Origin of the sequence: Nocardia sp. NPDC047038, assembly GCF_040644075.1 — a bacterium.
GTDB lineage: Bacteria > Actinomycetota > Actinomycetes > Mycobacteriales > Mycobacteriaceae > Nocardia > Nocardia sichangensis.
In genome coordinates, this window is the sequence record NZ_JBEYVQ010000002.1 from 163,650 (window position 1) to 219,191 (window position 55,542).

A 55,542-nucleotide genomic window follows, 5' to 3' on the forward strand; every position below is an offset into this window, starting at 1 on the left:
CCCGAACCATCACCGCCCGGGCCATGGACGCCCTCCGCCGGCACGGCGCCGACATCTGACGAGTGGCACACCATCGAGAGGCCTTCTCGCGTTTTGCCGCAGCCATGTGCCACTCGTGGACCTGAGCGGCCGGCGACGCATGCGAGGGGGCTGCGCCGCCGGCCGGTTCCGGTGGTGGGCAGGGCAGTTGCACACCGGTGAAGCTGTCGATGGATCGCTTCGCATCGACGGGGACACTCTTCCGGATGGAGCTGTGTTATGGGTGTCGTGAAGCTGTGAGTCTGCTGGGAGACGTGTCAGGTGAGGTCGGCGGCGCGGATCGCGGAGGTGAATCCCGCCCACTGGGTCGGCGTGAACGCCAGCGTGGGCGATGCGTCCGATGGACCCTCGAACTTGCTGTCCCGAACCAGGACCCGACCACTGTCGAAGCACACCTCTACGCATGCCTGACTGTCGCTGGAATAGGACGACTTGAACCAGCCCGCCACAGGGAAATTCGAGCTATCCACAATTCGAGCTTACAAGTCGTCCGCTTTGGCCTCGATCAAGCGGAGGGAATCCGTCCGGGACATGGCGTGCTCGGCGAGCGCGCTGTCGAACATCGTGTTGAGATGCCGCACCGGCTCGGTCTCCTCGATCAGCCCGAGCTGGACAAGAGTCTCGCTCCACGCGACATCCGGCAGCAGCGGGTTCTCGAAGCCGATCACGTGAAAGGTCGCGCCGCCGAGCAGTACTCCGCCCGGCGCGTCGAACGGGATGACCCTGATGTCCACGCTTTCCGGGTAGCGCTCGATCAGCGATGCCAGATGGCGAAGTTGCCCGCGAAGCACGTCGCCGCCACCGGTGCGGTGGGTAAGCGCCGCTTCGCCGATCACGGCGAGGAAGCGTAACGGATCGGGCCCGGCCAATCTTTCCTGGCGGCGCATGCGGACCTCGACCCACCGGTCGATCTCGACCCTTCGAACCCGCGCGAGGTCGTTCGTGAACAGCGCCTGTGCGTACTCGCGCGTTTGCAGCAACCCAGGGATCAAGACGCTCTCGTAAGTCCGAATGCTCTGCGCCCCGTGCTCCAACCCGTAGAGGCGGATCACCTCGTCCGACAACAACTCCGCGTACTCCGACCACCAGCCGCGTCGCTTCGCGATGTCGCGGAGCCGCAACATCTCCGCACGTTCGTCCTGGTCGAATTCGAGCAAGCTCATCAACTTTCGCAGCTTGTCCTCGGCCAGGACGCGTTCTTTCTCCACCTTCGACCAATACGACAACGTGAAGCCGAGTTCCTTGGCGATGACGGACGCGGAGACGTCGAACTCGGTGCGGCGGCGCTTGATCCGGAGCATGAGCTCCCAGCGCGCCACCGTGGGCGAGAGTGGTGCCATCGTCCGATGCGTCCTTCCGGCTCCGGCTGTTCGTCAGATGACCGTACCCGGATCCACAGGCGGTCGGATTTGTCAAATGGACTGGTCAACTTGACCTATCACCCTTTCGCGCCTACGCTTCTTGTGTTGCGCATCACAGCGGGGGCTTTCGACAGAACCCGCTCCGGCGGGGAGGGGTTCTGATGTCCGTGCACGTCGTCGACCGCATGTGGATCGTGAGCGATCGGACGCCGCATCAGGCGCGGCGGGTCAATGACGACGCGTGGGTGGTGTCCTATCTGCGTGGCCGGATGGTGAACACCGAGCAGGCGACGGCGGCTATCCAAGCGGCGGAGATGGTTTCGCTGACGGAGGAGTTGGTGCGCCCGGTCGGGCTCACCGCGCTGGAAGCGGTCGGCCTCGTCGTCCTCGAATCGCCGTGGGACACCGCGCCGTTGCGCACTCGGTTCCGATTGCCGCGTCCGGGCGGGCGGCATCGCCGATGATCCTTCACGTGACGCCCGGCGCGAAAATTCGATCCAGGGGGTTGACGCAGTGGAACCGCTGCCCACCAAAGAGCTCGTCCTGAAGGCTTGCCGCATGGCGCCGCATCGCGCCCACCCAGTCCTGGAGTCGGCTCACCTACTCGCGGGATTACACCAGCGCCGCCTGCGCTGTGCACCGGGCGGGACGAACGAGATCGACCAGCACCGCGCCCGCCTCGTGCTCGTCATCGACCGCTGGGTCGCCACCGAGACGTCACCGCCGCACGGCGGCGCACACATGCACACCGAAACCGTGGGCATGGTGGTCGATCGGCTCGCGCAGTTCTCCGCCAGCGCGTACGACACCCTCTCCGGCGCGCCGGAATGGGCCGTGCACAACGCCTGGGAGCGCCTCGCCGAACTGTCGCTGGGCTATGAAGATCTCGCCTACGAGGTCGCGGCGGGCGTGCGCCGCCTCCCCTATCTCAGCGGCCCGCGCGAACACCCGTGATCAGTCCTCGCCCGGCCACGCATTGGCCTCGACCCGGGCGCGCACCCGCGCCACGTCGGCTTCGGACGGCATGTCGTTGGTGATCTTGGTGATCATCACCTGGATGTCGGTCTGGTCGATGTCCGCGCCGCCGGAGCCGGCCAGCTCGGCGGCGATCCGGGCCACCTCCGCGTCGGACAGGCGGCGGCGCAGCAGGGCGAGCAGCGGGATGTAGTCGGCTTCCGGGACCCCGTCCGGGTATCCCACCCGCAGCCAGCTGATGATCGCGTGCAGGAAGGGAGGCATCGGCGGCGGCTCGGGTCAGTCGGAATCGGCGGGCGGATCGGCCAGCGGCCAGCCGCCAGCGGCCAGATGGGACGCGACGCGAGCCACGTCATGCTCGTCCGGCTGCTCCTTGGCGAGCCGCGCGATGGCCTCCTCGATCTCGGTGTGCGTGATCTCGCTGCCCGAGTTCGAAGCGACCAGTTCCTCGGCGATCGCGACCACCTCGTAGTCGGTGAGGTGCCGGTGCAGCACGGCGAACAGCGCCACGTAGTCCGACTGCGGCACGCCCTGCGGGTAGCCCGCGCGCAGCCAGCCCACAACTTTGCCGAGCAGTTTCGGCCGAACCGGGGCTGGTTTCACTGGATCGGTCACGCTGGCACTCCTTACGCCTGCCCGAACAGATGGATGCCGAATTTGGCCGCCAGGAACGCCTTCGCCGTGTACAGAATGCCGGTGACGATCGCCACGACGACCAGTACGAAGCAGGCAAGCGCGACCGCGAGGGCCGGATAGTTACGCCGCACCGTGCCCGCGTCGGTGGTCGCGGTCATCGACCAGAACCGCACCCCGATCGCGAAGATCATCGGCAGACCGGCGCCCAGCACCAGCCCGGCCACGATGACTTTCCACAGGGCGTTCAGATTGGTGACGAGAGTGTGCACGCCTGGTCCTCCTACACCTGGGCGGAGCGGTTCGAGTCCGCCGACGTGGTCCGGCCGCCCGCGGGCGGCACCGTCCGATCGCTTGTGGGCGGTGCGGCCTGATCGTCCGTGACCGGCGTGACCGCGGACGGGTCGGCCCCCTCGCCCGGCCACTCGTTGACGTTCCCGGTGTGCACCGGATCGCGCCGCGACCGCAGGTACATCAGCGTCGACAACCCGACCAGCAGGGCGAAGACCACCAGCACCCCGGCCAGTCCGCCGATGACGTGGGCGATGCCCCAGCAGATCGCCCCGGCGACCGCCGCAAGCGGCAACGTGAGCAGCCATGCGACCACCATGCGCCCCATCACGGCCCAGCGCACCTCGGCGCCCTTGCCCAGGCCGGTGCCGAGGATGGAGCCGGTCGCGGTCTGCGTGGTGGACAGCGGCAACCCGAAGTGGGCCGAGGTCAGGATGATCGCGGCCGAGGCGGATTCCGCCGCGAGCCCCTGCGGCGAGTCGATCTCGACCAAGCCCTTGCCCAGCGTCCGGATGATCCGCCAGCCGCCGAGGTAGGTGCCCGCCGCGATGGCGAGGGCGCACGCGGCCATCACCCACAGCGGCAGGTCGTCGTCCTTGGTGAGCGTCCCGTGCGCCACGAGCGCGAGGAAGATCACGCCCATCGTCTTCTGCGCGTCGTTCGTGCCGTGCGCCAGCGAGACCAGCGAGGCGGAGCCGATCTGGCCCCAGCGGAATCCCTCGGTGACCTTGCCCTCCTCGGCGTCGCGCGTGATCCGGTACACCAGCCACGTGCCGATCGCCGAGATCAGCGCGGCGACGATGGGCGCGAGCACCGCGGGCAAGATGATCTTGGTGACCACGCCGTCCGACCCGGACGCCCAGATCACCCCGCTCCAGCCGAGCGCGGCCAGCGTCGCCCCGATCAGACCGCCGAACAGCGCGTGCGACGAACTCGACGGCAGGCCGAACAGCCAGGTGAGCAGGTTCCACAGGATTCCGCCGACGAGGCCGGCGAACACGATGACGATCAGGTCCTGGCCTCCGACGGCGTCGAGTCGCACGATGCCCTTCGCCACGGTGGCGGCGACGGCCACCGACAGGAACGCGCCGACCAGGTTCAGCACCGCCGAGAGCGCGACCGCCACCCGCGGCCGGAGCGCGCCGGTGGCGATCGAGGTCGCCATCGCGTTGGCGGTGTCGTGGAAGCCGTTGGTGAAATCGAATGCGAGCGCCGTGACGATGACGATCAGGAGAACCAGTAATTCGACGGTCACGCCTCCAGTGTGCTGCACCCCCGGACGGCACAGTCATGCCGGTTACCGGAACTTCGTCCGGCCTCCCTGCACTAGGCTGATCCGTCCTGGTCAGCCGGTCCGGGTGCAGTGTGGGGCGACGGGCCGACCGGCGAACCGGTCATCGATCCACGAGTTGGCGCCGGGGATGCCGCTGAGTCCGACGAGGAAGTGCTCGCCGAAATGGACCCGGAAATCCACCTGCGTTCCGGCGCCACACCAGTCCGCGTAGAGCTTCTCCGCGCCGGCCAGCGGCACCCACGGATCGTGCGTGGCGTGATACAGGAACACCGGCACCGTCGGCGCGCTCGCACCCAGCCGATTGGCGGCCAGGATCTCCCTGACCATCGGCAGGTCGGTGGGCGCGGCGGCATGGGTGAGCGCCTGCACCGGAATGGGCGCCACGGCGCCGCCGAATTCCTCCGCGGTCATGCACAGGTCCTTGCCGACTTGAGCCAGCCGCCAGCCGTCGTCGTTCATCAGGCCGAGCAGCTCGGGGTACTCTCGCGCCAGTCCGAGGGTGGCGGCCAGGAAGACTCCGGACGCGGCGTTGCGTCCGTTCATGGTGGACAGCAGCATGTCGAAGTCGGCGGGGACACCGCCGAACGCCGCACCCACCAGATTCAGCTCGGGCGCGTATCGCGGGGCCAGTTGTGCGGCCCATCCGCTGGCGATGGCGCCGCCGGAGTATCCGGTGACCACGGTCGGCGCTTCCGGTCGCAACCCGAACTCCGGCGTGTTCACCACCGCCCGGATCGAGTCGAGCACCGCGTGCCCGGCCATCAGTCCCGCCGCGTACGCCTGCCGCGGGCCCTGATGATCGGGCACGAGCACGGCGTAGCCCTTGGACAGCGGAATCTGGGCGGCCCAGAACTCGGCTGTCGGCTCGCTCCTGAGTTTGTAGGACGGTGCGCACCGATGCCCGAGCGAGTCGATCGCGGCATTGAACGACAGCACCGGACGCGGCCCCGGTCCGGTCCACGGGGCCTGCGGCACGAGCAATGTCGCGACCACGGGCACCGGCAGGTCCTTCGAATCGGTGGACCGGATCAACAGTTCGGTCGACCGCAACGGGAACGCGGTCAGGCCCGTTCCGCCCGCACGGGACGCGAGAATCGCTCCCGGAGGCAGGCTCTCGAAGCCCGGCGGCGGCGTGTAGAAGGGATCGTCCAGCGGCGTGGGCAGGATTCCCGGATACTCGCGCGACGGCGTGAGGAACTGCTCGATCGGATTCGCCCGCACGGGCGTACCGACCGCACTCACCGCCAAGGCGCCCAGGAGTGCCGCCAACAGCAGGACATACCGTCCGCACAGCGATTTTCGCATCATCCCACCCGCCCGCCGATTCCTTGTCCGGAAGCACGAACCGGCCGGACCACTGAATTGTGGCGGCCATCCGGAACCTTGCGCTGCCCATACTTACAGTGGCTCGACGTGCTCGGCACGCCCGACACGCGCCCGGCGCGGGAGCGACCACGCTTCACATCACGGCAGTAGCGCCCGAATGGTATCGATGGTGTCCGCGTCGGCGGGTTCTTTGTCGGGGCGATACCGCACCACACGAGCGAAACGCAGAGCGACACCGCCGGGGTAGCGGGAACTGACCTGCACGCCGTCCAGCGCGATCTCGACGACGAGTTCCGGCCACAGGTACACGGTGTGCTGATCACGCGAGCGCTCGTGGCGGGGGAATTCGTCGGTCTGCCACCGCAACAGCGCGTCGGTGAGTCCTTTGAAGGTCTTGCCCACCATGACCGGCTCGCCGCCCTCCGGGTCGCGCGCGCCGAGATGCAGGTTGGACAGATAGCCCGTGCGGCGGCCGTAGCCCCATTCCGCGCCGAGCACGACCAGGTCGAGGGTGTGCGTCGGCTTGATCTTCTGCCAGGCCCGGCCCCGTCTGCCCGCCGCGTACGGCGCGGTCAACGACTTGACCATGACGCCCTCGTGCCCCGCGGCCAGCGCGGCGTCGAAGTATTCCGCGGCCGCATCGGCATCCGGCCGCAGCAGCGCGGGAATGGTGTGCTCGGCGGCCACCTTCGTCAGCGCGGCGCGCCGCTCGGACAGCGGAGCGTCGAGCAGGTCCTGCCCGTCCAGGTGCAGACAGTCGAAGAAGTACGGATGCAGCAGCAGCTCCCGAGTGGAGCTCACCTCGGCGAACCGGCTCATGGTCTCCTGGAACGGACGCGGCCGTCCGGCGTCGGTGAGCGCCAGCGTCTCACCGTCCAGCACGACGCTCGTGCAGTCCAGGCCCGCGACCAGCTCGACGAGTTCCGGAACGCCTGCGGTGATCTCGCGCAGCGTCCTGGTGAAGATCCGGACCCGGTCGCCGTCCCGGTGCACCTGAATGCGCGCGCCGTCCAGTTTGTGCTCGACGGTCACCTCGCCCTGGAACTCGAGCAGCGCCTCGTCCAGCGTCGCACCGGGCGAGGCGAGCATGGGCTGGATCGGACGGCCGACTTCGAGCCGGAACTCCGCGAGCGCCGCGGCGCCGCCGGTGAGCGCCGCGACGGCGGTGACCGGCAGGCGGCCCGACAACATGTACGCCCGGCGCACCGCACCGGGCGGCACGTCCGCGGCCACCGCCACGGCTTCGGCGACCAGGGCGGTGAGCGCTCCTTGGCGCAGTTCTCCGGTGAGCAGGCGCACCAGGAAGCCCTGCTCGTTCGCCGTCGCCGCGGACCACAGCGCCGCGAGCAGCTCCTTGCGCCTGGCCGCGGAACCGGCGCCGGAGACAACGGCCAGCTCGCTGAGCGCCGCGTGCACCGCCGACACGGTGAGCGTGGGCACCGGCGCGGGCGCGTGGTCGAGCGTGGTGAGCGTGCGCCACCCCGTACCGATCCGCCCCTGTGCCAGTTCGCCGGACGCCCAGGCGACCACGGGCACGAGCTCCTCCGGCGCGGCCGCGGTCAGCAGCCCGGCGAGCGTCGCGATCTTCGTCTTGCGTGACCTGGTCGCCCGCACGGTCTCCGAGGCCAGCACGACATCCGAGAACAACACCCTGCCGACGGTAGCCGCCGGGTACGACACCTGTCCGCGAGGAGTGTTAATCGGAAATTGGCACGGATGCGAAAGCACCCATAAGCTGGACGCATGGCCAAGACTTACGTCGGCGCTCGGCTGCGTCAACTGCGGACCGAACGCGGGCTGAGCCAGGTCTCACTGGCTCAGCAGCTGGAGATCTCGGCGAGCTATCTGAACCAGATCGAGCACGACGTGCGCCCGCTCACCGTGCCGGTGCTGCTGAAGATCAGCGACGTGTTCGGCGTCGACACGACCTTCTTCTCCGCTCAGGACGACACCCGGCTCATCGCGGAACTGCAAGAGGTCGTGATGGACGAGGAGCTGGGCATCGAGGCCGACGCCCAGGAGATCGCGGACATCGTCTCGGCGCACCCGAGCATGGCTCGCGCGCTGGTCAACATGCACAACCGCTACCGCAACACTTCCGCCCAGCTGGCCGCCGCCACCGAGGACCGGTTCGCCGACGGCGCGGGCAGCGGCGCGATCAGCAAGCCGCACGAGGAAGTGCGCGACTACTTCTACCAGCGCCAGAACTACATCCACGAGCTGGACACCGCCGCCGAGGATCTCACCGCGCGCATCCGTTTCCACGGCGGCGACGTGAACAGCGAGATCGCCAGGATCCTGCGCGCCCACGACGTACGGATCATCGAGCGCATCGACCTCGGCGAAGGCGTGCTGCACCGCTACGACCCGCAGACCCGCACCCTGGAGATCGCGCCGCACCTGTCCGGCGGGCAGCGAACCTTCAAACTGGCCGCCGAGCTGGCCTATTTCGAGTGCGGCGAGCTGCTGGAGAAGCTGGTCGAGGAAGGCAATTTCGCCTCCGAGGACGCCCGCAAGCTGGCCATGCTGGGGCTGGCCAACTACTTCGCCGCGGCGACGGTGCTGCCGTACACGCATTTCCACGAGGTCGCCGAGGACTTCCGCTACGACATCGAGCGGCTGTCGGCGTTCTTCACGCAGAGCTACGAGACCATCTGCCACCGGCTTTCCACGCTGCAACGGCCGTCGCTGCGCGGCGTGCCGTTCTCGTTCGTGCGGGTGGACCGGGCGGGCAACATGTCCAAGCGCCAGTCCGCCACCGGTTTCCACTTCTCGGCCAGCGGCGGCACGTGCCCGTTGTGGAACGTCTACGAGACCTTCGCCTACCCGGGCAAGATCATGACCCAGATCGCGCAGATGCCCGACGGCCGCAAATACCTCTGGGTGGCGCGCACGGTGGAACGCCGCGCCACCCGCTTCGGCCAGCCGAGCAAAACCTTCGCCATCGGTCTCGGCTGCGAATTGCGGCACGCGGCCCGCGTGATCTACGCCGACGGCATCGATCTCGACGAAGTGCAGCCGACGCCGATCGGTGCGGGCTGCCGAGTCTGCGAACGCGCCAATTGCCCGCAGCGCGCCTTCCCGCCCTTGGGCAAAGTGCTCGACATCAGCGAACACCGCAGCTCCGTATCGCCGTACGTGCTGAAGTAGTCCCACCGGTTCCGTAGGTTGTCGCTATGGCCGGTGATTCGCGGTACCCCATGCCCGCGTCGATCGTGCTGATCGCGACGCCGGAAGGTTGGCGGCACAGCGTCCTGGACACGCGGGGCGGGATGCTCTGCGGTCGGCTGGCGCGGATCGCCGCTGACGCCGCACCGGAGCAGGCGCGCGCCGCGGCGGTCGCGATGCTGCGCGACGTGGCCCGGGAATATCACGACACCGAAATCGAAGTGGTCTGGAATGGTCCGGAGCCCGAAAAAATGCTGACAGCTCAGGTGATTTCGTTGCGGCACCGTCCCTGAACGAACATCAGGCCGGTATCGGAGCACCGATACCGGCCGGACATCCTGTTCGCTCAGGCGGCCGTCGACCTCTGCATGCGGAGACCGATCCCCGTCATACCCAGTGCGGCGACGAGCAACAGGGCCAGCGTCCAGGCGAGGGTCGCGAAGCCGTGGGGCGCCGCGGCGGCAGCGACCAGCGGGCCGATGGTCGCGCCCACGTAGAAGGAGAACATCGCGACGGACATCGCGGCCGCGCGGGATTCGCCGCCCAGTTCACCCGCGCTCTGCAGCACGGCCGGCGCGATGATGCCCAGTCCGCCGACCAGAACGGCGAGCAGCACGGCCAGCACGGCCGGGTGAGTTCCCTCGAAGGTCGCGACCACCATCGCCGCGGCGGCGATCAGCACGCCCAGCGCGATCTGACCGTGCTTGGACAGCCGGGCCAGCGGCACCGCGAGCAGGGGAAGCGCCACCATCACCGGCAGCGCGCCCGCACGCAGCGCGAGTAGTTCGCCCGCACCTCGAACCACTCCGGTCAGTTCGAGGCCGGTGTACACCCCGACCATCACCGCCATGCTCATCGCGCCCGCGATCAGCATCGGCACCAGCGCCCGGATGCGCAGCACCGCCGGAATGGCGGCGTAGCTGTGCCGCAGCGGCTTGTCCCGGCCGGTGGGCGCGTCGGCCAGCAGCGCGGACCGCAACACCAGCGCGAGCACGGCGAAAGCGATCGCGGAGGCGACGAACACGGTGCGCCACGGCAATGCGGCGACCATCCACTGCGACACGATCTGCGCGACCACCGTCGCCGCGAGGAACGACGTGGCCACGGACATCGTGGCCACGGCACGGTGTGCGGGAGCGATGCGGGTCGCCACGTAGGCCATGATCGCGGGCGGGATCGAGCCGACCACCAGCCCCTGCGCCACCCGCAGGCCGACGGCCAGTGGAGCGCTGAACGCCAAACCGGTCAACAGTGTGACCGCTGCGGCCACCAGCATCCCGGTGACGAGCACCCGGCGGTGCCCATAGCGATCCGAGAGCGGCCCGAACAGGACGAAGCCGCCGGCGTAGCCGAAGGCGAACGCGCTGATGATCCAGGTCATCACGGCGGGACCGACACTCCAGTCGGCCCGCATAGCGGTGAAAAGTGGGATCGGAACGTACATCTGGCCGGTCGCCAGCAGTGCGGCCAAGACGAAGAAGGGCAGGGTGCGCCCGGTGTGGGCACGCGACGAGACGACTCGGGTGCGCGTCCGGACCGGAGCCACGGACTGAAGAGTGGGCATTGCCATGGGTCGAAGGTAGGCCCTGACGAACCGCGTTGTCAACCAAATAGTTGGTTTAATGGAATGGTAAAGTGTCCGTCATGACCGCCACGATGAAACGCAGTGACGCGACCAGGCAGGCCCTGTTGCGCGCCGCCCGCGACGAGTTCGCGCAGCACGGGCTGGCCGGCGCGCGGGTCGACCGGATCGCGGACGCGGCGGGTGTCAACAAGGAACGCATCTACGGACTGTTCGGCAGCAAGGACAAGCTGTTCGACGTCATCCTGATCGACACCCTGCGCGAGTTCATCGATGTGGTGCAGCCGCTGGCCGACACCGAACCCGGCGCGTACGTCGGCAAGCTGTACGACTACCACCGGGACAACCCCCAGCTACTGCGCCTGATGCTCTGGGAGGCACTGCATCGCGGCGCCGACGCGCACGACATCGATGGCTGGCGCGCCGCGCACTACGTGCGCAAATTCGATCGCGCGCAGGAACAGTTCGACGTGGACTCCGCGAACGCGGGCCGCCTGCTGCTGGCCCTGTGCGGCCTGGCCAATTGGTCACTCGCCGTTCCGCAGACCACCAAACTGCTGCTCGGCGAGGCCGCCGCGGAGGATGGAAACGCCACCCGCGCGTTCCTGATGGAGTTCGCCAGGGCGGCGATGCGACGCGACGCGGCCCCCGGCGAACGGGAAGCGCGCCTGCCCGAGGTCGAGCTGGTCAATGACTTGACCGCCGACGACGAGCCGTCCGGAGTCGACCGAGCCGCCCAGCGTCTCCGCGACGCCCAAGCCGCCGCCGACGCCGCCCGCGAAGAACTCGCTACCGCCCTACGCGCCGCCCACGCCGCGGGCGCGAGCGCCAACCACCTCGCCCGTCAGGTCTCCGGCACCCTGTCCCGTCCCGTGGTGCTCAAACTCTTGTCCCAGCCCGAACCCTGAACCCGCCGCGAGCGACATCACCCGCCCGAACAGCGCACTCGATGCCGAGGCTCGAGACTCGACGCGCCCAGCGCACCGCAGCTACGTCTTTCGAGCGAAGCGAGACCGAGCATGCGGCCGATCAAAACGCACTTTCTTCGAGGTTCATGATGTCGTTGTCCAGCGTCGCGACGATTCCGCGCACCGCGCTCAGCGTCGGCAGCACGTTCTTGACGAAAAAGCTCGCGACGGCGACCTTTCCTGCGTAGAAAGCGCGGTCCTTCTCCGGTGCGTCGGCGGCCAGCGCGGCGGCCGCGATCTCCGCCTGGACCAGCAGCCGCCAGCCGATGAGCAGATCGCCGACCGCCAGCAGGAAACGCACCGAACCAAGACCCACCTTGTACAACTCGGCGGGCTGCTGCTGGGCGGCCATCAGGAAGCCGGTGAGCGAGGCGGCCATGGCCTGTACGTCCTCGGCGGCCGTGCGCAGTAGTTCGCGTTCGGTGTCGAACCGCCCGGTCTTGGCGTCCAGGAACGCCGCGATCCGCGCGTTGACGTGGCCGAGCGCCACACCTTGGTCGCGAATGACCTTGCGGAAGAAGAAGTCCTGCGCCTGGATGGCGGTGGTGCCCTCGTACAGCGAGTCGATCTTCGCGTCCCGGATGTACTGCTCGATCGGGTAGTCCTGGAGATATCCGGATCCGCCCAAGGTCTGCAACGATTCCGTCAGGTACTGGTAGGCCCGCTCCGAACCGACTCCCTTGACGATCGGCAGCAGCAGATCGCTCACCCGGTGCGCCAACTCGGGGTCGGCGCCCGAAACGAGCTGCGCCACATCGGCGTTCTGATGGGCGGCGGTGTACAGATACACCGCCCGCAAACCCTCCGCGTACGCCTTCTGCATGGCCAGCGAACGTCGGACGTCCGGGTGCTGGGTGATGGCCACACGCGGCGCGGCCTTGTCGGTCATCTGCGTCAGATCCGCGCCCTGAACGCGCTCCTTGGCGTAAGTCAGCGCGTTGAGGTAACCGGTCGACAGGGTGCCGGAGGATTTGACGCCGACCATCATGCGCGCGTTCTCGATCACCTGGAACATCTGCGCGATGCCGTTGTGCACGTCACCGACCAGCCAGCCCTTGGCGGGCGTGCCGTGGCCGCCGAAGGTCAACTCGCAGGTGGGCGAGGACTTCAGGCCCATCTTGTGCTCGACCCCGGTGACGTACACGCCGTTGCGGTCGCCGAGTGCCAAAGTCTCGGGGTCGAAGAGGAACTTGGGCACGTAGAACAGCGACAGCCCCTTGGTGCCCGGCCCGGCGCCCTCGGGACGGGCCAGCACCAGATGGAAGACGTTCTCGGCGGTGTCACCGACTTCCGCGCCGGAGATGAAGCGCTTGACACCCTCGATGTGCCAGGAGCCGTCCTCTTGCCTGATCGCCTTGGTGCGACCGGCGCCGACGTCGGAACCGGCGTCGGGCTCGGTCAGCACCATGGTGCCCTGCCAGCCCTTCTCGAATCCGATCGTGGCCCAGTGCCGCTGCTGCTCGGTGCCGACCTCGAACAGCACGGACGACATGACCGGGCCCATGTTGAAGAACGACGCCGACGGATTGGCGCAGGTGATCATCTCGGCGACCGACCAGACCAGCGTCGCGGGGGCCGGGGTGCCGCCCATGCCCTCCGGCATGCCGAGCCTGCTCCAGTCCGCGTCGCGCACGGCGGCGACGGTCCTACGGAGCGGCTCCGGAACAGAGATCGAGAAAGTGGCGGCGTCGTAGACGACCGGATCGCGGTCGGCCGCCGCGAAGGAGTCCGCTACCGGCCCCTCGGCCAAGCGCTTCACCTCGGACAGGATCTCCCGGACGGTGTCGGAATCGAGGTCGCCGTAGGCCCCGGTATCGAGCAGCTTGTCCAGCTCGAGCACTTCGAACAGGTTGAACTCGATATCCCTCAGGTTCGCCTTGTAGTGGCCCACCTGGTCCTCCTCGACTCGAGTCCGCGGCCCGCCGCCGCGGCATGGGACGGTTCAGACGTCGTACGAATCGAAGCGTGCCGTATCGCGCCGACGCTACGCAACCGTAGCCACATCCGCCCCGGCCAGCGGGTTTGCCGGGATCTCACAACTGTTCACCATCCGTTCACAGGAAAGGTTCACATCGGCGAAACAGACGAAACGGACTTGTCATCGAGAGATATTCCGGCGCAACAACTCCTGTCTACCGTTCCTTCACGAATACAGCCGTTGTATACAGCCCCGTCTACAGCCGTGAGCGGGGCGAAGACGGCGGTGTTCGACGCGGCGTCCTGCCGACGCCGCCGCGATACCTGATGAGGAAAGGGCTCGCCCCATGCCAAGTTTCCGTGCCACCCATCGCTCCGGGCGTTTGGTGCGAGCGATGGCGGTACCCACCGCGGTCGCGCTCGCCGGCCTGTTGCTGACCGCCTGCGGCGCGAAGGACGACGCCTCGACCACCGGCTCGGGCGCCGCGTCCTGCGTCGACACGTCGAAGGACACGATCAAGGTCGGTTCACTGCACTCCCTGTCCGGCACGATGGCCATCTCCGAGGTCACCGTCGCCAACTCGACCAAGCTCGCGGTCGACCAGATCAACGCCGCGGGCGGCGTGCTCGGCAAGAAGATCGACCTGGTGCTAGAGGACGGCGCCTCGGACCCGAAGACCTTCGCGGAGAAGGCCGAGAAGCTGATCAGCTCCGACTGCGTCGCCGCGGTGTTCGGTGGCTGGACCTCATCGAGCCGCAAGGCGATGAAGCCGAAGTTCGAGAGCCTGAACTCGCTGCTCTACTACCCGGTGCAGTACGAGGGCCTGGAGGACAGCAAGAACATCTTCTACACCGGCGCCACCACCAACCAGCAGATCGTCCCGGCCCTGGACTACTTGAAGCAGAAGGGCATCACCTCCCTCTACCTGGTGGGCAGTGACTACGTCTTCCCGCAGACCGCCAATCGCGAGATCAAGGCGTACGCCGCCGCCAACGGCATCGAGATCAAGGGCGAGGACTACACCCCGCTCGGCTCCACCGATTTCTCCACCATCGTGAACAAGGTTCGCGCCGCGAAGGCGGGCGCGGTGTTCAACACCCTCAACGGTGACTCCAACGTCGCGTTCTTCCGCGAGTACACCAACGCGGGCCTGAAAGCCGCCGAGATGCCGGTGGTCTCGGTCTCGATCGCCGAAGAGGAAGTAGCGGGCATCGGCGCGCAGAACATCGCAGGCCAGCTCACCGCGTGGAACTACTACCAGACCGTCGACAGCCCGGTGAACCGGAAGTTCGTCGCCGACTACAAGGCCGCCTTCGGCGCCGACAAGCCGACTTCGGACCCGATGGAAGCCGCCTACGCGTCGGTCTACCTGTGGAAGAACACCGTCGAGAAGGCGAAGTCGTTCAAGGTCGAGGACATCCAGGCCGCCGCCGACGGCGTGACGTTCGACGCGCCCGAGGGACTGGTCACCATCAACGGCGCCAACCACCACATCACCAAGACCGCCCGTATCGGCGAGATCCGCCCTGACGGACTGATCTACACCGTGTGGGACTCCGGCAAGGCCGTGACGCCGGACCCCTACCTGAAGTCCTACGACTGGGCCAAGGGCCTGAAGTAGTCCGCGGCTGTCCGCGGCCCAGCTACCGGTGCCCGCCCGGCGACACGGTCGCGACGGCGGTCACGCGGAGCGCGTAATGAGGGGGGCCGCGGACAGCATCGGACCGGCGCAGGCATCGCAGGCCCTGCGGCAACTAGCCGCAGGGCACGGCCACCGATTCGGCGCATGCCGCTTTCGGCCATACCGCTTCCGGCACAGCTTCGGTCCCTGGTCACAAGCGCTCAACGCGCACCGCGCTAGCCACGGAGGTGAACGAAGAGAGCCACTGGTAGGCGAACACCAGATCCTCCGGCGCACACCGAACGCGCCCAGCGCACCTCAGCTCCAGGTTTCGAGCGAAGCGAGACCGAGCATGCGCCGTTCGCGGCCCGGCTCGCGTTTGCGCGGCCGCCGCGCACGCGACGAAGGAGCAAGCGGCGGTCGCGCAAACGCGAGCCACAAGGGGGCCGCGAACACGCCGCGACGAAGTCGCGGCAAATCCAACACAGGAGCCTTCCCCATGGATGTTGTGATCGGACAGCTCTTCACCGGGCTGAGTCTGGGATCCATTCTCTTGCTCGCCGCACTCGGTCTCTCGCTGACATTCGGTCAGATGGGCGTGATCAACATGGCGCACGGCGAGTTCATCATGGCCGGTTGTTACACCACTTATGTTGTGCAGAAGGTGATCTCGTCGGCGGGCGTCTCGCTCGTCATCTCCTTGCTGATCGGTTTCCTCGTCGGCGGACTGTTGGGCGCCGCGTTGGAGATGGGCCTGATCCGCTGGATGTACGACCGGCCGCTGGACACCCTGCTGGTCACCTTCGGTGTCGGGCTGGTGCTGCAACAATTGGCCCGCGACATCTTCGGCGCACCCGCCAAGAACGTGATCGCGCCGGAATGGCTCAGCGGCGGCGTCACGATCCTGGGCGCGGTGGTGCCGAAGACGCGCATCTTCATCCTGGTCCTCGCGGTGGTCGCGGTGACCGCGCTGGCCGCGGTGCTCAAGACGACGCCGCTGGGCCGCCGTATCCGAGCGGTGGTGCAGAATCGCGGCCTGGCCGAAACCTCCGGCGTATCCAGTCGTTTCACGGATATCAGCACGTTCTTCATCGGCTCGGGCCTGGCGGGCGTGGCCGGTGTTGCGCTGACGCTGATCGGCTCGACCAGCCCGACCATCGGCCAGAGTTACCTGATCGACGCGTTCCTCGTGGTGGTCATCGGCGGGCTCGGTCAGATCAAAGGCACGGTGATCGCGGCGTTCGCGCTCGGGCTGCTCAATTCCTACATCGAATACTCGACCACCGCGTCCATCGCGAAGGTCATCGTCTTCGTCGTCATCGTGATCTTCCTGCAGGTCCGCCCGCAGGGTCTGTTCACCGTCCGGACAAGGAGCCTGGCATGACCACGCTGATACAACGGTGGCGCGCGCACTCCTCGCTCGGCGCGCTGGCCGGATTCGCCGTCGCCGCCGTTCTGTTGTTCGCGGTCGCGCCCGCCCTGCTCAGCGATTTCCGGCTCAACCTGCTTGCGAAGTTCCTGTGCTTCGCGATCGTCGCGGTCGGCATCGGATTGGCTTGGGGCCGAGGCGGAATGCTCACCCTGGGACAAGGTGTGTTCTTCGGCATCGGCGCCTACATCATGGCTATGCACTTGCAGATGGCCGACGCCGCCCGGCTGGGCAACGACGTGCCGGAGTTCATGGAGATCGCGGGCATTCGCGAATTGCCTTCGTTCTGGAAGCCGTTCGCGTCGGCTCCGGTTGCGCTGATCGGCATCCTCGTGCTGCCCGCTCTGATCGCCGCGGTGCTGGGCTACGGCGTCTTCAAGCGCCGCGTGAAGGGCGCCTACTTCGCCATCCTCAGCCAGGCGCTGGCCGCCGCGCTGGCCATCCTGCTGACCGGTCAGCAGAGCATCGGCGGGTTCACCGGCCTGTCGGATTTCCGCGCGTTCTTCGGGTTCAAGCTGTCCGACCCGGTCAACCGGCGCATGCTGTTCTTCTTCGCCGCGGCCGCGCTGCTGGTGGTGGTCGCGCTGGTGCGGCAGTTGATGCACAGCCGCTACGGCGAGTTGCTCGTCGCGGTGCGCGATCAGGAAGAACGGGTACGTTTCCTGGGCTACGATCCGGCGAACGTCAAGATCGTCGCCTACGTGGTCGCCGCGTTCTTCGCGGGCATCGCAGGCGCCCTGTTCACCCCGATCGTCGGCATCATCTCCCCCGCCGACATCGGCGTCGTCCCGTCCATCGCGTTCCTCATCGGCGTCGCGATCGGCGGCCGGACCACGCTGCTCGGGCCGGTGCTCGGCGCGATCGGCGTGGCGTGGGCGCAGACGGCGTTGTCGGAGGAGTTCCCCTCGGGGTGGACGTATCTGCAAGGCGTGCTGTTCATCGTGGTGGTCGGTTTCGTTCCGGCGGGTCTGGCCGGATTGTGGCCGATGCTGAAAGGCCTGCTGGACAGCAGGCGTTCCGCGCCCGCACCCGCGACGGTGGTGGTCGAGGCGCTGCCGGAATCCGCGACGGAGAAGGTGGAATCGCGATGACCGAGACGACGCACGAACCGAAGCTCGGCGGCAACGCCGGAATGTCCAGCGAGTACCTCGAGATCCGCGGTCTCTCGGTGAGTTTCGACGGTTTCAAGGCCGTCACCGACGTCGATCTGACGGTGTTGCAGGGCGATCTGCGCTTCCTCATCGGCCCCAACGGGGCGGGCAAGACGACGCTCATCGACGCGATCACCGGACTGGTCCCGGCGACCGGCTCCGCGCAGAAGACCGGCGTGGAACTGCTCGGCCAGAAGGTACACCGGATCGCCAGGCTCGGTGTCGGAAGAACGTTCCAGACCGCGAGCGTGTTCGAGCAGCTCAGCGTGCTGCAGAACCTCGACATCGCCGCGGGCGCCGGCCGTTCGGCGCTCACCATGCTGCGCCGCCGCAAGACGGTGCTGCCCGCGATCGAGGAGGCGCTGGAGACCACCGGCCTTGCCGACCTGCGCGACAAACCCGCAGGGGTGCTCGCACACGGGCAGAAGCAATGGCTGGAGATCGGCATGCTTCTGGTGCAGAACGCGTCGGTGCTGCTGTTGGACGAGCCGGTGGCCGGGATGAGCGCCGAGGAGCGCGAGGAAACCGGCAACCTGTTGCGCCGCATCGGCGGCGACCGGGTGGTCGTCGTGGTCGAGCACGACATGGATTTCATGCGCGCCTTCGCCACCTCGGTCACCGTCCTGGCCGGCGGCAAGGTGCTCAGCGAGGGAACCGTCGAACAGGTGCAGGCGGACCCGAAAGTCCAGGAGGTCTACCTCGGCACCGCAGCGGCCGTCGGGACCGAGCTGGAGGACGCGTCGATCGCGCCGAGCCCGGAGTCACCCCAGAAAGGGGACAGTGATGCTTGAACTCACCGATATCCACTCCGGTTACGGCCGCACCGAGGTGATCCACGGCGTCTCGGTGACCGTCCCGGACGACAGCGTGGTCGCCATCATGGGGCACAACGGCGCGGGGAAGACCACGTTGCTGCGCACCGCCGTCGGGCTGATCGGCACGAAGTCGGGCCGGATCGAGTTCGACGGGGAGACCATCACCAAACTGTCGCCGTCGCGCCGGGTGCGCCGCGGTATCGCGTATGTGCCGCAGGGACAGCAAAGTTTCCCGCAACTGACCACGGCGGAGAATCTGCAAGTGGTCGCCGACGGCCGCAAACGGGGCAAGGCGTTGATCGATGAATCGCTGGACCTGTTTCCCGCGCTGCGCGAGCTGCTCACCCGGAAGGCGGGCCTGCTGTCCGGTGGCCAGCGCCAGCAACTCGCCATCGCGCGGGCGCTGATCACCGAGCCGAAGCTGCTCATCCTGGACGAGCCGACCGAGGGCATCCAGCCGTCGGTGGTCGCCGAGATCGAGCGCACCATCATCGATCTCACCCGGCGCGGCGGGCTGAGCGTGCTGCTGGTCGAACAGCACATCGGCTTCGCATTGCAGGCGGCGCAGCGCTACTACGTGTTGCGATCGGGCCGGGTGACCTCCACGGGCGCGGGTGGGGCGGGCGCCGAGCGCGAAGTCCGCTCGGCGATGGCGATCTGAGCGCCGCCGTGGCCCGCGACAGGGGCCGGATTCCGTTGCGCGAGCAGGTGTACGACTCGTTGCGCCGGGATCTGGCCACCGGAGCCATCGTGCCGACCGAACGGCTCGGCGAAGAACGCCTCGCCGAGGCGTACGGCGTGTCGCGCACGCCGGTGCGCGAGGCGCTGGCGCGACTGCAAGCGGACGGACTGGTCGAGCGGCTCGCCGACGGCCTCTACCCGTACCGTCCCCGGCTCGACGAACTCGATCACCTCTACGAGTTGCGGCTCGTACTGGAAGCCAGGGGCATGCAACGCGTGGCCCCGCCCGGCGAGGCGCCCACGCACGATCTGGATCTCGTGCGCACGGAACTCGACACCTGGCGCGCACTGCGCGACGCCCCACCCGAACCGGGCCCCGCGCTGGTGGCCGCCGACGAACACTTCCACACCACCCTGCTCACAGCCGCGGGCAACGCCGCGCTCGCCGACGCGCTCACCGCCGTGCACGTCCGGGTCCGTCCGGTGCGCACGCTGGACATGCCGACTCCGGAACGCATCGCCACGATGACCGCCGAGCACATCGCGATCGCCGAACACCTGGTGTCCGGTGCGGTGGACGCGGCGTTGGCGACGCTCACCGCCCATATCGACACCTCGCGAACGCATGTGCTGGCCCGAGCGCAGTACGCCATGCGCCTGACCAAACTGGGCCGTGCCGTGCGGGATTGACCGTTCAGCAGTGCTGCTGGAAGGGGTAGCACTGGGTGGGCCGGTACGCCGGCGGCGACGGCGTCGGACTCGTCGTGCCGGTCGCCGGGATCGGCTGGGCCGAATCGTGCGCCAACGCGGTGGCGATCACGCCGAGCACGAACAGGACCCCGACAACGGCGATCACGATGACGGACCAGCCCGCATAAGCCTGGCTTTTCGTCGCGACGCCCGCCGTCGGCTCGACTCGCGGCTTCGGTGTGCGCGGGATGGTGGTGACCGGTTCCGGCGCGTTCTCCTCGAAGCCCGCCTCGAGGAGCTCCGCGCGGGACGGCGCGATTTCCGCCAGGCCGAGCGCGCCGCACGCGCCGATCACCCGGTCCGCGGTCCAGTCGCGCGGTCCCGCGGAGAAACCCTCCAGGTAGATGCGGAGTTCGGTCGCGTCGGTGACATTCCCGACGACCACGTCCAACCCCGGACGCAGATTCGTGCGCGCCGGGCGCACCACGGCGCCGCGGAAGGGGACGAGCACGACGGCGCCGCTGATGTGTCCCGGGTCCTGCAACGCGCGCTGGAGCATGTGCTTGACCGCGTAGATGCCGTGTTCCACGCGCTCGGCGGGGCTTCCGTTCTCCGGGTCGTCCAGCTCCACCGGCGCGTCGCTGATCGTCCACGGCCCTTCGGCCGGTGTGCTCAGGATGCCGCTCTGCCTGCGCTGGAACCCGTGCACCTCCAGCACGGTCAACCCGCGCGGGGTCCACACCACCGCGTCGACACGCCGGTTGTCCGCCTCGAGATCTATCACGGCGAGGCCGGTCGTCGGATACGACCGCAGGCACGCGACGAATTCCCGCTCAGCGCCGGACAGCTCCGCTCCCGGCCTGATCCTCACCAGCATCTTTTCCCCTGACGACCTGTTGTCCACACCTGACGCCGCGGAAACGCGCTGCGGCCGCGGCGACCCGCACCGGTACTGATGATGACGGGGTACCCCGCTGAAAACCACTGGAAAGCAAAAGAATGGTGGCGCGCCGGACGGGATACTGCCAAGTAGGCTCTCATCTCGGTCGGCACCGACGCCGGCCGCACAGACCACGCGGAGGTGGCAACCGGCATGGTTTCAGCGCTGCAACCACGCATCTCGCCCGGACGGCTCCGGGAACTCGGGGCGCTCAATTGGGTTGTCTGGCAGGTGCTCTCCCGCGCCGCGGGCACCCACGACGCCCACTTGTTCAGCACGCTGGGCCGCACCCGCGGCCTGTTCCGCGGTTGGCTGCACTTCTCGGGCAAGCTCATGCCAGGCGGGCGGCTGCCCCGCCACGAGTCCGAGCTGGTCATCATCCGGGTCGCGCATCTGCGCGGGTGCGAGTACGAGATGGACCATCACATCCGGCTCGGCCGGCGCGCCGGGGTGACGAGCGAAATCCTGGAGCGGCTGCGCAAAGGCCCCGAGGCGGCGGAGTGGTCGGACAAGCACCGCGCGCTGCTGGCCGCCGTGGATCAGCTGGTGGAGACCCGTGACCTCGACGACGACACCTGGGCCGAGCTGGCGAAGCACTACGACGAGCGCAGCCTGATCGAGATCGTCCTGCTGATCAACCAATACGACGGGCTGGCCGCCACCATCACCGCCCTGCGCATCCAACGCGACGGCCTCTAGTCGGACGGGCCCTCGATACGGCGGGCCAGACCGTCCAGCACCAGCGTCAACCCGAACTCGTAGGCATGGTCGGCGCTGTAGGCGGCCTCGTGCGCCTGGCCCGCGGCCGCCCCGACGCGCGCGGCGAGCGGGTACCGCCGCGCGTCGAAGACCTGCGCCAGCACCGGCGCGGCCCGCTCCCACCACTGACCGTCGGACATGGCGCTGTCGGCCGCCGCCCGCGCGCTGTCGATGGCGATGCGGGCGACGGACGTGACGAAGCCGAGCACGAAGGTCAGAGCGGCGTCCATCGCCAGGTCGTCGAGGCCGAGGTTCGCGAAGGCCTCCAGCTCGTGGTCGTATTTCGCGGCGAGGCCCGGCCCGAGCGGTGGCCGGGTGGTCGGCAGATACGCCACCCACGGATGACGGGCCAGCAGGGCGCGGTTCTCGGCGGCGATCCGGGCGACCCGCTCGCGCCAGGGCAGACCGGTGAGGTCGGCGCGCTCCATCCGTGCGTACACCGTGTCCAGCATCAGGTCGATCAGTTCGGATTTGCCCGGCACATAGGTGTAGGTGGCCATGGGAGTCAGGCCGAGCCGGTTGGCGACCGCACGCATCGTGACCGCTGCGATTCCCTCCGCGTCGGCGATCTCGATCGCGGCGGCGACGACCGCAGCGACGCTGCTGCGCTGTTTCGGCCCCCGGCCGGTGCCCGGCTCCGACGGAATCCGCCACAGCAATTCCAGCGTGCGCACCGGGTCACCGGCGCCGCTGCGCTCCTTCGGCTGTCTCATCGCTCGCCTCCTCAACCGCCTCACTTCCCGATGGTATCGATGTGACGCACCTCATAATGCGCAGTGCCCATTAACTCCGTACAAAGTACAGTGTACTTAGTACGGAGTTTTTCCGCCGAGGAGGGCCCATGCACATCACCGCTTCCGCCATCTCGCTCAACGTTCCCGACCCGGCCGCCTCGGCGCGGTTCCTCATCGAGCACCTCGGCTTCGAGGAGAAGATGTCGGCCGACGGGTTCGTCTCGCTGGACCGCGACGACGCCGGACTGAACGTCATCTACCTGCGCACCGGACTGGTGAGCTTCAAACCGCGGAGCGCGGCGGGCAGCGCGGGCGAAGGCCTGCTCGTCGTCTTCGTCGTCGACGACATCGATGCCGAATACGCCCGGCTGCGAGCCGAGGGCGTGCCGATCGTGACGCCCATCGAAACCGAGGAGTGGGGCGAGCGGTACTTCCAGATGAGCGATCCGAACGGGATCATCATCCAATTGGTGCAGTGGGTCTGAGTTGTGTCCGGGTGGCCGCCGCTGGCGACTTCGTCGCGCACGCGGCGGCCACCCGGACGCCGGCCGGGCCGCGAACAGCGCCTGCCCGGTCCCGCTTCGCCCTCTCCTCGAGCGGCTCGGATGATGTCAGGCGAGCGCAGCGCGGAAGACGTCGACGGCGGGAGTCGCCGGGCGGCCGAGCAGTCGCGCCAGGTCGCCGGAGCGGACGTCGAGGATGCCTTGTGCGATACCGGCGTCGGCGTCGGCGAGTGCCTCGGCGAACTGGGCGGGCAATCCCGCCCCGGTCAAACCAGCCGCATAGTCGGCCTGCGGAAGGTTCTCGTAGCGCACCGGCTTGCCCGATGCCTCCGAGATCGCCTCGGCCAGTTCGGCATAGGTGAGCCGTTCGTCGCCGCCGAGTTCGTATACCCGGCCCGCGTGGCCGTCGGTGGTCAGCACCCGGGCGGCGGCTTCGGCGTAGTCTGCCCGCGCCGCGCCCGCCACGCGACCTTCACCCGCCGCGCCGTGCAGCACGCCGGACTCCACCGCGTGCGCCAGACCGCCCAGGTAGTTCTCCCAGTACCACCCGTTGCGCAGCACTGTGTGTGGCACAGCCGATTCGGCGAGCACCGCTTCGGTGCCCTTGTGTTCCTGCGCGAGAATGAGCGGATTGTCGGTCGCGCCGGGAATGCTGGTGTAGGCGAGCAATTCCACACCGGCCCGCTCAGCGGCGCGAATGACGTTGGTGTGCTGCGCCACGCGCGCGCCGAACTCGTTACCGGAGACCAGCAGCACCCGGTCGACACCCGCGAGCGCCCGGTCCAGCGCGGCCGCGTCGTCGTAGTCGGCCTGCCGGACGTCCACGCCACGCTCGGCCAGGTCGGCCACCTTCGCCGGGTCGCGCACGATCGCCACGACCGGTGTCGATCCCACCTTCAACAGCGCGTCCACTACGAGCCGGCCCAGCTGTCCGCTGGCCCCGGTCACCGCGACGGTCATGACTACCTCCAAGATCGGCATCTTCGAATAGCACTAACTATTCGTAAGCACTATGCACCTTGTAGCCACTGTCGTCAAGTTGGGTACTATCGAAGTATGTCCACCCAGCGCATTGCCTCGGCGGACGCCGACGATCCCACGCTGGAAGCCGACGTCTTCGCCCGGAACTGCACGTCGCGGCCGGTCCTGCAGAACGTCGCCAGTCGTTGGGGCACCCTGGCGCTGGTCGCGCTGCGCGAGGGGCCGTACCGGTTCAGCGCCTTGCGGCGGCGGGTCGACGGCGTCAGCGAGCGCATGCTGTCGCAGACACTGCAGGCCCTGGAACGCGACGGCATGGTGCACCGCGAGGTGCAGGAGACCATCCCGCCCCGGGTCGAATACACCCTCACCGACCTGGGTGTCGAGGTGGCCGACCGCTTGGAGGCGCTCATCCGGGTACTGGAAACCAACATGCCGCGCGTGCGCGAGGCGCAGGCCGCCTACCACCGCGACTGACGGGAAGAGACCAGCGTCACCACGGGTTACACGGGCATGGAACTCGCCGCCGCAGTCGATTTCGCCCGCGACCACCGCAGGTCCGTGCTCACCACGATCCGCCGCAACGGACGACCGCAACTGTCCAACGTGCTGCACGTCGTCGGCGCGGATGGCCGCATTCGCATCTCCATCACCGCCGACCGGGCGAAGTACTACAACCTCGTCCGAGACCCGTGGGCGGCGCTGCACGTGACCCGCGACGATTTCTTCGCGTATGCCGTCCTCGAAGGCACGGTCGAACTCACCCCCGTCGCCGCCGAGCCAGACGACCCCACCGTCGACGCACTCGTCGACTACTACCGCACCGCCACCGGCGAGCACCCCGACTGGGACGAATACCGCGACGCGATGGTCACCGACCGCCGCGCCTTGGTGTTGTTCACCCCGACTCACGCCTACGGCATGCTCCCGGCCGCCGGGTAGCCGAACGAATCCCGCGCCACGAACACCGACGCTCCGGCGCATCGCCTCCGTCGGCGCCTGCGGCCGCGCGGGCATAGCCCACTTGCCCCGCACAAGGCGAAGCAGGGCGGCCCGTCCGGCTACCCGAGCCGGGCCGAGAGCGCCCACCACTGGGTGGCGAGACAGACACCGGATCGGCGCGTGGGCGCGCGTAGCAGTAGCGGATACGCCGTACCCCGCCCCACCTCGCGGCGGCTGATGTGCGCCGCCGACCGGACCTCGCCGCGCCGCCGATCGGCTCGGCTCCGCGGTCGGCGCGGGCTGCGAAATCCGCCGTCGCCCAGCAGCCCCGCGCATCGACCGCCGTCGACGACGGCCAGTGCGCCGGGCCGGTCGGATCAGCGGGACATGAGATCGGACACCGTGACGAATTGGTATCCCGCGGCACGCAATTCGGTGACGATGCGCGGGATGGCGGCGATCGAGGGCACCGCGTTCCCGTGCATGACATGCAGCAGAACGATCGACCCGGGGCGGACCTTGCCGAGCGTCTCGGCGACGATGTCGTCCGCGGTAACGCCGGCCCGGCCGGAATCGGGCTCGACGTCCCAGGTCACGGTGACGCGGTCGTGCTCGGCGAGATAATGCGGCAGCACCCACAACTTCTTGCCGTAAGGCGGACGGAAGGTGATCGGGCCCACGTAGCCCGTCTGCATGATCTCGGCGTCCGTGCGCTCCACTTCGTCGCGGACCGTGCCGGGCGTCACGAAGACCATCCGCCGATGCGAATAGGTGTGATTGCCGATCTCGTGGCCCGCCACGGCGATCGCCCGGCCGTACTCCGGGTGTTCGGCGAGATCACGCCCGTTCAGGTAGAAGGTCGCCGGAATCTGCGCCTCGGCGAGGACTTTCAGCACCTCGGGCGCGCGATCGGACGGCCCGTCGTCCAAGGTCAGCGCGACTACCCGCGCGTCGGTGTCCACCCGGCTGACCACGTGACCGGCCAACTGGAAGGTGCGCGCCTTCATCAGGTAGAAGGTGCCCGTCCCCAGCAGCACCACCACGACGAGCACCGGCACACTTCCGATCAGCCACCTGCGAAACATGCACGCTGTATAGCAGAACGCTCGCACCGATGCCGACCGCCGACGACCCTACCGGCGCGGAAACCCTTGCCGGACAGCGAAAAAGGGCGTGCGATCATCGACCGCACGCCCTTTCGACGCGAAGGGATCAGAAGTTGATCATGTGGCCGGCCAAGCCGTGGAAGGCTTCCTGGAGGGCCTCGCTGAGCGTCGGGTGAGTGTGGACGTTGCGGGTCAGCTCGTTGACCGTCAGGTCCCACTTCTGCGCGAGGGTGAGTTCGGGCAGCAGTTCGGAGACGTCCGGGCCGATGAGGTGTCCGCCGATCAACTCGCCGTACTTGGCGTCGGCGACGAGCTTGACGAAACCGGTCGGGTCGCCGAGGCCGTGGGCCTTGCCGTTCGCGGTGAACGGGAAGGTCGCGACCTTCACGTCGTAGCCCTCGTCACGGGCCTGCTGCTCGGTCAGGCCGAAGCTGGCGACCTGCGGCTGGCAGAAGGTGGCGCGCGGCATCATCCGGTAGTCGCCGAGGGGAACGGTCTCCGCGCCCGCGATGGTCTCGGCCGCGACCACGCCTTGGGCCTCCGCGACGTGCGCGAGCTGCAGTTTCCCGGTGACGTCGCCGATCGCGTAGATGTGCGGCACGTTGGTGCGCATGTAGTCGTCGATCCCGATCGCGCCCCGGTCGGTGACCACGACGCCCGTGGTCTCCAGGCCGTAGCCGTCGACGCGCGGGGCGAAGCCGACGGCCTGCAGCACCTTGTCCACGGTGACGGTCTCGATCGACCCGGTCTTGTTGTCCTTGATCGCGACGGTGACCTTGGCGCCGTCGTCCTCGATGGACTGCACGGCCGCACCGGTGGTGATGGTGATGCCGAGCTTCTTGTACTGCTTGGTGATCTCCTTGGAGACGTCCGCGTCCTCGTTCGGCAGCGCGCGATCGAGGAACTCCACGATGCGCACGTCGACGCCGTAGTTCTTCAGGACGTAGCCGAACTCCATGCCGATCGCGCCGGCGCCGACGATGAGGATCGAGCCGGGCAGGTCACGGGTGAGGATCTGCTCCTCGTAGGTGACCACGTTGGCGCTGAGCTGAGTGCCGGGCAGCAGCTTGGTGACGGTACCCGCCGCGATGATCGCGTTGTCGAAGGTGATCGACTCGGTGCCGCCCTTGGTGAGCTCGACCGAGAGCGAGTTCGGGCCGGTGAAGGTGCCCTTGCCGTCGAACTCGTCGATCTTGTTCTTCTTCATCAGGAAGTGGACGCCCTTGACCCGGCCGTCGGCGACCTTGCGGCTGCGGTCGAAGGCGACCCCGAAGTCGAAGTTCACCTCACCGGAGATGCCGAAGGTCTTCGCCTCCTTGGTGAAGATGTGGGCGAGCTCGGCGTTGCGCAGCAGCGCCTTGGACGGGATGCAGCCGACGTTGAGGCACACACCACCCCAGTATTTCTGCTCGACGATCGCTGTTCGCAGGCCGAGTTGAGCGGCGCGGATAGCGGCGACGTATCCGCCGGGACCAGCGCCGAGAACGACGACATCGTAGTGGGAAGTCACGACCCGAGCCTAACTCCGCAGCGGGTAGTTCACCCACCCATCCCCCACCACAGTGAGGCGTGGGCCACACCCGTCAGCTACGCCAGACCTGACGGGCGACGCGGCGGAAGTTTTCACCGAAGATCGCGGCCCGGTCGGCGGGGGTGAAGCCGCGCTGGGAGAGGGCCGCGTCGAGGGTGGGGACTTCGGAGGGGCCGAGGAGGTCTTCGGGCGGAGTCCAGTGGAGGGGCCCCCATTGGGTGTACGCCTCGGAGAAGGCCTCGGGGTTCTGCTGTAGTTCGGCGTTGAAGTCGTCGGCGTCGAAGGAGTAGTCCGAACCTATGCCGATGTGTTCGATCCCGACGAGCTCGACGCCGTACTCGATGTGGCGGGCCATCGCCGCGATCCGCTCGGCGCGCTCGTGGGGCGCGTTGCGGCCGAGGAAGATGCCGACGCCGTTGACGCCGATGACACCGCCGGTCGCGGCGCAGGCGCGCGCTTGGTCGTCGGTGATGTTGCGCGGGTGGTCCCACAGCGCGGCGAAATTGGAGTGGCTGTAGATCATCGGGACGACGCTCAGCTCGGCCAGCTCCAGCCCGGTGCGCCGGGAACAATGCGAACCGTCGGCGAACATGCCGACTTCGTTCAACGCGTGAACGAGATCGCGCCCGTAACCGGTCAGCCCGGTGTCCTCGGTGTCCAGGCAGCCGCAGCCCGCGGCGTTGGCGTGGTTGTAGGCGGGCAGCAACGACCGCACGCCGAGGTCGTAGAAGCGAGCGACGTTGTCCAGGTCGCCGCCCAGCGGCCCGGCGTCCTCCAGATCGAAGGCCAGCGCGATGGTGTCCGCGGCCCCGATGTCCGCCACGGTCTCGACCAGACGGAACCGACCGTCCGCCACGGCATCCCGGCGGAATCGATCCAGCAGCGCCATGGAGTCCGTGGTCGATTGCCGGGAGTAGCCGACGTTCACCGACAGATACGATCCGGCCGGGTAGCGCGCGAGGTCGCCGATGCGCGCCGCGGGCGACAGCGGCAGACAGCAGTGCTGTTCCCAGAGAAAGGGTGGCAACCTCGAACCTCCTGGTCGGATCCAGCCTCGAAGCAGCGATCCTACTGTTGGCGCCGAGCGAGCACAGGCGCGCAGCGAACGCCGAGCCGACGTACCGCCGTGCCGTGACCGAGTTGCCGCGACCGCCAACACTTTTCGCCCTCACCCGCCGGTAACGAGGCATCCACCTGGACCGATGCATGTTATACATCAATCCCTCCTGCGCCCGAAGGCGGTGCGACCATGCGTCGCTTGCTTTTCCTGTTCGTCTCCTTCGTGACCCTCGCCGGTCTTTTCGTCGCCCCCGCCCCGGCTTCCGCCGCCCCGGAGTGCGCCTCCGGCTGGGGTTCGATACCCAAGGTGAGCCGAGCCCGGACGCTCACGCCGCTGACCGGGATCCGCGCCGGGCGGCACGACTGCTTCGACCGCTTGGTGCTCGACATCGCCGGTCCGGTGACCGGTTATCACGTCGGCTACGTCGAGCGAGTGGTCATGGACGGCTCCGGCGCACCCGTCGCGCTGCGCGGCGGCGCGTTCCTGAGCATCGCCGTCTACGCCCCGGCCTACGACGACGCGTTCAACCCCACCTACACCCCCGCGAATCGGGCGGAACTCGCCGACGTGCGGGACTACCGGACCTTCCGCCAGGTGGCCTGGGCCGGTTCCTTCGAAGGTCAGACCACCGTCGGATTGGGCACGCGCGCGCGATTGCCGTTCCAGGTGTCCACCCTGGCCGGGCCGGGCAGCGGATCGCGCATCGTGATCGATGTAGCGCACTCCTGGTGACCCCGCGCCGCGCGGCTCGGCAACAATGTGGGGATGAGCGGCGTTGAGCGGAATGTGACCGATCCCTACCTCTGGCTGGAAGAAGTGACCGGCGAGCGCGCTCTGGACTGGGCTCGCGCGCACAACACGGTCGTGCGCGCCCGGTTCGCCGACTCCGATCGCTTCCGCGACCTGGAGCGGCGCATCCTCGACATGCTCGACACCGACACCAAGATCGCCTACCCGTCCCGCCGCGGGCCCTGGCTCTACAACTTCTGGCGGGACGCCCAGCACCCGCGCGGCCTCTGGCGGCGCACCACGTTCGCCGAGTACGCCGAGGACGCGCCGGACTGGGACGTGCTGATCGACCTGGACGCGGTGGCCGCCGACGAGGACGAGAACTGGGTGTGGGGCGGCGCGGCGGTGCTGCGCCCGGAACAGTCCCGCGCGCTGATCAGCCTGTCGCGCGGCGGCGCGGACGCGAAGGTGGTCCGCGAGTTCGACATGGAGCGCAGGGTATTCCTCGATCCGGCCGATGGCGGGTTCTTCCTGCCCGAGGCCAAGTCGGAGATCCGCTGGATCGACATCGACTCGGTGTACGTGGGCACCGACTTCGGCCCCGGCACACTGACCGATTCGGGATATCCGCGCATCGCGAAACGCTGGCGGCGCGGTACCGCGCTGGAGGAGGCGACCACCGTCTTCGAGGGCGAGAGCGGCGATGTCGCGGTCTCGGCGGGTTACGACCGCACGCCGGGTTACGAACGGCACTACGTCGGCCGCGCCACCGACTTCTTCAACGAAGAGGTCTACCTGTTGGAGGACGACGGCGCCCTGCGGCACCTCGACATCCCCACCGACGCCAGTGAGTCCTGGTACAAGGACTGGCTGCTGGTGCGGCTGAAGTCGCCGTGGGAGGTCGGCGGCACGAGTTATCCCGCGGGCGCACTGCTGGCCATCGACTTCGAGAAGTTCCTCTCCGGCGCACGGGAATTCGAGGTGATCTTCACCCCGGACGCGCACACCTCGCTGCACGGCTACGGCTGGACCGAGAACCACCTGCTGCTGGTCACGCTCGAGGACGTGCAGACCAAGCTCTACGTGCTGACGCCGGAATCCGACGGCTGGCGCCGCGAGCCGCTTGCCGATACCCCGCCGATGGCCACCACCAGCGTCCTGAATCTCGACCCGCTGGAGAGCGGCGACGAGTTCATGCTCAACACCAGCGGCTTCACCACCCCGGCGACGCTGCTGGCCAGTGCCGTCGGTGGACGCACCGAGCGGCTCAAACAGGAACCCGGATTCTTCGACGCCGACGGGGTGGAGACCGAGCAGTTCTTCGCCACATCCGACGACGGCACGCCGGTGCCGTACTTCGTGATCCGCCATCGTGACCAGAAGGACGCGCCGGGGCCGACGGTGATGTCCGGCTACGGCGGTTTCGAAGTGTCCCGAACCCCCGCATACAGCGGCGCGTCCGGCATGGGCTGGTTGGAGCGCGGCGGGACGTGGGTGATGACGAACATCCGTGGCGGCGGCGAGTACGGACCGCAGTGGCACACCTCGGTGCAGAAAGCGAACCGGCACAAGGTGTACGAGGACTTCTCCTCGATCGCGAAAGACCTCGTCGCGCGCGGCATCACCACCGCGGACCAGCTCGGCGCGGTGGGCGGCAGCAACGGCGGACTGCTCATGGGTGTGATGCTGACCCGCTACCCCGAATTGTTCGGCGCCATCGTCTGCCAGGTGCCGCTGCTGGATATGAAGCGCTACCACCTGCTGCTCGCGGGCGCTTCGTGGATGGCCGAGTACGGCGACCCGGACAAACCGGAGGAATGGGAGTACATCGGCAAGTACTCGCCCTACCAGAACGCGCGCGCCGACCGCGCCTACCCGCCGATCCTGCTCACTACCTCTACCAGGGACGACCGGGTGCACCCCGGCCATGCCCGCAAGATGGCCGCCCTGCTCGAGGAGCAGGGCCACGAGTTCTGGTACCACGAGAACATCGAAGGCGGCCACGGCGGCGCGGCCGACAACAAGCAGTCGGCCTTCCAGGCGGCGCTGATCTACGAGTTCTTCACCCAGATGCTGATCGAACGACGCGGCTGACGGATCGACGCGGAGCAACGCTCAGCGGTCGCGCAACCACTTCTCGATCTGGTCGACGGTGCTGGTGTACTGCCGGATCCAGCCGTTGTGGCCTAACGGTTCCGGCTGGCGCCAGCGCGTCACCTCCGCGTTGGGCAGCTTCTCCAGCAGGTGCTCGGCGGAGCTGGGCGGGGTGAGGTCGTCGCCGGTGATCGTGATGGACAGCACCGGGAGTTTCAGCCGCGCGATGCGCTCCTCGTAGTCGATGTCCGCGCCGACCGGAACGAACCGGCCGGTGCGCGCCAGCCGGGCCCAGTCGGAGATCAGCACCTTGGACTGGCGGCCGAAACCCATCGAGACACGGTCGCCGGGCCAGAAGCCGGCCAGGTTGGCCGTCAGCGAGATCGCCGCGGTGCCGACCAGCATGCCCGGACCCGAAAGTCCCCGATAGCCACGGTAATAGGGGGTGCCGGAGGCGACCAGGATCAGCCCGCCGAGCCTGCCACGGACGCGCGCGGCGTACATGACGCCGAGCTGGCCGCCCATGCTGTGACCGAGCAGGTACGGCGTGCTGTCCGGGAACTGCTCGCGGACCACCTCGAAGATCGCCGGGAAATCCACCGAGACCAGTTCGTGGTAGCCGAAGGTGCTGGCGGAGCTCGGCTTCGGCCTGCTGTCGCCGTTGCCGCGCAGCTCGCCGATGGCCACGTCGAACCCGCGCGCGGCCAGTCCCGAGGCGAACAGTTCGTAGTAGCCCCCCGGAACGCCGAGCCCGGGCACGATCACCAGCACCGGTCGCGGCGTGTCCGGACCCACCGCGTGCCGGTGCGGCCCCCCGGCGGGGATCAACCGCACCGGGACCGTTGTGCCGTCCGGCATCTGGATCGGAACTGTTTGCATCCCCGCACGTTACCGCGCTCATCGCGCCCGATCCCGCAGGCCGGGACGCTATGCGCGGACCGCGCCGATGATCACCCTGCTGAGCACCCGGATCACGTCGTCGAGCGGCGGGCGCGGCTCCGCGCCGCTCCACGAGTCGACCACATAGTTGACACCGCCGATGATGGCGAGCATCCGCATTTCGTAGTCGCCCGCGGGTATCTCACCGTGCAGGGCGGCGTCTTCGGCAGCGCCGGCCAGCAGCGAACCCCACTCCCGGCGCACCGCGAGACGGAACTTTTCCACCTTCGGGCCCGCGCCGACCACTTCCACCAGGGCGACGCGTGCCTTGCGCGGATCGGAACCGATGGATTCGACGTAGGCGCGAACCGCGGCGTCGATGACGTCCAGGGCCTTCGCGCCGGACTTCGCGTCCAACGCTTTCTTCACGGCGTCCCGCGACTCCCGGTCGATCTGCTCGTACAGCTCTAGGAGCAGGGACTCGCGCCCGGTGAACTCCTCGTAGAACTGTCGCGAGGAGAGTCCGGCGTCCTTGCATATGGCGCCGACCGAACTGTTGGCGTAGCCGTCCCGCGCGAAGACCGTCAGGCCTGACTCCAGAAAACGCGCACGCCGCTGACGTTGCCGGTCCTCCACGGGTTGCCCGGCATACATTCGACCCGTATTCGCATCCTGTGACATTGGGGCAGACAATACAGAAGGGCCCGAACTCATCGTCACGGATCGGGCCCTTCGTTACAACCCTCGACTAATCTATGGTTAGCCGAAAGTTGGCTGAGCAGTTGCTACCTCATCAAATGGTCGCCGGACAGAAGCCCGGCGACCATAGTAGCTTGCGCACAAGCACTCTTTTCCACGGATCGAGCATTCGGCAACTCCGATCTGGGCCGTAGGAGATTTCTTGTCACTGGCTATTTGCCGGAACAGACGATACCTAGCAGCGTCGCGCTTGCGGGCAATTTTAGAGGGAAACTGTAGAATTTTTTGTTTCATTCCGATTCGTCGGTTACGGCGAGTTCGCCGGCTCCCACCGAACCGCCCAGCAATTCCGGCAGATCGACCACGGAATCGATGACGTGATCCGGCGCGCGGTCGGCCGACGCCAGCACGCCCGGCCGGAATTTGCCGGTGCGCACCAGCACGCCGGTCAACCCGACGTCCTGCGCCGCAAGCACATCCGAGTACAGATCGTCTCCGATCATCACGACCTCCGCCGGCTCGAGGCGCATCAGCCCCGCGGCGGTCCGGAAACCGGGGGCCGCGGGCTTGCCCACCACCTCGATGCGGGCATTGCCCGCCGCCTCCAAGCCGGGCAGATACGCCCCCGCGTCGATACGCAATCCGTCCGCGGTCGCCCAGGTCAGTCCGCTGTGCATGGCGACGACGGGCACGCCGTCCAGCATCAGTTCCGCCACTCGACTCAGTGCGGCATGGGTGAATTCCGCTCCCGCGCCGCCGACCACGACCACGTCCGGATGTTCCTCGTCGAGCCGGAGACCCGCGAGGTCGGCATCGATGTCGCCGTGGTTGAGCACCCAGACGGCGGCGCCGGGGTAGCGCCCGCGCACGAACTCGGCGGTGAGTCTTGCGGCGGTGACGATCTCGGCGGGTTCGACCTCGATACCCGCGCCGCACAGGCGTTCCGCGATCTCGGCGCAGGTACGCGAAGTGGTGTTGGTCAGAAACGCCCGGCGCAGGCCGCTCTCCCGGATCCGGCGCACCGCTGCGGCGGCGCCCGCGATCTCCCGCCAGGAGGTCACCAGGACGCCGTCGATGTCGTAGAGCACGCCTCGGATCCGGACGCGGTCAGGCATGGCTTCAGCGTACGACCGACCCGATGGCCCGGCATGCCGACTTAGGGTGTTCCCATGATGAAGGCGCTGCTCTACGGACTCGGCACGGCCGTACCGCTGGTCTTGGGCGCTGCCATCGGGTCGCGGTGGCAACTGCCCAAGGCGGTGCTCGCCTCCCTGATGGCCTTCGGCGCGGGCACGATGATCGCGGCGGTGTCCACCGAGCTGTTCGAGCCCGCCTTTCGCCAGAACGCGACGATCGCCGCGATCGCGCTGCTCGCGGGCGCGGGGGTCTATGTGGTGGCCGATCACCTCATCGAGAACAAGCTCGGTCCCCGCGCGCTCGGCTGGGCGCTGATGCTGGGCGCGGTGCTGGACGGCGTCCCGGAGAACACGGCGCTCGGCGTCACACTGACCGGCGGCGGCGGACTGGTGCTGCTGGTGGCAGTGGCCGTGGGCAACGTGCCCGAGGCGATCAGCGGAGCCGCGCTGATGCGCGACCAGCACGGCGTGGCGCGGCACCGCGCCCTCTGGCTGTGGACGGCGACCGGCGCGGTGCTCGTACTGGTCACGATGCTCGGAAACGCGTTGTCGGACAACTTGTCCGAGACCCACATCGGCGCGGTGCAAGCGTTCGCCGGCGGTGCCACGATCGCGGTACTGGCCGACTCACTGATGCCGGAGGCCTACCGAGAAGGCGGCTGGTGGGTCGGAATGGCCACGGCGGCCGGGTTTCTCGTGGCTTTCATCTTGCGCTGACCGGCGGCGGTCGTCAGCGCCGCGCGCCGCTGATGACCGCGTCCAGCAGGCCGGGGAAGCGCTGATTCAAATCTTCGCGCCGTAGCGCGACCAGCCGATTGCGGCCGGAGACGAACGTCATCGTGACGCCCGCGTCCCGCAGCACCTTCCAGTGGTGCGAGGCGGTGGCCGCCGTGATCTCCACATCGAACTCTCGGACATTGCAGCTCAACGGTTCCCGTTCCCCGGCGAGCGCGCGCACCAGTTCCAGGCGCACCGGGTCGGCGAGCGCGCTCAGCACGCGGACCAGATCGATGTCGGCGGTACTCGGCTGCGGCAGCGTACGCATCTCCATTCCCCGATCATTTGACAACGATCGAATTGTATCTCACGCTCATCCTATGATGTTTCGACAACCATCAAATAATCTCTACCGGTCGCTCCTCCCGCTCGCCGTGGGCACTTTCGTGCTCGGCACCGACGGCTTCGTACTCAGCGGCTTGCTTCCGCTGATCGCCGCCGATCTGCACGTCTCCGTGTCCACCGCCGGGCAGCTGACCACGATCTTCGCCTGGACCTACGCCATCGCCGCACCGCTGATCGCGGCGGCGACCGGGTCCTGGGATCGCCGCGTGCTGCTCGGTGGCGGCGCCGCGCTCTTCGTGGTCGGCATGATCGGACAGGCCGCCGGGGAGAGCTTCGGCGTCATGGCCGCGGCGCGCGTCGTCGCGGCCATCGGGGCGGCGGCCTTCCAGGCCAACGCGTACGCCGTCGCCGGCGTCGTCGCCGATGAAGCCCATCGGGGGCGGGCACTGGCGATCGTGACGGCGGGCATCACGCTGTCCAGCGTCGCGGGCGTGCCGATCGGCATCTTCGCCGAGCGCTGGATCGGCTGGCGCGGCGTGCTGTGGGGCATCGCGCTCGGCGGAGCCATCGCCGCGCTGCTGGTATTGCTACTGCCACGGGTGACCCTGCCGAGCACGGGACTGCGCGCCCGGATCGGCGTGCTGACCCGTCCGCCGGTGCTGCGGGTGCTGATCGTGACGACAACACAGATCACCGCCGTCTACACCACCATCGTCTACCTGCCCGTGGTGGTCGCGGCATCGGTGCCGCAGGGCATGCTCGCCTGGCTGTTGCTGGCCATGGGCATCGGCCAGGTGATCGGCAACGCGCAGGCCGGGCGGGCGGTCGACCGCTACGGCCCGCAGCGCACGCTGACGGTGGGACTCGCGGGCGCGCTGGTCGGTCTCGCACTGCTCGGCGTGGCCGTCCATGCCGCGTGGGCGGTGTTCGTGGTGCTCGCCATCACCGGGCTGTTCGGTTCGGCGATCCTGGTTCCGCAACAGCATCGGCTGTTCGGCATCGCCCATGACGCGCCCACCGTCGCCCTCGGCCTGAACGGATCGGCCATCTACCTCGGCGCGGGAATCGGGTCGATCATCGGTGCGACCGTGCTGGATTCCTCCGGCAGCCAGTGGCTCCCGTGGACCTCCACGCTCATCGCATGCCTCGCCCTCGCCCTCGCCCTCCAGAAGACCCAGTCCCCCACCAGGGCTCCAGTTCCGGCATGAGCTACCCGTCGCCGGGATCGGGCGGGGCACTCGCCATACCGCGTGCCCCGCTACCGGCGACTAAGCGGCAGGGCCGGGGCGGATCGAGTCCAATCGGTCGGCACAGCGAGTCAGCAAGTCCTGCAAGGAGGCTCGCTCGGCGTCGGTGAATTCTTCGGCCAAGGCGCGTTCGACTCGGACGGCGCGGGCGTCCGCGTCGCGCATGACCGCCGCGCCCTTCTCGGTCAACGTGGTCTCCAGGACGTTCTTGTGCCACGGGTGCGGGGTGCGCTCGATGAGCCCGCGGTCCTGCAGATTGCCCAGCACGGTATTCATCGAGGGCGGGGTGACCCCGCAGAGCCGGGCCAGGGCGGCGGCGGAGATACCGGGATTCTCGGCGAGGAACAGCAGCGCGGCGTATTGGGGCACGGTGACGCCCGCCGGTTTCAACGCGGCGTTCTTGGCCGTATTGAGGGACTGCTCGGCACGTTTGAGGTACGAGCCGATCCGTTCGGCGGCGGGCATCGACGTCATAAACGCATGGTATCCGCACGTCTTCTTGTTTCAGTCTTGACTGATATTAGAGTTCTAACTTAGATTCGAGCAGTCTGCTTGATGTGAGCACATTTGTATGCATGATCTCTAAGAGGTAATCGATGCCCCACGCACTACCCCTCCGCCTGCTGTCGAGCCTGGCCGCAGCCAGCGCCTGCCTCCCGCTCGTCGCCTGCGCCACGAGCGACGAACCGAACACTGCCGTCCACACCGCCTACGAGCTACCGAGCGACCGGGCCTATCCCGAGGGCATCGCGGTGGACGCGCGGACGGGAGACAGCTACGTCGGCTCCTACACCACCGGCGCCGTCTATCGCGCGACGCAAAACGCGCACCGAGCCGAGGTCTTCCTGCCCGAAGGCGCGAACAACCACAAGACCGCCAACGGCTTGAAAGTCGACGCGGCCGGACGGCTGTGGGTGACCGACTCGACAACCGGCGTCGCGGTGTACGACATCGCGACCCGCGCGCTGCTCGCCGACTTCACCGTGCCCGGAAGCGAGCCCCGCTTCGTGAACGATCTCGCCATCACCCCGGACGGCACGGCGTATCTGACCGACAGCACACGCGCGCTCGTCTATCGCGTGACACCCGATCAACTGGCCGCCGCCAGAGCGCAGGGTGGGCGAGCCGAACTGACCCCACGGTTCGACCTGCACTCCGCGCTGCCGCCGATCGAGCCGGGCGGCTTCAGCCTCAACGGCATCGTCGCCGATCCGGCAGGCCGCTATCTGCTCACGGTCGACATGCCGCGCGGCGACTTGTACCGCATCGCGTTGACTCCGGACCCGAATCCGATCCGCAAGGTGGCCTTGCGCGGTGGCGATCTGCGTCAGGGCGACGGACTGGAACTGCGCGACGACACCCTGTGGGCCGCGCACAACACGACCAACACCATCAGCCGCTGGACCCTCTCCGACGACGGCGCCACGGCCACGCTCGCGCAGCAACGCACCGACGAAGCCCTGTCCATCCCCACCACCCTGGCCCGCGCCGGTGACCGGATCCTGATCGTCTCCTCCCAATTCGACAAGGGCGGCCCGATGGGTCCCGGCACCCCGAAGACGCCTTTCACCGTCGTCACTCTCGACGGAATCTGACCAGGAACGCCGGAAGCCGGCCCACCTCGCGGTGGACCGGCTTCCGGTTCGAAATGTGTTGCCGGGTGGCCGGACTCAGAAGTCCATGCCGCCCATGCCACCGGTCGGGTCGCCGGCGGGAGCGGCGGCCTTCTCCGGCTTGTCGGCGACAACGGCCTCCGTGGTCAGGAACAGAGCCGCGATCGAGGCCGCGTTCTGCAGCGCCGAACGGGTGACCTTGACCGGGTCGGCGACACCGGCGGCCAGCAGGTCCTCGTACTCGCCCGAGTCGGCGTTCAGGCCGTGACCCGCGGGCAGGTTGGCGACCTTCTCGGCGACCACGCCGGGCTCGAGGCCCGCGTTGAACGCGATCTGCTTCAGCGGAGCCGACAGCGCGACCTTCACGATGTTCGCGCCGGTGGCCTCGTCACCGGTGAGCTTCAGCTCCTCCAGCGCCGGAGCCGACTGCAGCAGGGCCACGCCACCACCGGCGACGATGCCCTCCTCCACGGCAGCCTTCGCGTTGCGGACGGCGTCCTCGATGCGGTGCTTGCGCTCCTTGAGCTCCACCTCGGTGGCCGCGCCCGCCTTGATCACCGCGACACCGCCGGCCAGCTTGGCCAGACGCTCCTGCAGCTTCTCCCGGTCGTAGTCCGAGTCGGAGTTCTCGATCTCGGTACGGATCTGCGCGACCCGGCCCTTGATCGCCTCCGCGTCGCCCGCGCCCTCGACGATGGTGGTCTCGTCCTTGGTGACGACGACCTTGCGCGCCTGGCCGAGCAGCTCGACGCCGGCGTTCTCCAGCGACAGGCCGACCTCTTCGCTGATGACCTCGCCACCGGTCAGGATGGCGATGTCGGCCAGCTGAGCCTTGCGGCGGTCACCGAAGCCGGGAGCCTTCACGGCGACCGACTTGAAGGTGCCGCGGATCTTGTTGACCACCAGGGTGGACAGGGCCTCGCCCTCGACGTCCTCGGCGATGATCAGCAGCGGCTTGCCCGCCTGGATGACCTTCTCCAGCAGCGGCAGCAGGTCCTTGACGGTGGAGACCTTCGAGCCGACCAGCAGGATGTACGGGTCCTCGAGGACCGCTTCCTGACGCTCCGGGTCGGTGACGAAGTAGCCGGAGATGTAGCCCTTGTCGAAGCGCATGCCCTCGGTGAGCTCCAGCTGGAGACCGAAGGTGTTGCTCTCCTCGACGGTGATGACGCCTTCCTTGCCGACCTTGTCCATGGCCTCGGCGATCAGCTCACCGATGGACGCGTCGCCTGCCGAGATACCGGCGGTGGCGGCGATCTGCTCCTTGGTCTCGACCTCCTTGGCGGTGTCGAGCAGCTTGGCGGTGACGGCCTCGACGGCCTTCTCGATGCCGCGCTTCAGGCCCAGCGGGTTCGCGCCGGCCGCGACGTTGCGCAGGCCCTCGCGCACCAGCGCCTGGGCGAGCACGGTCGCGGTGGTGGTGCCGTCGCCCGCGACGTCGTCGGTCTTCTTGGCGACTTCCTTGACCAGCTCGGCGCCGATCTTCTCGTACGGGTCCTCCAGCTCGATCTCCTTGGCGATGGACACACCATCGTTGGTGATCGTGGGGGCGCCCCACTTCTTCTCCAGGACAACGTTGCGACCCTTGGGGCCCAGCGTCACCTTGACCGCGTCGGCGAGGCTGTTCAGACCCCGCTCGAGGCCGCGGCGGGCCTCTTCGTCATACGCAATTGTCTTGGCCATGGCGTTGTTGAGATCCTCCATGTGTATGGCTGACACACAGGACGACCGCCGGTTGGGTCGCCCCAGTTACGCTGGCCAGGTTCGGTGCCCGCGACGGACGACCGAGGGTGTCTAGGGAACCCGGTCTCACCGTCCCGACCTGGCACTCACAGGTCGAGAGTGCCAAAAGCATTTTTAGCACTCAGGGGTGCCGAGTGCAAGGTCCGCGCGGGCTAGGGGCGGTCGTCGACACGGAGCACCAGCGCGACGAACGCGTCGGTACGGCGTTCCTCCGGGGTGCGGGGCTCGCCGTCCTCGACGGTGACGAGCTCGGCGTCGTGCAGCAGCAACTCCGCCTCCACCCGCATGATCGCGCGAATGAACGGCGGGGCGACGTCGGGCGGCAGGTCGCCGTTCACCACGTAGCTGCCGTCCGGTTGGGACTCGGTGGACACATACGAAAGCGCGCGCAGCAGATCTGCGCGCCGTTCCCCCGCTATTAGGTCGGAATCCGTTTCATCCGCCATTGCTATAGCTTAGCCGCCAGTGGTTCACATCTTCGGCCGGACGATTCGCGCCGCCCGGCGCCGACGATGAAAGCGCTGGTCACAGCACCCCTCCTGGGGACAGGGTGAACCAGGCACCGCGCCGAGGCGGCCGGGGCGGCGTAGATTCCGGGTGGACCATGATCAACCTCAGCCCGGAAGGGGACGCGGGTGGACGACCTGCCGTTCGATTCGCTCTACCGGCACGGCTTCGCCCGGGTGGCGGTCGCGGTACCCCGGATCCGGGTGGCCGACCCCGCCTACAACGTGGAACAGACCGTCGAGCTGGCCACGCAGGCCGCGGCGGCCGGGGCGGTGCTCACGGTGTTCCCCGAGCTGGGCCTCTCCTCCTACACCGCCGATGACCTGTTCCACCAGGACGCGCTGGACGCGGCGGTGGAGGCGGCGCTCGCCAGGGTGGTCGCGGCGAGTACGGACATCGACACGGTGCTCGTGGTAGGCGCGCCGCTGCGGGCGCACCACCGGTTGTTCAACTGCGCGATCGTGATCTGCCGGGGCATCGTGCTCGGCGTGGCGCCGAAGAGCTACCTGCCGAACTATCGGGAGTTCTACGAGAAGCGTCAGTTCGCGGCGGCGCGGGAGGCGCTGGAGGATCACGTCACCGTCGCCGGGCACCGGGCGCCGTTCGGATCCGACCTGTTGTTCCGCGCGAGCAATCTGGACGACTTCGTCTTCCACCTGGAGATCTGTGAGGACGGCTGGGTTCCGTTGCCGCCCAGCGGCTTCGCCGCGCTGGCCGGGGCGAACGTGCTGATCAACCTGTCCGCGAGCAACATCGTGATCGGCAAGGCGGACTACCGGCGGTCGCTGTGCACCTCGCATTCGGCGCGCTATCTCGCGGCATACCTGTACTCCGCCGCGGGGACCGGCGAGTCGACCACCGACCTCGCCTGGGACGGCCAGGCACTGATCTGCGAGAACGGCGACCTGCTCGCGGAGGGCGAGCGGTTCTCCGATCATCCCCAGCTGGTCACCGCCGACCTGGACCTGCGCCGCCTCGCCGCGGACCGGCTGCGCACCACCAGCTTCGCCGACAACGTGCACGACCACCGCGACCGGCTGACCTCGCTGCGGCACATCGACGTGCGGCTGCCCGTCCCCGAGGCCCCGGTGGCGCTGGAGCGCGAGCTCGCGCGCTTCCCCTACGTCCCCGCCGACCCCGCCTTGCGCAACGAGCGCTGCGCCGAGGTGCACCACATCCAGGTTGAGGGCTTGAGCACGCGATTGCGCGCCACCGGCACGCAGCGCGTGGTGATCGGGGTCTCCGGCGGCTTGGACTCCACGCAGGCGCTGATCGTGGCGGCCAAGACGATGGACCGGCTCGGCCTGCCCCGGGAGAACGTGCTCGCCTACACCATGCCCGGCTTCGCGACCAGCACCAGGACCAGGACCGACGCGCACCGCCTGATGGCCGCCCTCGGCGTCACGGCGCGCGAGATCGACATCACCCCATCGGCGACGCAGATGCTGCGCGACCTCGGCCATCCGGCCGCCGACGGCGCGCCGGTGTACGACATCACCTACGAGAACGTGCAGGCGGGCGAGCGGACCTCGCACCTGTTCCGGCTGGCCAATATGCACGGCGCGCTGGTGGTCGGCACCGGCGACCTCAGCGAACTCGCGCTGGGCTGGTGCACGTTCGGCGTCGGCGACCACATGGCGCACTACAGCGTGAACGCATCGGTGCCCAAGACGCTCATCAAGTACCTGATCGCCTGGGCGGTGGACACCGAGCAGTTCGGCGCCGAAGCGAACGAGGTGCTCTCGTCGATCCTGCGCACCGAGATCTCACCGGAGCTGATTCCGCACGAGGACTCCTCCGCGCCGGCCCAGAGCTCCGAGGCCACTGTCGGCCCATACGAATTGCAGGACTTCCACCTCTATTACCTGTTGCGCTTCGGCTACCTGCCCAGCCGTATCGCCTACCTGGCCTGGCACGCCTGGTCCGATCCGGCGACCGGCCGCTGGCCCGATCTGGTCCCAGCCGACCAGCGCAACGCCTACGACCTCGCCACCGTCAAGCACTGGCTGGGCGAGTTCCTACGCCGCTTCGTGCAGACCAGCCAGTTCAAGCGCTCGACGCTGCCGAACGCGCCGAAGGTCGGCTCCGGCGGCTCGCTCTCGCCGCGCGGCGACTGGCGCGCGCCGAGTGACGCGTCCGCGGCTGCCTGGCTGGACGAGCTCGCCCGCAACGTGCCGGATGCCTGACCGGCGCGGTGTCCGACGCCCCGGATAGGGCCCGACGCACCCCTGCCTATGGTGGCTGCGTGAGTGAGAGATCCGGCTGGGATGCCATCGACGGTGCGTTGCGGCCGCTGTACGGGGACATCGAACCCTTCCATTGGGCCTCCGACCACCCGTGGTCGCTGGGCGGGTCCGACCCTCTCGACGGGATCAGCGCCTACTCCCGCACCGATCCGGTGCCGCACTGGCACTACGTCAGCTATGGGATGACCGAGCTGTACGAGAAGGAATGGGACAACCCGGCGGAGTCCGGCTGGGGCTTCGAGTTCACCTTCCGCTTGGCGCGCGGGCCCGAGGACACCGAACCGCCCGCGTGGCCTGCGAACTTCATGCAGAACCTCGCCCACTACGTCTTCCAGTCCGGCAAGTGGTTCGAACCGGGGCACACCATCAAGACGAACGGGCCGATCGCGGCCGACCACGCGGACTGCACCAATCACGCGGTCTGCTTCACGACGGACCCGGAACTGGGCGCCATCGACAGCCCGCACGGCCGCGTGCTGTTCCTGCAGATCGTCGGGTTGACCATGCGGGAGTACCGCGCGGCGCAAGGCGGGCGCGCCCTCGCACTGCTCGCCGAGCTGGAACCGCGACTACCTTTGTTCGTCACCGACATTCATCGCGAACCGTTGGTTCCCGAGCCGAAACCGCAAGCCCGCTGGCCCCGATGGGGCGGCGGCCTGGCCGGACGAGGGTGATCACGCCGCCCAGGTCGCGTGGTGTGCGACCGGAACGGCCGCGCGTGGTCCGCGGATACCGGCTCCCCGCGTGCGCAGCGCCCGGCGATGGCGCGCCCGCGCGGCGTGCGCGCCCCGCAATCCGTTGACGACGTTGCGAATCTCGTGCGCGGCAACCGATCGCCGGGCCACGCCGATCACCAGCAAGAGCACCGCGAGGGCGAGCGCGGTCCACGCACGAAACTTCCCGTCGCCCATCGGAATCAGGACTTCTCGGTCTTGATAACCGCGAGCAGCTCGCCCAGATGCGCTTCGGCGCTCGCCTTGTCGACGCCGAGATCACTGAGCAGACCGGCGCCGTTCTCCTGTTCCAGCAGCGCCAGCAGCATGTGCTCGGTGCCGATGTAGTTGTGCCCCAGCCGAAGCGCCTCACGGAAGGTGAGTTCCAGGACCTTCTTGGCCGCCGCGCCGAACGGGATCAGCGCGGGGATGTCCCCCTCGGCCTGCGGCAACGACGCGGAAGCGGCGGCGGCGATCACGTCGACGGACACGCCCTGGTTGACGAGTTCGTGCACCGCGAGACCTTGGGGTTCGGTGAGCAACCCCAGCACCATGTGCCCGAGGGAGATCTCCCGATTGCCCGCGGTACGCGCGGCCTCCTGCGCCGCCATCACGACCGCCCGCGCTCGCGGGGTGAAACGGGCGAAGCCCGCGTTCGGGTCCATGGCCGCCGCGGCGGCCGGATCGGGCACCTTGGGCACGAACCGCTTCTGCGCGGCCTGCTTGGTGACGCCCATGCTGGCGCCGATATCGGTCCACGAGGCGCCGGAGCGCCGGGCCTGGTCAACGAAGTGGCCGATCAGGTGGTCGGCCACTTCACCCAGGTGATTCGCCACGACGACGGCATCGGACAGCTGTTCGAGCACATTGTCGGGACGGGCTTTCTTGATGCCGTCGATCAGGTCGTCGAGGCGGAATTGTTCGGTCATGCGTCAACCATAAGTTGACGATGATGCATCGTCAACCGTTAGTTGACGATGCGACTCACGGGCGCGCAGACCAGGCCGCGCCGCGCACGATGCGTTCCTTCACCCACGCGGCCGTGCGCCCGGTCAGCACCGTCCTGGCCGGTGCGTCGTCGGCGCGCACCGCTTGGACGACCCCGTCGCCGCGACCCAGGCTGAGGCACTGGAGCACATAGCGGAACCGCAGCTCCTTCGGCTCACGACCGCGCATCAGGGCGACGGCGGCGTCCGCCGCGTGCTTGCCGGTCGGCAGCGCGGTGGCACACGCCATGCGCAGTTCGCGTCCGCCCGGCCCCGCGACCACGGCGGCGTCACCTGCGGCGAAAACGTCCGGGTGCGACACCGAACGCAAGGTCGCGTCGGTGAGCACCCGACCGTCGGGATCCACCGCCAGACCGGAGCGGGCGGCGAGGTCGGGCACCCGGAAACCGGTGGTCCACACCGTCGCGGCGGCCGCAACCAGTGAGCCGTCGGCCAAGCGCGGCCCCTCGGCTGTCACCTCGATCACCTTGGCGCCGGACCGGATCTCGACTCCGAGTCGCTCCAGCGTCCGCGTGATGTGCGCCTGCGCCCGCGCCGACAGCCAGGCGCCCGGCTCCTCCGACCCGAGCAGCATCACCCGGGACTCCGGATGCGATTCGGCCAGTTCCGCCGCCAGCTCGATGCCGGTGGCTCCGGCGCCGACGATCGCCACCGGTCCGCCCGCCACGGCCAGACCGCGCACGTCTTCCTGCGTGGCGACCGAAAAGGCGTGTTCGGCGACGCCGGGGACGCTCGCGAGATCGGCGACGCTACCGAGGGCGTAGATCAAAGTGTCGTAATCGAGTGCTGGCGCAGTGTCGAGCACCACCCGACGCGCGACCGTATCGATCTCCGTCGCCAGGGCTTGCACGAAGCCGATGCCCTTGCTTTCCAGCGATTCCCGCAGATCCCATGCCGCGATCCGCTGCCCGGCCGCCTGCTGATGCAGCCGTACCCGCTCGACGAAGGACGCGTGCGCGTCCACCACGGTGATCCGAGCGTCCCGCGCCGTGCGAGCGAGCCTGCGGGCCGCCGCCAGTCCCGCGTACCCCGCGCCGAGAACGACGATCCGATGCTGTCCGGTCATTGCTGAGGCTCCTTTCGATCGGCCATCAACACTCAGACCGGACAGGGCCCCGATCCCTGACAGACCGGTGCCGTGAAGCGCGTCACAGCGGACGGCGAAGCCGGTCCGGCATTGTGTCCACCGCGCCCGCCGACCCGCTCGCCCCGGCGAAATAGGCGAGCTTGTCCGGATTCACGATCAACCGCAGCGCGGTGACCGCGCCGTCGGCCACGTCCACCGCGACCACGAGCAGTGGCGCACCGTTCACCCGTGCGACCGCGGCGGGCGCGCCGTTGACCTCCTCCACGACCAGCCGCATGCCGGGCACCTCCCAGCGCATGAGCCCGACGAGGTACCGCGCCACCTGCGCCGCACCTCGCACGGGACGGCGCGCCGCGTTCACCTTGCCGCCGCCGTCGGCCGTCGCGCTCACGTCGGCGGCGAGCATCTGCTCCAGCGACGCGACGTCGCCGTCGCGCGCCGCCTTCAGGAACCGCTCGACCAACTCGCGGGCATGGTCGGGCGTGATACCGAAGCGGGGGCGGTCCTCTCGTACCCGCAGGCCCGCCCTGCGGAAGATCTGCTGCGAGTTCGTCTCGGTGATATCGAGCATGTCGGCGATCTCGCGGTGCGCGTATCCGAACGCCTCGCGCAGCACGAAGACCGCGCGTTCGATCGGGGTCAGCCGCTCCAGCGCGGTCAGCAGCGCGAGCGAGACCTGTTCGCGCTCCTCGACGGTCTCCAGCGGTCCGAGCTCGCCTCGCGCGGTCGGCACCGGTTCGGGCAGCCACGGCCCGACGTAGCTCTCCCGCCGGGCCCGCGCCGAAACGAGCCAGGTGCGGCACAGATTCACCAGCGCCGTGGTCAGCCAGGCCTCGGCGGAGCGGATACCGCCGCGGTCGGCGCCGTCCCAGCGCAGATAGGTCTCCTGCACCGCGTCCTCGGCCTCACCTGCCGAGCCGAGCATCCGATAGGCGAGCGCGAACAAGCGCGGTCGATGCCCCTCGAATTCCCGCAAACCGTCCGGCTCCATACGCACCTTCCTCCACCCGCCCGACGGACATGACCGTACCGCTCCCAGCGCAGCGCGCGGAGGTGCCGATGCGCCGATCCGGCGACACGGCGCATTGGCACGGCGAAGTGGAAGCGGCCGCTCCGGAAGCCGCCGCTAGAGCTCCGCGCGCGGCGGCCCATCACCGTTCTGGCGTTGCTTCGCCCCAGGTCGGCGCAGCCGCAGCCGGGCCGAGCCGCGGATCGCCGGACGCGGGATGGTCGGACGCGGAATCGCCGGACGACGGATGCCTGGCAGCCGCCGGTCCGCCCGTCGTTGCGCACGCCGCTCGGCGGGTTTGTGCGTCCAGGTCTCCGGACGCGCGGCCACCCAGCGCTGGGAATGCCAGGCGAACGGGATGTGGCCCAGATACAACGCGACCAGCACCAGCAGCAGCACGATCGGATACGTGACCAGCGCCGCGGCTGCGAGCGCGACCAGCACCAGCAGCCCGGCCGCGGCCTGCGGCGCCACCGACACCGATTTCATGGCCAGCGTCGGGATGGTGCTGACGCACAGCGCGGCCGAGAACACCGTCCACGCCGCGACCTCGTAGAAGCCGACCCACCAGCCGTCGCCGAACTGCACGAACAGGGCCACCGGCACCATCGCGATGAGCGCGCCCGCCGGAGCGGGCACACCGACGAAGTACTCCCGCGACCAATCCGGCCGGGTGTCGTCGTCCATCAGGGTGTTGAACCGGGCCAGGCGCAGCACGATGCTGACGGCGAACAGCAGCGCGACGATCCAGCCGACGCTGTTGCTGCTGAGCAGGGTCACGTACAGCACCAACGCGGGGGCGACGCCGAAGGAGATGGCATCCGACAACGAGTCGAGCTCGGCGCCCATCTTCGTGGTTGCGTCGAGCATTCTGGCGAGCCTGCCGTCGAGGGTGTCCAGCACGGCCGCCGCGCCGATCATGGCCAGCGCGATACCGAGTTTGCCGTCGAGGCCGAACTTCACCGCCGACAGCCCGGCGCACAGCGCCAGGATGGTGACGATGCTCGGCAGCAGGCGGACGGACCGCCGCCTGCGCCGCTGGGTGGATACCGCCGCTTCCATCACGCGTCAGCGGATGTGCCGAGCACGGCGAGCACTGTCTCGCCGCCGATGGTGCGCTGGCCGGGCTGCACGAGCAGTTCGGTGCCCGCCGGGAAGTAGGTGTCGACCCGCGAGCCGAAACGGATCAGGCCGTAGGTGTCGGCGATGGTCAGCACGTCGCCGACCTGGGCGTCGCAGACGATCCGGCGCGCGAGCAGCCCGGCGATCTGCACCACGACGACCTGGTCGCCCTCCGGCGTCAGGAGCACCATGCTGTTGCGCTCGTTCACCGAGCTCGCCTCGGGCAGGTCGGCGGAGCGGAACTGGCCGGGCTGGTGCAGCACGGTGCGCACGACGCCGGAGACCGGTGTGCGCTGCACGTGGACGTCCAGCACGGACAGGAAGATGCTCACGCGCGGCAGCGGCGCGTCGCCGAGACCCAGCTCGGCGGGGGGAGCGGCCGTGTCGACCAAGGCGATCTCGCCATCCGCCGGGGCGACCACGACGCCCGGCCGGTTCGGCGGCACGCGACGCGGGTGACGGAAGAAGGTCGCACAGGCCGCGGCGGCGAAGAGTCCGGTGCGCCGCACCCATTTGCGCTTGCCGCCGACCACGGCGACCGCCAAGGGTGCGGCGACGAACGGAAGCCCGGCGGGATGCAACGGAGGGATCGCGTTGCGGACCAGATCGACAACGTGGCCGACTCCGGTGCGTTCAGGCGTGCCGGGCGGGGTGGGACGGCGGGCCACAGGCTCCTCTTTCGTGCTCGATGCAAACGGTTTGCGCCATATCGACGATAGGACCGGCGCAAGCGTTCACACCTTACGGGAAAGGAGCCTGTGGCACGCGGGGTCAGGACCTGACTCGGGCGCCGGTGACCAGTCGAACCAGGAACAACAGGATGACGGCACCGCCCAGACAGGTGAAGAAGCTGAACCAAAGGCCGCCACCCTCGACGTCGACTCCGAGCAGCTTCAGCAGGAACCCACCGAGCAGACCGCCGACCACCCCGACGACAATATTGAGCAAGATGCCCTGTTGGGCGTCCGTCTTCATGAACTTGCTCGCGATCCATCCGGCAAGACCGCCGATGATGATCCATCCGATAATCCCGAGACCGAGCATGGTGTCCTCGCATTCAGTTGGGCCACGCCTCGTGCAGCAGTGGCGTGCTTCGACGTGATACCCACCGATTGTCGGAATACGCGCGGCAGATGAGCGACTTTCAAGCTAATATGAGGAAGCCTCATGTCTGTTCGCCAATGGACAGTGGCTGATGAGGGACCGATTTCGATGCTTCGGGGCACCCCCGGCGGCGTCGCCGCAGGTACATAGGAGACGCAGATGGCTGCTCGAATCGCCCAGACCACCGGCGCTGAGCACACGGCGATCCTCGGGCTCGGCGTTTACCGCCCTGCTCGAGTGGTCACCAACGACGAGGTGGCCGGCCCGATCAACTCCAGCGACGAGTGGATCAGGACCAGGTCGGGAATCAGAACCCGCCGGTTCGCCGACGAGTCGGAGACGATCCAGAGCATGAGCGTCGCGGCCGCGCGCGGCGCGCTGGAATCCTCCGGTATCGCGGTCGACCAAGTCGATTGCGTGATCGTTGCTACATCCACCCACCTGTTGCTGACGCCGGCCGCCGCCCCGCGCATCGCCACCGAACTCGGCATGAACGGCTCCGCCGCCTTCGACGTCTCGGCCGGGTGCGCGGGCTTTTGCCACTCGATCGCGCTGGCGTCGGATCTGGTCCGGGCGGGCACCGCTTCGCACGTCCTCGTGATCGGCGTGGAGAAGCTGACGAACACGGTCAACCCGAAGGACCGTTCCACCGCCTTCCTCTTCGCCGACGGCGCGGGCGCGGTGATCGTCGGCCCCTCCGACGAGCCGGGCATCGGCCCCACCGTGTGGGGCTCGGACGGCACCCAGCACCACGCCATCCGGCAGGACAAGGACTGGATGGAGTTCTTCCACGAGATCGACGAGAAGGGCCTGGACGCGGTGCGGCCCTATCTGGCCATGGAGGGCACCGCGGTGTTCCGGTGGGCCGCGCACTCGCTGGAGAAGGTGTGCCGCGACGCCATCGACCGCGCGGGCCTGTCTCCCGAGGACCTGGACGCGATGATCCCGCACCAAGCCAACGGCCGGATCATCGAGATCATGGCCAGGGTGCTGAAGCTGCCCGAGCACTGCGCGCTCGCCAACGACATCGAGGAGGCGGGCAACACCTCGGCCGCCTCGATCCCGCTGGCCATGGAGGCGTTGCTGCGCAAGGGTGAGTCGAAGCCGGGCGACACGGCGCTGCTCATCGCGTTCGGCGCGGGCCTGTCCTACGCCGCTCAGGTCGTGAACCTGCCGAACTGGAAGTAACCGCTCCCACTCGCCGCGGCCGGGTCACGACATCTCGTGCACCGGCCGCGGCGAGCACCGCGCGCGGCGCCCCGCGCTCAGGCACCGGCTTCGACCGCCGCCTTGACCTTGCCCAGCGTCTCGTTCATGCCGCGCACCAACGCCTCCTCGAACGGGATCTCGCCGCCGAGCGCGGCCTCGATCGCCTTGCGGGAGAACCAGGTGGTTCCGTTGGGCACGTCCCGCCGCTCGATCAGCCGCGTGCCGGACTCGGTCGGCTCCAAGGTGTAGCTCCACACCGTCCGGTTCTCGGTGATCCGGAACGCGAACGCCTGGTTCGGCTCGAACCGCACGATGCGGGACGTGGTCGGCCAGAATTTCTTGCCGTCGCGATTGAGGTTCAACGTCCAGGTGCCCGCCGCGAGCGAGCCGAGCGGCACCATGCGCACGCACTGCGGACTGAACTCCCGCATCCGCTTCAGATCGGAGATCACCGCCCACACCTGCTCCGGGGGCGCGGAGATGTCGATGCTGGCTTCGAGATTTTTCGGCAACGCTGCCTCCGAGATACGAGCGACGGACCGACGACCATCCGTCCGAACGCGATGTGACGAGTCGCGCACATTTTAAACGCGCCGACAGTTGCGTCACATTTTCGCTACTCGCGCACCGGCCGGTGTAATGATCGGCGCACAATAACAGATACATGAAGCACAGACACCGCCTCCAACATTTCGGCGTCCAACGTGAGGTGATCGGCCGTGAAACTGCGCTCCCTGCTCCATCGTCGACCGGCGGACCCGGTTCCGCTGCTTCCCGCCATCGAGCCGGTGGACGGACGAAAAGCGCACGGCGCGTCGGTCTTTCCGCCACGTAGTGTTCGCGGGGCCGCGCAGGAAGAACGTCTGGAGCGTCTGCTCACCCCGCGTGAGCTCGATTTCGTCTTGCACCATCGGCTCTGAGCCCTCGGCGAACGCCCACGACAGACCGCGCCGCGAGGCTCCATACTCGACAGGTGACTTCACCCGCTGCCACGAAACCGGCCATCCTGAGCGTCGACGACGACCCGGGCGTCTCCCGGGCGGTCGTCCGCGACCTGCGCCGCCGCTACGGCGCCGATTACCGGATTCTGCGCGCGGAATCGGGTCCGCAGGCCCTGGACGCGCTGCGTGAGATGAAGCTGCGCGGGCAGCCGGTCGCCGTGTTGATCGCCGACTATCGGATGCCGGGCATGGACGGTATCGAATTCCTCGAGCAGGCGATGGACCTGCACCCCTACGCGCGCCGCGTGCTGCTGACCGCCTACGCCGACACCAATGCCGCGATCGACGCGATCAACGTCATCGACCTCGACCACTATCTGCTCAAACCGTGGGACCCGCCGGAGGAGAAGCTCTATCCCGTGCTCGACGGGCTGCTCGACGCCTGGCGCAGCAGCGAGCATCGGCCCGTCACCGAGACCAAGGTGGTCGGCAATCGCTGGTCGCCGCGGTCGTCGCAGGTGCGGGAATTCCTCGCCCGCAACCAGCTCCCCTACCGGTGGTACCTGGCCGACGAGCCCGAGGGCGCGCGCCTGCTGGAAGCGGCGGGCGCCGACCCGGAGCGCTGTCCGGTGGTGATCACTTCCGCGGGCGACGCGCTCGTGCAGCCCACCGACAGCGAACTGGCCCAGAACGTCGGCCTGACCGTCGACCCGGCGGGCGAGTTCTACGACCTGATCGTGGTGGGCGGCGGTCCCGCCGGTCTCGGTGCGGCGGTCTACGGCGCGTCCGAGGGTCTGCGCACCGTGCTCGTGGAGCGGACCGCCACCGGCGGCCAAGCGGGGCAGAGTTCGCGCATCGAGAACTATCTCGGCTTCCCCGACGGTTTGTCCGGGGCGCAGCTGGCCGACCGGGCCCGGCGGCAGGCGGCGAAATTCGGCGCCGAAGTGATCACCACGCGCGAGGTGGTGGGGCTGGAGGTGAACGGGTCCGCGCGCACCGTGCGGTTCGCCGACGGCGGCAGACTGTGCGCGCACACCGTGATCATCGCGACCGGCGTCGACTACCGCCGCCACCCGGCGCCGGGCGTCGACGACTTCACCGGGCGCGGCGTCTACTACGGATCGGCGATGACCGAAGCGTCCGAGTGCGCCGATCACGAGGTCTACATCGTCGGCGGGGCGAACTCCGCCGGTCAGGCCGCGGTGTTCCTGTCCCGCAACGCGCGCACCGTGCACTTGGTGGTCCGGGCCGATTCGCTGGAACAGTCCATGTCGCACTACCTCATCCAGCAGATCGCGCAGATCGCGAACATCGAGGTGCACACCAACACCGAGGTGATCGCCGCCGACGGTGGCGATCACCTGCAGCAGATCGTGCTGCGCAACAACAAGTCCGGCGCCGAGGAGAAGGCCGACGCGGAGCGGCTGTTCCTGTTCATCGGCGCGGCGCCGCAGACCGATTGGCTCGACGGCGTCGTCATCCGTGACGACGCAGGTTACGTGCTCGCCGGGCCCGACCTGATGGTCGAGAGCGCGCGCCCCGCGGGCTGGGAGCTATCCCGGCCACCGCATCACCTCGAAACCAGCGTGCCCGGCGTGTTCGTGGCGGGCGACGTGCACGCGGAGTCGGCCAAGCGCGTCGCCTCCGCCGTCGGCGAGGGCGCCATGGCCGTCATGCTCGTGCACCGCTATCTCGCGTAACCAGGAGGCCGCAGATGACTTCGAACCAGACCGCGGACCGCAGCAGCAGGTCGGTGTGCGACCCCGCCGAGCTGCGCACCCTGTTCCTGTTCGAGAAGCTGAACGACGAGCAGCTGGAATGGCTGTGCGCCGACGGCCGGATCGAGACGATCGAACCCGGTGTCGTCTTCCGCGAAGGCGAACCGGCCACCTGTTTCTACGTGCTGATGGATGGCGAGCTGATCCTCAGCAAGCAGTCCGGCGGCGCGGAGATCGAATTGGTACGCACCGAGCATCGCGGCGCCTACGCGGGCGCTTGGATGTCCTACATCGGCGACAAGGTCGACCAGACCTACAGCGGGACGATGCAGGTGACGCGGCCGGCGCGGTTCTTCGTGCTGGACGCCGAGATCTTCGCCCGGATGATGCACGAGTGGTTCCCGATGGCCGTGCACCTGCTCGAAGGGGTGTTCTTCGGCAACCGCAACACCAACGCGCGCATCGGTGAGCGCGAACGACTGCTCGCGCTCGGTTCGCTGTCGGCGGGCCTCACCCACGAGCTCAACAACCCGGCCGCCGCCGCGGTGCGCGCCACCGCGGGCCTGCGCGAGCGGGTCGCGGGCATGCGGCACAAGCTCGCCATGATGGCGGAGGGCAAGTTCGATCCGACGTCCTTGGGTTCCTTGGTGCGCCTGCAGGAGGAGGCCGCCGCCCAGGTCGCGAAGGCGCCGGAGCTGACGCCGCTGGAAGCCGCCGATCGCGAGGACGTGCTCGGCGAATGGCTGGAGGACCACGGGATCACCGACGGCTGGAACCTCGCGCCGAGCTTCGTGCAGGCCGGGTTCGACACCGACTGGCTGGAGCGGGTGGCCGCCACCCTGGACGGCTCGCCGGAGCAGGTGTTCCAAGGGGCCATCCGCTGGCTGAACTACACCATCGAGACCGAGCTGCTGATGAACGAGATCGCCGACTCGACGACGCGCATCTCCGCGCTGGTCGGCGCCGCGAAGCAGTACTCGCAGATGGACCGCGCCCCGTTCCAGGTGGTCGACATCCACGAGCTGCTGGACAGCACCTTGGTGATGCTCAGCCGCAAGATCGGCGACGGCGTGCACGTGGTCAAGGAGTACGACCGGACGCTGCCGGAAGTGCCGTGCTACGCGGCCGAACTCAACCAGGTGTGGACCAATCTCATCGACAACGCGGTGTACGCGATGAACGGTGAGGGCACGCTGACCATTCGCACCAGGAAAGAGAACGACTGCGCGGTCGTGGAGATCGGCGACACCGGGCCTGGCATCGCGCCGGAGGCCCGCAACCGGATCTTCGAGCCGTTCTTCACCACCAAGCCGATGGGCGAGGGCACCGGACTGGGGCTGGACATCTCGTTCCGCATCGTGGTCAAGAAACACAACGGCGACATCAGGGTGGACTCGGAGCCGGGCGACACCAGGTTCACCGTCTGGCTGCCGCTGCACCGCCCAGAACAGGATCGAGCCGGAGCCGACACGGAAGGGCAGTCATGACCGAGCAGCTCGCGGGCATCGATCCCGCGGTACCGCCCAGTGGGCCGGGATGCGCGGAGTGCGAGCAGCGCTCCGGCTGGTGGGTGCATCTGCGCCGGTGCGCCCAGTGCGGGCATATCGGCTGCTGTGACACCTCCCCCGCGCAGCACGCCACCGCGCACGCGAAGAGCACCGGTCACCCGTTCATCCAGAGCTTCGAGCCGGGTGAGGACTGGTACTACAACTTCGAAACCGAAGAGATGTTCAGCGGCGGACCGGAATTGGCGCCACCGCACAGTCATCCCGCCGATCAGGGCGTCCCCGGCCCGCGCGAGCGGGTTCCCGCGGATTGGCAGGCACACATCCACTGATGCCGCCGGAACCGGTACGCTGCTGCCGACGCCGGGGCCTCCGGCGCCACGATCCACCCGGGAAAGCATCGGTATGAAACGAACTTCCGCCATCGTCCTGATCGCCGGGACGGTGGGTTTCCTGCTGGCAGGCTGCGGCGGAGGGGACGAGTCCACCGACGCGAACGGATTGCGCCAGGGCTCCGTGACCGCGACCGCGGCCGCCTCGGCCGCCCGCACGACGACCGCTCCCGGCACCGCGACGCCGAGCGGCCCGGCGGATACGGACGCCCCCGCCACGACGAAGCAGCGCGACCCGGCGCTCGGTCCGGCGTCGAGCACCACCTGCGGTGAGTTCCGCAAGCTCGACACCGACGAAGAGAAGGTCCTGATCGAGCAGATCCTGGCGGAGAACCCGGGCGGCCCGTTCGACGGCAGCCCGAACGTCGCGCTCGGCACGGCCAAACTGGTGTGCCTGGCGCCGAGCGTCGCCGACAAGTCGGTCGCGACCGCCGCTGGACTCGTCAAGAAATAGCCGAAAGCGTCGTCGTCCACCATTCCCGGACGGCGGACCGTGACCGAACGCGGGGCCGCGCGGCAGAATGGCACAGTGGCAGAACTGGCACTCACCGCCCGTCTGAACCCTTCGGCCGCCGATGCCCGGCGCGGGGTGGTCCGGCTGCATCCGGAGGCGCTGACCGCGCTGGGGTTGCGGGAATGGGACGGGATCATGCTGGTCGGCTCCCGGCGCACGGCCGCGGTGGTCGGCGTCGCGCGCCAGGGCACGCCCGCCGGGGTAGCCCTGCTCGATGACGTCACGCTGTCCAACGCCGGGCTGCGCGAGGATGCGACGGTTGTGGTCTCCCCCGCGACCGTCTACGGCGCGAGACAGATCACGGTGAGCGGTTCGGTGCACGCCACCCGCACGATCCCGGCCGCGACACTGCGGCAGGCGCTGCTGGGGAAGGTCGTCACCGTCGGTGACGCCGTCTCCCTGCTGCCGCGCGATCTCGGCCCCGACATCAGCTCCACGGCGGCCACCCAGGCACTGTCGCGCACCTTCGGCATCGCCTGGACCACGGAATTGCTCACCGTCACCGGCACCGATCCGCGCGGACCGGTGAGCGTGCAACCGAATACCGCGGTGAGCTGGGGCGCGGGCGCGGTCGCCGCGCGGGACGCCGCCGATCTGGCCTGGGCCGGAACCCCGATCCCGGTGGGCGAGGCCTCGCGGGCCGCCACCGAAGCCGCCGCGTTCGACACGGCCGCGGGTAACAACGGCGCCGCGATGGTCCGGGCCACGGCGGCCGTCGACATGCAGAGCGTCTCGGTCGAAGTCCTGGCGGGCGGGCGCAGCCAGGCCGCG

At 68.5% G+C, this 55,542-nt stretch carries 61 protein-coding genes (2 of these 61 running past the window's edge); 30 read left to right on the forward strand and 31 right to left on the reverse strand.

The genetic code is table 11. From position 1 onward, the window contains the following. Nucleotides 1-59 carry the end of a DUF559 domain-containing protein gene (locus ABZ824_RS08930; RefSeq protein ID WP_356962681.1) on the forward strand. It extends 808 nt beyond the left edge of the window, so only the last 59 of its 867 coding nucleotides appear in the window; the start codon falls outside the window, past its left edge; it ends in the stop codon at nt 57-59. A gap of 237 nt (nt 60-296) precedes the next feature. On the opposite strand, the gene ABZ824_RS08935 is transcribed toward ABZ824_RS08930, so the two are convergent. Both ABZ824_RS08935 and ABZ824_RS08940 read right to left on the reverse strand, forming a co-directional pair. Continuing rightward, nucleotides 297-509, reverse strand: coding sequence for a DUF397 domain-containing protein (locus ABZ824_RS08935; protein WP_356962683.1), 213 nt, complete (start codon nt 507-509; stop codon nt 297-299). Between the two features lie 9 nt (nt 510-518). Then, a complete protein-coding gene (locus tag ABZ824_RS08940; RefSeq protein ID WP_356962684.1) occupies nt 519-1,379 on the reverse strand; it encodes a helix-turn-helix transcriptional regulator in 861 nt (286 codons plus the stop codon). 182 nt (nt 1,380-1,561) lie between these two features. Between ABZ824_RS08940 and ABZ824_RS08945 the strand changes: the two genes are divergently transcribed. Continuing rightward, entirely contained in the window at nt 1,562-1,864 is a 303-nt protein-coding gene (locus ABZ824_RS08945; protein ID WP_356962686.1) for a hypothetical protein, read from the forward strand. Nucleotides 1,865-1,913: 49 nt separating this feature from the next. Further along, nucleotides 1,914-2,354, forward strand: a complete 441-nt coding sequence (locus ABZ824_RS08950; protein ID WP_356962687.1) for a DUF4254 domain-containing protein — start codon at nt 1,914-1,916, stop codon at nt 2,352-2,354. Here ABZ824_RS08950 and ABZ824_RS08955 read toward each other — a convergent pair whose 3' ends face one another. From ABZ824_RS08955 to ABZ824_RS08980, 6 genes are all read right to left on the reverse strand, one after another. Then, complete coding sequence (locus tag ABZ824_RS08955) at nt 2,355-2,639, reverse strand: DUF3349 domain-containing protein (RefSeq protein WP_355071768.1); 285 nt, start codon at nt 2,637-2,639, stop codon at nt 2,355-2,357. A 15-nt stretch (nt 2,640-2,654) separates the two neighbouring features. Then, nucleotides 2,655-2,990: a DUF3349 domain-containing protein gene (locus tag ABZ824_RS08960; RefSeq protein ID WP_355071767.1), complete on the reverse strand. Its 336-nt coding sequence runs from the start codon at nt 2,988-2,990 to the stop codon at nt 2,655-2,657. An 11-nt stretch (nt 2,991-3,001) separates the two neighbouring features. Further along, nucleotides 3,002-3,280: a hypothetical protein gene (locus ABZ824_RS08965; protein ID WP_355071765.1), complete on the reverse strand. Its 279-nt coding sequence runs from the start codon at nt 3,278-3,280 to the stop codon at nt 3,002-3,004. 11 nt (nt 3,281-3,291) lie between these two features. Continuing rightward, nucleotides 3,292-4,554: an inorganic phosphate transporter gene (locus ABZ824_RS08970; protein ID WP_356962690.1), complete on the reverse strand. Its 1,263-nt coding sequence runs from the start codon at nt 4,552-4,554 to the stop codon at nt 3,292-3,294. A gap of 90 nt (nt 4,555-4,644) precedes the next feature. After that, nucleotides 4,645-5,898 (reverse strand): lipase family protein, encoded by a 1,254-nt coding sequence (locus ABZ824_RS08975; protein WP_356962692.1) that lies wholly within the window; start codon nt 5,896-5,898, stop codon nt 4,645-4,647. Nucleotides 5,899-6,057: 159 nt separating this feature from the next. Beyond that, on the reverse strand, nt 6,058-7,569 hold the full coding sequence (locus ABZ824_RS08980; RefSeq protein ID WP_356962693.1) for an ATP-dependent DNA ligase: 1,512 nt from the start codon (nt 7,567-7,569) through the stop codon (nt 6,058-6,060). Between the two features lie 93 nt (nt 7,570-7,662). Here ABZ824_RS08980 and ramB point away from each other — a divergent pair, with 93 nt between their 5' ends. Further along, on the forward strand, nt 7,663-9,069 hold the full coding sequence (gene ramB / locus ABZ824_RS08985) for an acetate metabolism transcriptional regulator RamB (protein ID WP_355071757.1): 1,407 nt from the start codon (nt 7,663-7,665) through the stop codon (nt 9,067-9,069). Between the two features lie 26 nt (nt 9,070-9,095). Beyond that, the gene (locus ABZ824_RS08990) at nt 9,096-9,380 is read left to right on the forward strand and encodes a hypothetical protein (RefSeq protein WP_356962694.1); all 285 of its coding nucleotides are present in this window, start codon (nt 9,096-9,098) and stop codon (nt 9,378-9,380) included. Nucleotides 9,381-9,433: 53 nt separating this feature from the next. On the opposite strand, the gene ABZ824_RS08995 is transcribed toward ABZ824_RS08990, so the two are convergent. After that, entirely contained in the window at nt 9,434-10,657 is a 1,224-nt protein-coding gene (locus ABZ824_RS08995; RefSeq protein ID WP_356962695.1) for an MFS transporter, read from the reverse strand. 74 nt (nt 10,658-10,731) lie between these two features. Between ABZ824_RS08995 and ABZ824_RS09000 the strand changes: the two genes are divergently transcribed. Beyond that, nucleotides 10,732-11,577, forward strand: a complete 846-nt coding sequence (locus ABZ824_RS09000; protein ID WP_356962697.1) for a TetR family transcriptional regulator — start codon at nt 10,732-10,734, stop codon at nt 11,575-11,577. Nucleotides 11,578-11,698: 121 nt separating this feature from the next. On the opposite strand, the gene ABZ824_RS09005 is transcribed toward ABZ824_RS09000, so the two are convergent. Further along, nucleotides 11,699-13,528 (reverse strand): acyl-CoA dehydrogenase, encoded by a 1,830-nt coding sequence (locus ABZ824_RS09005; protein ID WP_356962699.1) that lies wholly within the window; start codon nt 13,526-13,528, stop codon nt 11,699-11,701. A gap of 373 nt (nt 13,529-13,901) precedes the next feature. Here ABZ824_RS09005 and urtA point away from each other — a divergent pair, with 373 nt between their 5' ends. The 6 genes from urtA (at nt 13,902) to ABZ824_RS09035 (ending at nt 19,942) form a co-directional block, all read left to right on the forward strand. Further along, a complete protein-coding gene (gene urtA / locus ABZ824_RS09010) occupies nt 13,902-15,176 on the forward strand; it encodes an urea ABC transporter substrate-binding protein (protein ID WP_355071748.1) in 1,275 nt (424 codons plus the stop codon). A gap of 499 nt (nt 15,177-15,675) precedes the next feature. Continuing rightward, nucleotides 15,676-16,560 (forward strand): urea ABC transporter permease subunit UrtB, encoded by an 885-nt coding sequence (gene urtB, locus ABZ824_RS09015; RefSeq protein ID WP_356962700.1) that lies wholly within the window; start codon nt 15,676-15,678, stop codon nt 16,558-16,560. After that, entirely contained in the window at nt 16,557-17,696 is a 1,140-nt protein-coding gene (urtC, locus tag ABZ824_RS09020; RefSeq protein WP_356962702.1) for an urea ABC transporter permease subunit UrtC, read from the forward strand. Before urtB ends, urtC begins: the two co-directional genes overlap by 4 nt. Beyond that, the gene (gene urtD / locus ABZ824_RS09025; RefSeq protein ID WP_355071744.1) at nt 17,693-18,547 is read left to right on the forward strand and encodes an urea ABC transporter ATP-binding protein UrtD; all 855 of its coding nucleotides are present in this window, start codon (nt 17,693-17,695) and stop codon (nt 18,545-18,547) included. Before urtC ends, urtD begins: the two co-directional genes overlap by 4 nt. Continuing rightward, complete coding sequence (urtE, locus tag ABZ824_RS09030; protein WP_355071742.1) at nt 18,540-19,232, forward strand: urea ABC transporter ATP-binding subunit UrtE; 693 nt, start codon at nt 18,540-18,542, stop codon at nt 19,230-19,232. The genes urtD and urtE overlap by 8 nt, the downstream gene beginning before the upstream one ends. 8 nt (nt 19,233-19,240) lie before the next feature. Continuing rightward, nucleotides 19,241-19,942, forward strand: a complete 702-nt coding sequence (locus ABZ824_RS09035) for a GntR family transcriptional regulator (RefSeq protein WP_356962703.1) — start codon at nt 19,241-19,243, stop codon at nt 19,940-19,942. A gap of 4 nt (nt 19,943-19,946) precedes the next feature. Here ABZ824_RS09035 and ABZ824_RS09040 read toward each other — a convergent pair whose 3' ends face one another. Then, nucleotides 19,947-20,819, reverse strand: a complete 873-nt coding sequence (locus tag ABZ824_RS09040) for an NERD domain-containing protein (RefSeq protein ID WP_356962705.1) — start codon at nt 20,817-20,819, stop codon at nt 19,947-19,949. A gap of 228 nt (nt 20,820-21,047) precedes the next feature. Between ABZ824_RS09040 and ABZ824_RS09045 the strand changes: the two genes are divergently transcribed. Further along, nucleotides 21,048-21,581, forward strand: a complete 534-nt coding sequence (locus ABZ824_RS09045) for a carboxymuconolactone decarboxylase family protein (RefSeq protein ID WP_355072125.1) — start codon at nt 21,048-21,050, stop codon at nt 21,579-21,581. Here ABZ824_RS09045 and ABZ824_RS09050 read toward each other — a convergent pair. Then, nucleotides 21,578-22,354 (reverse strand): TetR/AcrR family transcriptional regulator C-terminal domain-containing protein, encoded by a 777-nt coding sequence (locus ABZ824_RS09050; protein WP_356962707.1) that lies wholly within the window; start codon nt 22,352-22,354, stop codon nt 21,578-21,580. The genes ABZ824_RS09045 and ABZ824_RS09050 overlap by 4 nt on opposite strands. Nucleotides 22,355-22,482: 128 nt before the next feature. Between ABZ824_RS09050 and ABZ824_RS09055 the strand changes: the two genes are divergently transcribed. Beyond that, a complete protein-coding gene (locus tag ABZ824_RS09055; protein ID WP_356962709.1) occupies nt 22,483-22,860 on the forward strand; it encodes a VOC family protein in 378 nt (125 codons plus the stop codon). A gap of 126 nt (nt 22,861-22,986) precedes the next feature. Here ABZ824_RS09055 and ABZ824_RS09060 read toward each other — a convergent pair whose 3' ends face one another. Next, complete coding sequence (locus tag ABZ824_RS09060; protein WP_356963472.1) at nt 22,987-23,838, reverse strand: SDR family oxidoreductase; 852 nt, start codon at nt 23,836-23,838, stop codon at nt 22,987-22,989. A gap of 96 nt (nt 23,839-23,934) precedes the next feature. On the opposite strand from ABZ824_RS09060, the gene ABZ824_RS09065 reads away from it, so the two are divergent. Then, nucleotides 23,935-24,333 (forward strand): helix-turn-helix domain-containing protein, encoded by a 399-nt coding sequence (locus ABZ824_RS09065; RefSeq protein ID WP_356962711.1) that lies wholly within the window; start codon nt 23,935-23,937, stop codon nt 24,331-24,333. Between the two features lie 36 nt (nt 24,334-24,369). Then, nucleotides 24,370-24,798, forward strand: a complete 429-nt coding sequence (locus ABZ824_RS09070; RefSeq protein WP_355071731.1) for a PPOX class F420-dependent oxidoreductase — start codon at nt 24,370-24,372, stop codon at nt 24,796-24,798. A gap of 377 nt (nt 24,799-25,175) precedes the next feature. Here ABZ824_RS09070 and ABZ824_RS09075 read toward each other — a convergent pair whose 3' ends face one another. From ABZ824_RS09075 to ABZ824_RS09085, 3 genes are all read right to left on the reverse strand, one after another. Beyond that, the gene (locus ABZ824_RS09075; protein WP_356962713.1) at nt 25,176-25,883 is read right to left on the reverse strand and encodes a polysaccharide deacetylase family protein; all 708 of its coding nucleotides are present in this window, start codon (nt 25,881-25,883) and stop codon (nt 25,176-25,178) included. A gap of 127 nt (nt 25,884-26,010) precedes the next feature. Beyond that, nucleotides 26,011-27,414, reverse strand: a complete 1,404-nt coding sequence (gene lpdA / locus ABZ824_RS09080; RefSeq protein WP_355071727.1) for a dihydrolipoyl dehydrogenase — start codon at nt 27,412-27,414, stop codon at nt 26,011-26,013. Between the two features lie 73 nt (nt 27,415-27,487). Further along, nucleotides 27,488-28,462: a membrane dipeptidase gene (locus ABZ824_RS09085; RefSeq protein ID WP_356962715.1), complete on the reverse strand. Its 975-nt coding sequence runs from the start codon at nt 28,460-28,462 to the stop codon at nt 27,488-27,490. A gap of 222 nt (nt 28,463-28,684) precedes the next feature. On the opposite strand from ABZ824_RS09085, the gene ABZ824_RS09090 reads away from it, so the two are divergent. Continuing rightward, complete coding sequence (locus ABZ824_RS09090; protein WP_356962717.1) at nt 28,685-29,227, forward strand: hypothetical protein; 543 nt, start codon at nt 28,685-28,687, stop codon at nt 29,225-29,227. A gap of 33 nt (nt 29,228-29,260) precedes the next feature. Beyond that, entirely contained in the window at nt 29,261-31,318 is a 2,058-nt protein-coding gene (locus tag ABZ824_RS09095) for a prolyl oligopeptidase family serine peptidase (protein ID WP_356962719.1), read from the forward strand. A 21-nt stretch (nt 31,319-31,339) separates the two neighbouring features. Here the strand turns inward: ABZ824_RS09095 and ABZ824_RS09100 are convergent, their stop codons facing one another. The 3 genes from ABZ824_RS09100 to ABZ824_RS09110 form a co-directional block, all read right to left on the reverse strand. Then, a complete protein-coding gene (locus ABZ824_RS09100) occupies nt 31,340-32,197 on the reverse strand; it encodes an alpha/beta fold hydrolase (RefSeq protein ID WP_356962720.1) in 858 nt (285 codons plus the stop codon). A gap of 48 nt (nt 32,198-32,245) precedes the next feature. After that, nucleotides 32,246-32,878 (reverse strand): TetR/AcrR family transcriptional regulator, encoded by a 633-nt coding sequence (locus ABZ824_RS09105; RefSeq protein WP_355071720.1) that lies wholly within the window; start codon nt 32,876-32,878, stop codon nt 32,246-32,248. Between the two features lie 308 nt (nt 32,879-33,186). Next, nucleotides 33,187-34,011, reverse strand: a complete 825-nt coding sequence (locus tag ABZ824_RS09110; protein WP_356962722.1) for an HAD-IIA family hydrolase — start codon at nt 34,009-34,011, stop codon at nt 33,187-33,189. Between the two features lie 54 nt (nt 34,012-34,065). Here ABZ824_RS09110 and ABZ824_RS09115 point away from each other — a divergent pair, with 54 nt between their 5' ends. After that, complete coding sequence (locus ABZ824_RS09115) at nt 34,066-34,749, forward strand: ZIP family metal transporter (protein ID WP_355071716.1); 684 nt, start codon at nt 34,066-34,068, stop codon at nt 34,747-34,749. 13 nt (nt 34,750-34,762) lie between these two features. Here the strand turns inward: ABZ824_RS09115 and ABZ824_RS09120 are convergent, their stop codons facing one another. Beyond that, nucleotides 34,763-35,083, reverse strand: coding sequence for a helix-turn-helix transcriptional regulator (locus tag ABZ824_RS09120; RefSeq protein ID WP_355071715.1), 321 nt, complete (start codon nt 35,081-35,083; stop codon nt 34,763-34,765). A gap of 100 nt (nt 35,084-35,183) precedes the next feature. Between ABZ824_RS09120 and ABZ824_RS09125 the strand changes: the two genes are divergently transcribed. After that, nucleotides 35,184-36,302: an MFS transporter gene (locus ABZ824_RS09125; RefSeq protein WP_356962724.1), complete on the forward strand. Its 1,119-nt coding sequence runs from the start codon at nt 35,184-35,186 to the stop codon at nt 36,300-36,302. 60 nt (nt 36,303-36,362) lie between these two features. Here ABZ824_RS09125 and ABZ824_RS09130 read toward each other — a convergent pair whose 3' ends face one another. After that, complete coding sequence (locus ABZ824_RS09130; RefSeq protein WP_355071711.1) at nt 36,363-36,815, reverse strand: MarR family transcriptional regulator; 453 nt, start codon at nt 36,813-36,815, stop codon at nt 36,363-36,365. Nucleotides 36,816-36,937: 122 nt separating this feature from the next. Between ABZ824_RS09130 and ABZ824_RS09135 the strand changes: the two genes are divergently transcribed. Continuing rightward, the gene (locus ABZ824_RS09135; protein ID WP_356962726.1) at nt 36,938-37,936 is read left to right on the forward strand and encodes a superoxide dismutase; all 999 of its coding nucleotides are present in this window, start codon (nt 36,938-36,940) and stop codon (nt 37,934-37,936) included. Between the two features lie 75 nt (nt 37,937-38,011). Here ABZ824_RS09135 and groL read toward each other — a convergent pair whose 3' ends face one another. Then, nucleotides 38,012-39,637 (reverse strand): chaperonin GroEL, encoded by a 1,626-nt coding sequence (gene groL, locus ABZ824_RS09140; RefSeq protein ID WP_355071708.1) that lies wholly within the window; start codon nt 39,635-39,637, stop codon nt 38,012-38,014. A 212-nt stretch (nt 39,638-39,849) separates the two neighbouring features. Next, entirely contained in the window at nt 39,850-40,143 is a 294-nt protein-coding gene (locus ABZ824_RS09145) for a hypothetical protein (RefSeq protein WP_355071706.1), read from the reverse strand. Nucleotides 40,144-40,332: 189 nt separating this feature from the next. On the opposite strand from ABZ824_RS09145, the gene ABZ824_RS09150 reads away from it, so the two are divergent. Together ABZ824_RS09150 and ABZ824_RS09155 are read left to right on the forward strand one after the other, a co-directional pair. Continuing rightward, nucleotides 40,333-42,390, forward strand: a complete 2,058-nt coding sequence (locus ABZ824_RS09150; RefSeq protein WP_356962728.1) for an NAD(+) synthase — start codon at nt 40,333-40,335, stop codon at nt 42,388-42,390. Nucleotides 42,391-42,449: 59 nt separating this feature from the next. After that, entirely contained in the window at nt 42,450-43,124 is a 675-nt protein-coding gene (locus tag ABZ824_RS09155) for a suppressor of fused domain protein (protein WP_356962729.1), read from the forward strand. Here ABZ824_RS09155 and ABZ824_RS09160 read toward each other — a convergent pair whose 3' ends face one another. The 7 genes from ABZ824_RS09160 to ABZ824_RS09190 form a co-directional block, all read right to left on the reverse strand. After that, nucleotides 43,125-43,361: a hypothetical protein gene (locus tag ABZ824_RS09160; RefSeq protein WP_355071700.1), complete on the reverse strand. Its 237-nt coding sequence runs from the start codon at nt 43,359-43,361 to the stop codon at nt 43,125-43,127. Nucleotides 43,362-43,366: 5 nt separating this feature from the next. Next, the gene (locus tag ABZ824_RS09165; RefSeq protein WP_356962730.1) at nt 43,367-44,092 is read right to left on the reverse strand and encodes a Clp protease N-terminal domain-containing protein; all 726 of its coding nucleotides are present in this window, start codon (nt 44,090-44,092) and stop codon (nt 43,367-43,369) included. A 55-nt stretch (nt 44,093-44,147) separates the two neighbouring features. Beyond that, entirely contained in the window at nt 44,148-45,236 is a 1,089-nt protein-coding gene (locus ABZ824_RS09170; protein ID WP_356962731.1) for an FAD-dependent oxidoreductase, read from the reverse strand. Nucleotides 45,237-45,318: 82 nt separating this feature from the next. Continuing rightward, the gene (locus tag ABZ824_RS09175) at nt 45,319-46,248 is read right to left on the reverse strand and encodes an RNA polymerase sigma-70 factor (RefSeq protein ID WP_356962733.1); all 930 of its coding nucleotides are present in this window, start codon (nt 46,246-46,248) and stop codon (nt 45,319-45,321) included. A gap of 135 nt (nt 46,249-46,383) precedes the next feature. Next, entirely contained in the window at nt 46,384-47,328 is a 945-nt protein-coding gene (locus ABZ824_RS09180; RefSeq protein WP_355071694.1) for a phosphatidylcholine/phosphatidylserine synthase, read from the reverse strand. Beyond that, complete coding sequence (locus ABZ824_RS09185) at nt 47,328-48,056, reverse strand: phosphatidylserine decarboxylase (RefSeq protein WP_356962734.1); 729 nt, start codon at nt 48,054-48,056, stop codon at nt 47,328-47,330. Before ABZ824_RS09185 ends, ABZ824_RS09180 begins: the two co-directional genes overlap by 1 nt. 103 nt (nt 48,057-48,159) lie before the next feature. Beyond that, nucleotides 48,160-48,432, reverse strand: coding sequence for a GlsB/YeaQ/YmgE family stress response membrane protein (locus tag ABZ824_RS09190; protein WP_356962735.1), 273 nt, complete (start codon nt 48,430-48,432; stop codon nt 48,160-48,162). Between the two features lie 219 nt (nt 48,433-48,651). On the opposite strand from ABZ824_RS09190, the gene ABZ824_RS09195 reads away from it, so the two are divergent. Next, nucleotides 48,652-49,680, forward strand: coding sequence for a beta-ketoacyl-ACP synthase III (locus tag ABZ824_RS09195; RefSeq protein WP_355071688.1), 1,029 nt, complete (start codon nt 48,652-48,654; stop codon nt 49,678-49,680). Between the two features lie 77 nt (nt 49,681-49,757). Here the strand turns inward: ABZ824_RS09195 and ABZ824_RS09200 are convergent, their stop codons facing one another. Beyond that, nucleotides 49,758-50,213, reverse strand: a complete 456-nt coding sequence (locus tag ABZ824_RS09200) for an SRPBCC family protein (protein WP_356962737.1) — start codon at nt 50,211-50,213, stop codon at nt 49,758-49,760. A 207-nt stretch (nt 50,214-50,420) separates the two neighbouring features. Between ABZ824_RS09200 and ABZ824_RS09205 the strand changes: the two genes are divergently transcribed. The 6 genes from ABZ824_RS09205 to ABZ824_RS09230 form a co-directional block, all read left to right on the forward strand. Further along, nucleotides 50,421-50,621, forward strand: a complete 201-nt coding sequence (locus tag ABZ824_RS09205; protein ID WP_355071685.1) for a hypothetical protein — start codon at nt 50,421-50,423, stop codon at nt 50,619-50,621. A gap of 53 nt (nt 50,622-50,674) precedes the next feature. Continuing rightward, on the forward strand, nt 50,675-52,342 hold the full coding sequence (locus ABZ824_RS09210) for an FAD-dependent oxidoreductase (RefSeq protein ID WP_356962738.1): 1,668 nt from the start codon (nt 50,675-50,677) through the stop codon (nt 52,340-52,342). Nucleotides 52,343-52,356: 14 nt separating this feature from the next. Continuing rightward, entirely contained in the window at nt 52,357-53,847 is a 1,491-nt protein-coding gene (locus tag ABZ824_RS09215) for an ATP-binding protein (protein WP_356962740.1), read from the forward strand. After that, a complete protein-coding gene (locus ABZ824_RS09220; protein WP_356962741.1) occupies nt 53,844-54,197 on the forward strand; it encodes a UBP-type zinc finger domain-containing protein in 354 nt (117 codons plus the stop codon). Before ABZ824_RS09215 ends, ABZ824_RS09220 begins: the two co-directional genes overlap by 4 nt. A 73-nt stretch (nt 54,198-54,270) precedes the next feature. After that, nucleotides 54,271-54,711, forward strand: a complete 441-nt coding sequence (locus ABZ824_RS09225) for a hypothetical protein (protein WP_355071679.1) — start codon at nt 54,271-54,273, stop codon at nt 54,709-54,711. Between the two features lie 75 nt (nt 54,712-54,786). Continuing rightward, on the forward strand, nt 54,787-55,542 hold the 5' end (the start) of the coding sequence (locus ABZ824_RS09230; RefSeq protein ID WP_356962743.1) for an AAA family ATPase. It continues 1,509 nt past the right edge of the window; the window shows 756 of its 2,265 coding nt (coding positions 1-756); the start codon lies at nt 54,787-54,789; the stop codon falls past the right edge of the window.

Bases quoted from the DNA above. Each gene is read 5' to 3' on its own strand.
- ABZ824_RS08940 (WP_356962684.1), bottom strand. From the start codon at position 1,379: ATGGCACCACTCTCGCCCACGGTGGCGCGCTGGGAGCTCATGCTCCGG.
- ABZ824_RS08945 (WP_356962686.1), top strand. From the start codon at position 1,562: ATGTCCGTGCACGTCGTCGACCGCATGTGGATCGTGAGCGATCGGACG.
- ABZ824_RS08955 (WP_355071768.1), bottom strand. From the start codon at position 2,639: ATGCCTCCCTTCCTGCACGCGATCATCAGCTGGCTGCGGGTGGGATAC.
- ABZ824_RS08975 (WP_356962692.1), bottom strand. From the start codon at position 5,898: ATGCGAAAATCGCTGTGCGGACGGTATGTCCTGCTGTTGGCGGCACTC.
- ramB (WP_355071757.1), top strand. From the start codon at position 7,663: ATGGCCAAGACTTACGTCGGCGCTCGGCTGCGTCAACTGCGGACCGAA.
- ABZ824_RS08990 (WP_356962694.1), top strand. From the start codon at position 9,096: ATGGCCGGTGATTCGCGGTACCCCATGCCCGCGTCGATCGTGCTGATC.
- ABZ824_RS08995 (WP_356962695.1), bottom strand. From the start codon at position 10,657: ATGGCAATGCCCACTCTTCAGTCCGTGGCTCCGGTCCGGACGCGCACC.
- ABZ824_RS09000 (WP_356962697.1), top strand. From the start codon at position 10,732: ATGACCGCCACGATGAAACGCAGTGACGCGACCAGGCAGGCCCTGTTG.
- urtA (WP_355071748.1), top strand. From the start codon at position 13,902: ATGCCAAGTTTCCGTGCCACCCATCGCTCCGGGCGTTTGGTGCGAGCG.
- urtB (WP_356962700.1), top strand. From the start codon at position 15,676: ATGGATGTTGTGATCGGACAGCTCTTCACCGGGCTGAGTCTGGGATCC.
- urtC (WP_356962702.1), top strand. From the start codon at position 16,557: ATGACCACGCTGATACAACGGTGGCGCGCGCACTCCTCGCTCGGCGCG.
- urtD (WP_355071744.1), top strand. From the start codon at position 17,693: ATGACCGAGACGACGCACGAACCGAAGCTCGGCGGCAACGCCGGAATG.
- urtE (WP_355071742.1), top strand. From the start codon at position 18,540: ATGCTTGAACTCACCGATATCCACTCCGGTTACGGCCGCACCGAGGTG.
- ABZ824_RS09040 (WP_356962705.1), bottom strand. From the start codon at position 20,819: ATGCTGGTGAGGATCAGGCCGGGAGCGGAGCTGTCCGGCGCTGAGCGG.
- ABZ824_RS09050 (WP_356962707.1), bottom strand. From the start codon at position 22,354: ATGAGACAGCCGAAGGAGCGCAGCGGCGCCGGTGACCCGGTGCGCACG.
- ABZ824_RS09055 (WP_356962709.1), top strand. From the start codon at position 22,483: ATGCACATCACCGCTTCCGCCATCTCGCTCAACGTTCCCGACCCGGCC.
- ABZ824_RS09060 (WP_356963472.1), bottom strand. From the start codon at position 23,838: ATGACCGTCGCGGTGACCGGGGCCAGCGGACAGCTGGGCCGGCTCGTA.
- ABZ824_RS09065 (WP_356962711.1), top strand. From the start codon at position 23,935: ATGTCCACCCAGCGCATTGCCTCGGCGGACGCCGACGATCCCACGCTG.
- ABZ824_RS09070 (WP_355071731.1), top strand. From the start codon at position 24,370: ATGGAACTCGCCGCCGCAGTCGATTTCGCCCGCGACCACCGCAGGTCC.
- ABZ824_RS09075 (WP_356962713.1), bottom strand. From the start codon at position 25,883: ATGTTTCGCAGGTGGCTGATCGGAAGTGTGCCGGTGCTCGTCGTGGTG.
- ABZ824_RS09090 (WP_356962717.1), top strand. From the start codon at position 28,685: ATGCGTCGCTTGCTTTTCCTGTTCGTCTCCTTCGTGACCCTCGCCGGT.
- ABZ824_RS09095 (WP_356962719.1), top strand. From the start codon at position 29,261: ATGAGCGGCGTTGAGCGGAATGTGACCGATCCCTACCTCTGGCTGGAA.
- ABZ824_RS09100 (WP_356962720.1), bottom strand. From the start codon at position 32,197: ATGCAAACAGTTCCGATCCAGATGCCGGACGGCACAACGGTCCCGGTG.
- ABZ824_RS09105 (WP_355071720.1), bottom strand. From the start codon at position 32,878: ATGTCACAGGATGCGAATACGGGTCGAATGTATGCCGGGCAACCCGTG.
- ABZ824_RS09110 (WP_356962722.1), bottom strand. From the start codon at position 34,011: ATGCCTGACCGCGTCCGGATCCGAGGCGTGCTCTACGACATCGACGGC.
- ABZ824_RS09115 (WP_355071716.1), top strand. From the start codon at position 34,066: ATGATGAAGGCGCTGCTCTACGGACTCGGCACGGCCGTACCGCTGGTC.
- ABZ824_RS09120 (WP_355071715.1), bottom strand. From the start codon at position 35,083: ATGGAGATGCGTACGCTGCCGCAGCCGAGTACCGCCGACATCGATCTG.
- ABZ824_RS09130 (WP_355071711.1), bottom strand. From the start codon at position 36,815: ATGACGTCGATGCCCGCCGCCGAACGGATCGGCTCGTACCTCAAACGT.
- ABZ824_RS09135 (WP_356962726.1), top strand. From the start codon at position 36,938: ATGCCCCACGCACTACCCCTCCGCCTGCTGTCGAGCCTGGCCGCAGCC.
- groL (WP_355071708.1), bottom strand. From the start codon at position 39,637: ATGGCCAAGACAATTGCGTATGACGAAGAGGCCCGCCGCGGCCTCGAG.
- ABZ824_RS09145 (WP_355071706.1), bottom strand. From the start codon at position 40,143: ATGGCGGATGAAACGGATTCCGACCTAATAGCGGGGGAACGGCGCGCA.
- ABZ824_RS09160 (WP_355071700.1), bottom strand. From the start codon at position 43,361: ATGGGCGACGGGAAGTTTCGTGCGTGGACCGCGCTCGCCCTCGCGGTG.
- ABZ824_RS09165 (WP_356962730.1), bottom strand. From the start codon at position 44,092: ATGACCGAACAATTCCGCCTCGACGACCTGATCGACGGCATCAAGAAA.
- ABZ824_RS09170 (WP_356962731.1), bottom strand. From the start codon at position 45,236: ATGACCGGACAGCATCGGATCGTCGTTCTCGGCGCGGGGTACGCGGGA.
- ABZ824_RS09175 (WP_356962733.1), bottom strand. From the start codon at position 46,248: ATGGAGCCGGACGGTTTGCGGGAATTCGAGGGGCATCGACCGCGCTTG.
- ABZ824_RS09180 (WP_355071694.1), bottom strand. From the start codon at position 47,328: ATGGAAGCGGCGGTATCCACCCAGCGGCGCAGGCGGCGGTCCGTCCGC.
- ABZ824_RS09190 (WP_356962735.1), bottom strand. From the start codon at position 48,432: ATGCTCGGTCTCGGGATTATCGGATGGATCATCATCGGCGGTCTTGCC.
- ABZ824_RS09195 (WP_355071688.1), top strand. From the start codon at position 48,652: ATGGCTGCTCGAATCGCCCAGACCACCGGCGCTGAGCACACGGCGATC.
- ABZ824_RS09215 (WP_356962740.1), top strand. From the start codon at position 52,357: ATGACTTCGAACCAGACCGCGGACCGCAGCAGCAGGTCGGTGTGCGAC.
- ABZ824_RS09220 (WP_356962741.1), top strand. From the start codon at position 53,844: ATGACCGAGCAGCTCGCGGGCATCGATCCCGCGGTACCGCCCAGTGGG.
- ABZ824_RS09225 (WP_355071679.1), top strand. From the start codon at position 54,271: ATGAAACGAACTTCCGCCATCGTCCTGATCGCCGGGACGGTGGGTTTC.